Annotated in this window: 36 protein-coding genes and 1 pseudogene (1 of these 37 running past the window's edge); 17 read left to right on the top strand and 20 right to left on the bottom strand. The window is 72.2% G+C overall.

Features of this window, described 5'->3' with window-relative positions; all coding sequences use genetic code 11:
* Positions 1 to 96 precede the first annotated feature (96 nt).
* From ACFYOY_RS36985 to ACFYOY_RS36970, 4 genes are all read right to left on the bottom strand, one after another.
* Entirely contained in the window at positions 97 to 1,107 is a 1,011-nt protein-coding gene (locus ACFYOY_RS36985; RefSeq protein WP_351905239.1) for an alpha/beta hydrolase fold domain-containing protein, read from the bottom strand.
* A gap of 134 nt (positions 1,108 to 1,241) precedes the next feature.
* Complete coding sequence (locus ACFYOY_RS36980; protein WP_388592001.1) at positions 1,242 to 1,976, bottom strand: TIGR03943 family putative permease subunit; 735 nt, start codon at positions 1,974 to 1,976, stop codon at positions 1,242 to 1,244.
* Positions 1,973 to 2,986: a permease gene (locus ACFYOY_RS36975; protein ID WP_388591999.1), complete on the bottom strand. Its 1,014-nt coding sequence runs from the start codon at positions 2,984 to 2,986 to the stop codon at positions 1,973 to 1,975. The genes ACFYOY_RS36980 and ACFYOY_RS36975 overlap by 4 nt, the downstream gene beginning before the upstream one ends.
* Positions 2,987 to 3,132: 146 nt before the next feature.
* A complete protein-coding gene (locus ACFYOY_RS36970) occupies positions 3,133 to 4,287 on the bottom strand; it encodes a Gfo/Idh/MocA family oxidoreductase (RefSeq protein ID WP_351905230.1) in 1,155 nt (384 codons plus the stop codon).
* Between the two features lie 112 nt (positions 4,288 to 4,399).
* Here ACFYOY_RS36970 and ACFYOY_RS36965 point away from each other — a divergent pair, with 112 nt between their 5' ends.
* Together ACFYOY_RS36965 and ACFYOY_RS36960 are read left to right on the top strand one after the other, a co-directional pair.
* Positions 4,400 to 5,407: a LacI family DNA-binding transcriptional regulator gene (locus ACFYOY_RS36965; RefSeq protein WP_388591996.1), complete on the top strand. Its 1,008-nt coding sequence runs from the start codon at positions 4,400 to 4,402 to the stop codon at positions 5,405 to 5,407.
* A gap of 115 nt (positions 5,408 to 5,522) precedes the next feature.
* Positions 5,523 to 8,087 (top strand): alpha-L-arabinofuranosidase C-terminal domain-containing protein, encoded by a 2,565-nt coding sequence (locus tag ACFYOY_RS36960; protein ID WP_388591994.1) that lies wholly within the window; start codon positions 5,523 to 5,525, stop codon positions 8,085 to 8,087.
* Between the two features lie 44 nt (positions 8,088 to 8,131).
* Here ACFYOY_RS36960 and ACFYOY_RS36955 read toward each other — a convergent pair whose 3' ends face one another.
* Positions 8,132 to 8,371, bottom strand: a complete 240-nt coding sequence (locus tag ACFYOY_RS36955; RefSeq protein WP_351905224.1) for a hypothetical protein — start codon at positions 8,369 to 8,371, stop codon at positions 8,132 to 8,134.
* A gap of 158 nt (positions 8,372 to 8,529) precedes the next feature.
* Between ACFYOY_RS36955 and ACFYOY_RS36950 the strand changes: the two genes are divergently transcribed.
* The 6 genes from ACFYOY_RS36950 (at position 8,530) to ACFYOY_RS36925 (ending at position 13,634) form a co-directional block, all read left to right on the top strand.
* Positions 8,530 to 9,711, top strand: coding sequence for a histidine kinase (locus ACFYOY_RS36950; RefSeq protein WP_351905221.1), 1,182 nt, complete (start codon positions 8,530 to 8,532; stop codon positions 9,709 to 9,711).
* A gap of 69 nt (positions 9,712 to 9,780) precedes the next feature.
* Positions 9,781 to 10,386, top strand: coding sequence for a response regulator (locus ACFYOY_RS36945; RefSeq protein ID WP_388592015.1), 606 nt, complete (start codon positions 9,781 to 9,783; stop codon positions 10,384 to 10,386).
* Between the two features lie 194 nt (positions 10,387 to 10,580).
* Positions 10,581 to 11,225, top strand: a complete 645-nt coding sequence (locus ACFYOY_RS36940; protein WP_351905215.1) for a TetR family transcriptional regulator — start codon at positions 10,581 to 10,583, stop codon at positions 11,223 to 11,225.
* Between the two features lie 87 nt (positions 11,226 to 11,312).
* Positions 11,313 to 12,542 (top strand): cytochrome P450, encoded by a 1,230-nt coding sequence (locus ACFYOY_RS36935; protein ID WP_351905212.1) that lies wholly within the window; start codon positions 11,313 to 11,315, stop codon positions 12,540 to 12,542.
* A gap of 14 nt (positions 12,543 to 12,556) precedes the next feature.
* Positions 12,557 to 12,751, top strand: coding sequence for a ferredoxin (locus ACFYOY_RS36930; protein WP_351905209.1), 195 nt, complete (start codon positions 12,557 to 12,559; stop codon positions 12,749 to 12,751).
* A gap of 118 nt (positions 12,752 to 12,869) precedes the next feature.
* A complete protein-coding gene (locus ACFYOY_RS36925) occupies positions 12,870 to 13,634 on the top strand; it encodes an SDR family NAD(P)-dependent oxidoreductase (protein WP_351905206.1) in 765 nt (254 codons plus the stop codon).
* Positions 13,635 to 13,658: 24 nt separating this feature from the next.
* On the opposite strand, the gene ACFYOY_RS36920 is transcribed toward ACFYOY_RS36925, so the two are convergent.
* Positions 13,659 to 14,264, bottom strand: coding sequence for a GPP34 family phosphoprotein (locus tag ACFYOY_RS36920; RefSeq protein ID WP_351905203.1), 606 nt, complete (start codon positions 14,262 to 14,264; stop codon positions 13,659 to 13,661).
* Positions 14,265 to 14,359: 95 nt separating this feature from the next.
* Positions 14,360 to 14,791, bottom strand: coding sequence for a LuxR C-terminal-related transcriptional regulator (locus tag ACFYOY_RS36915; RefSeq protein ID WP_388592013.1), 432 nt, complete (start codon positions 14,789 to 14,791; stop codon positions 14,360 to 14,362).
* Here ACFYOY_RS36915 and ACFYOY_RS36910 point away from each other — a divergent pair.
* Together ACFYOY_RS36910 and ACFYOY_RS36905 are read left to right on the top strand one after the other, a co-directional pair.
* A complete protein-coding gene (locus tag ACFYOY_RS36910; protein ID WP_388592017.1) occupies positions 14,777 to 14,953 on the top strand; it encodes a hypothetical protein in 177 nt (58 codons plus the stop codon). The two genes, ACFYOY_RS36915 and ACFYOY_RS36910, sit on opposite strands and share 15 nt — an antisense overlap.
* Positions 14,895 to 15,800, top strand: coding sequence for an NADP-dependent oxidoreductase (locus ACFYOY_RS36905; protein ID WP_388592011.1), 906 nt, complete (start codon positions 14,895 to 14,897; stop codon positions 15,798 to 15,800). The genes ACFYOY_RS36910 and ACFYOY_RS36905 overlap by 59 nt, the downstream gene beginning before the upstream one ends.
* Before the next feature lie 16 nt (positions 15,801 to 15,816).
* Here the strand turns inward: ACFYOY_RS36905 and ACFYOY_RS36900 are convergent, their stop codons facing one another.
* The 6 genes from ACFYOY_RS36900 to ACFYOY_RS36875 all read right to left on the bottom strand — a co-directional run bounded on the left by ACFYOY_RS36900 (position 15,817) and on the right by ACFYOY_RS36875 (position 26,152).
* Positions 15,817 to 17,283, bottom strand: coding sequence for a glycoside hydrolase family 76 protein (locus ACFYOY_RS36900; RefSeq protein ID WP_351905194.1), 1,467 nt, complete (start codon positions 17,281 to 17,283; stop codon positions 15,817 to 15,819).
* A gap of 18 nt (positions 17,284 to 17,301) precedes the next feature.
* The gene (locus ACFYOY_RS36895; protein ID WP_351905191.1) at positions 17,302 to 18,510 is read right to left on the bottom strand and encodes a glycoside hydrolase family 64 protein; all 1,209 of its coding nucleotides are present in this window, start codon (positions 18,508 to 18,510) and stop codon (positions 17,302 to 17,304) included.
* A gap of 125 nt (positions 18,511 to 18,635) precedes the next feature.
* Positions 18,636 to 21,473, bottom strand: coding sequence for a BTAD domain-containing putative transcriptional regulator (locus tag ACFYOY_RS36890; protein WP_351905188.1), 2,838 nt, complete (start codon positions 21,471 to 21,473; stop codon positions 18,636 to 18,638).
* Between the two features lie 179 nt (positions 21,474 to 21,652).
* Positions 21,653 to 22,498 (bottom strand): BTAD domain-containing putative transcriptional regulator, encoded by an 846-nt coding sequence (locus ACFYOY_RS36885; protein ID WP_388591989.1) that lies wholly within the window; start codon positions 22,496 to 22,498, stop codon positions 21,653 to 21,655.
* Positions 22,495 to 25,812: a type 2 lanthipeptide synthetase LanM family protein gene (locus ACFYOY_RS36880; protein ID WP_388591987.1), complete on the bottom strand. Its 3,318-nt coding sequence runs from the start codon at positions 25,810 to 25,812 to the stop codon at positions 22,495 to 22,497. Before ACFYOY_RS36880 ends, ACFYOY_RS36885 begins: the two co-directional genes overlap by 4 nt.
* A 124-nt stretch (positions 25,813 to 25,936) precedes the next feature.
* Positions 25,937 to 26,152, bottom strand: a complete 216-nt coding sequence (locus ACFYOY_RS36875; RefSeq protein ID WP_351905179.1) for a mersacidin/lichenicidin family type 2 lantibiotic — start codon at positions 26,150 to 26,152, stop codon at positions 25,937 to 25,939.
* Positions 26,153 to 26,393: 241 nt separating this feature from the next.
* On the opposite strand from ACFYOY_RS36875, the gene ACFYOY_RS36870 reads away from it, so the two are divergent.
* The 3 genes from ACFYOY_RS36870 (at position 26,394) to ACFYOY_RS36860 (ending at position 29,721) form a co-directional block, all read left to right on the top strand.
* Complete coding sequence (locus ACFYOY_RS36870) at positions 26,394 to 28,559, top strand: peptidase domain-containing ABC transporter (protein WP_388591985.1); 2,166 nt, start codon at positions 26,394 to 26,396, stop codon at positions 28,557 to 28,559.
* 218 nt (positions 28,560 to 28,777) lie between these two features.
* Complete coding sequence (locus ACFYOY_RS36865; RefSeq protein ID WP_167746280.1) at positions 28,778 to 28,951, top strand: hypothetical protein; 174 nt, start codon at positions 28,778 to 28,780, stop codon at positions 28,949 to 28,951.
* A 119-nt stretch (positions 28,952 to 29,070) separates the two neighbouring features.
* On the top strand, positions 29,071 to 29,721 hold the full coding sequence (locus ACFYOY_RS36860) for a TetR/AcrR family transcriptional regulator (RefSeq protein WP_388591982.1): 651 nt from the start codon (positions 29,071 to 29,073) through the stop codon (positions 29,719 to 29,721).
* 28 nt (positions 29,722 to 29,749) lie between these two features.
* Here ACFYOY_RS36860 and ACFYOY_RS36855 read toward each other — a convergent pair whose 3' ends face one another.
* The 6 genes and pseudogenes from ACFYOY_RS36855 to ACFYOY_RS36830 all read right to left on the bottom strand — a co-directional run bounded on the left by ACFYOY_RS36855 (position 29,750) and on the right by ACFYOY_RS36830 (position 34,148).
* The gene (locus tag ACFYOY_RS36855; protein WP_351900288.1) at positions 29,750 to 30,622 is read right to left on the bottom strand and encodes a triphosphoribosyl-dephospho-CoA synthase; all 873 of its coding nucleotides are present in this window, start codon (positions 30,620 to 30,622) and stop codon (positions 29,750 to 29,752) included.
* Positions 30,623 to 30,774: 152 nt separating this feature from the next.
* Positions 30,775 to 31,002 (bottom strand): hypothetical protein, encoded by a 228-nt coding sequence (locus tag ACFYOY_RS36850; protein ID WP_351900008.1) that lies wholly within the window; start codon positions 31,000 to 31,002, stop codon positions 30,775 to 30,777.
* Between the two features lie 129 nt (positions 31,003 to 31,131).
* Positions 31,132 to 31,443, bottom strand: a pseudogene (locus ACFYOY_RS36845) (VOC family protein); the annotation flags it as partial.
* A 151-nt stretch (positions 31,444 to 31,594) separates the two neighbouring features.
* Positions 31,595 to 32,656 carry a 4-oxalomesaconate tautomerase gene (locus ACFYOY_RS36840; protein ID WP_351900011.1) on the bottom strand — a complete coding sequence of 354 codons (1,062 nt, stop codon included), beginning with the start codon at positions 32,654 to 32,656 and terminating at the stop codon, positions 31,595 to 31,597.
* Positions 32,653 to 33,414 carry a 4-carboxy-4-hydroxy-2-oxoadipate aldolase/oxaloacetate decarboxylase gene (locus ACFYOY_RS36835; RefSeq protein WP_388591980.1) on the bottom strand — a complete coding sequence of 254 codons (762 nt, stop codon included), beginning with the start codon at positions 33,412 to 33,414 and terminating at the stop codon, positions 32,653 to 32,655. Before ACFYOY_RS36835 ends, ACFYOY_RS36840 begins: the two co-directional genes overlap by 4 nt.
* 65 nt (positions 33,415 to 33,479) lie before the next feature.
* The gene (locus ACFYOY_RS36830) at positions 33,480 to 34,148 is read right to left on the bottom strand and encodes a GntR family transcriptional regulator (protein ID WP_351900020.1); all 669 of its coding nucleotides are present in this window, start codon (positions 34,146 to 34,148) and stop codon (positions 33,480 to 33,482) included.
* Positions 34,149 to 34,343: 195 nt separating this feature from the next.
* Here ACFYOY_RS36830 and ACFYOY_RS36825 point away from each other — a divergent pair, with 195 nt between their 5' ends.
* Positions 34,344 to 36,920 (top strand): polysaccharide lyase family 8 super-sandwich domain-containing protein, encoded by a 2,577-nt coding sequence (locus tag ACFYOY_RS36825; RefSeq protein ID WP_388592009.1) that lies wholly within the window; start codon positions 34,344 to 34,346, stop codon positions 36,918 to 36,920.
* Here the strand turns inward: ACFYOY_RS36825 and ACFYOY_RS36820 are convergent.
* The gene (locus ACFYOY_RS36820; protein ID WP_388591978.1) at positions 36,901 to 38,511 is read right to left on the bottom strand and encodes an APC family permease; all 1,611 of its coding nucleotides are present in this window, start codon (positions 38,509 to 38,511) and stop codon (positions 36,901 to 36,903) included. The two genes, ACFYOY_RS36825 and ACFYOY_RS36820, sit on opposite strands and share 20 nt — an antisense overlap.
* Before the next feature lie 202 nt (positions 38,512 to 38,713).
* On the opposite strand from ACFYOY_RS36820, the gene ACFYOY_RS36815 reads away from it, so the two are divergent.
* From ACFYOY_RS36815 to ACFYOY_RS36805, 3 genes are all read left to right on the top strand, one after another.
* On the top strand, positions 38,714 to 39,577 hold the full coding sequence (locus tag ACFYOY_RS36815; protein WP_388591976.1) for a polysaccharide deacetylase family protein: 864 nt from the start codon (positions 38,714 to 38,716) through the stop codon (positions 39,575 to 39,577).
* Positions 39,578 to 39,628: 51 nt separating this feature from the next.
* Positions 39,629 to 40,183, top strand: a complete 555-nt coding sequence (locus tag ACFYOY_RS36810; protein WP_388591974.1) for a DoxX family protein — start codon at positions 39,629 to 39,631, stop codon at positions 40,181 to 40,183.
* Between the two features lie 130 nt (positions 40,184 to 40,313).
* Positions 40,314 to 40,539: the beginning of an alpha/beta fold hydrolase gene (locus ACFYOY_RS36805; protein WP_388591972.1), read on the top strand. The gene runs 827 nt beyond the window's last position; only the first 226 of its 1,053 coding nucleotides appear in the window; its start codon is at positions 40,314 to 40,316; its stop codon lies beyond the right edge, outside the window.

The raw sequence follows: 40,539 nt of genomic DNA, 5'->3' as shown, positions 1-40,539 counted from the left end.
GGTGTGGTCCCGCGCGCCCCTTTCGCGGGGGGGGGGGGGGGGGGGGGCCCCCGCGGGGGGCGGGGGCCCCCCCCCCCCCCCCCCCCACGGCCGCCGTCAGTGGGCCAGGAGCCTGCGCAGCCACCGTCGCCGCGCCTCCCGTGCGTCCCGCGAGACCGCGGCCTCCGGTGCCATGCCGCCGAAGCCGTGGAAGGCACCGGACCAGACGTGCAGTTCGGCCGTTCCCCCGGCTCGCCAGATGCGGCGGGCGTAGTCCACGTCCTCGTCGCGGAAGGTCTCCGCCGAGCCGACGTCGATGAACGCGGGCGGCAGTCCGGACAGATCCGTGGCACGGGCGGGTGCGGCGTACGGCGAGACGTCGTCGCCCCCGCGTGCGTCGCCGAGCAGCGCGGTCCATCCGGCCTCGTTGGCGGCGCGGTCCCACACCCCGATCCCGGTCATCTGCAGGGCGGACGGTGTGTCATTGCGGTCGTCGAGCATGGGACACATCAGCAGCTGCCCGAACAGGGCGGGGCCGCCGCGGTCCCGGGCCAGCAGCGCGACGGCCGCGCCGAGGCCGCCACCGGCGCTGCCGCCCACGACCACGATGCGCGCCGGGTCGATGCCCAGCTCTTCGGCGTGTTCGGCGGTCCAGCTCAGCCCGGCGTAGCAGTCCTCGACCGGCCCCGGATGCCGCGTCCCCGGCGCGAGGCGGTATTCGACGGACACCACGGCGAGTCGCAGTTCCTGGGCGAGGTCGAGCAACTCCGGCATACCCAGGCGGTTGTGCCCGACCGTCATGCCCCCGCCGTGGATGTGGTACAGCGCCGGTACAGGAGTGGCCGCGTCCGCCAACCGGCAGATCAGCAGCGAGACCTCCGGCGCGTCCGCCGGGCCGGGGACGGACCGCTCCTCGACCAGGAAGGCCCCGTCGCGCTCCAGCTCCTCGTTCGTCGGCGTCTCCATACCGGGCACGCCCTGACCGTCCCCCGCCTCCGGATCCGCCCCGGACCCGCCGGGCCGCAGTATCTCGCTGATGGCCGCGAGTGGCGCGATGAGCTCCGGGTCGAACGGCGGCGGTGGCCCGAGCGGCGCCGTGGCCGCCGGGTCGGGGGAGGTCTTCGCCATGGTCGGCTCCCAGGGTCGTGGTGACGGACATCACCCGTCGCCGACCGCCCACTGCCCGAAGGGCAGCCGCCGCGCGGACGATCTTACCGGCCGCGTGGCGGGACGGCGGCCGGTTCGGCCCAGGCACCGGGCGGTCAGCCGTTCCAGCTCTCGTCGTACGGATCGTGCGGGGCCGGGACCGGCCGGGAGCTGCTGACCTCGAGGTACGGGATGACGCCACCACCCACGGGGTCCTTGGTCCGCTTGCGGGTGTAGGTGCCGATGACCTGGAGCCAGGTGTCGGGTTGCAGCACCGGGGGGATCCGTCCGGTCAGCCCGATCTTGACGGGCTGGGCGTCGGCGGCGCAGCAGTTGAGGGCCATGCGGACGAGGTAGGGGGCGCCGTGGCCGTCGAGGGCGACGAAGCCGGTGACCTCGATCCTGCGGTGTTCCAGGGAGCGCCCGTGGTCGTACACCGCGCGGCCCGCGTAATCGGCCACATTGAGCGGCAGGGGGTCACCGGCGGGGAGCGCGGGGAAGCCCCAGGGGCGTTGCAGCGCCGTGCCGGTGTGCATGGCGGTGTAGGAGCCCAGCGCGGGCGGCGCCACCAGGATGAGGGCGAACAGCGGGAGCACGAGGAGCCAGGAGACCCGTGGTTCCCGGTGGGCGTGGCCGCCGTCGCCCTCCTCCGCATGCGGGTCGCCATCGGCCGCGCGCGGCCGCTCGTACCAGAGGGTGGCGACGGCGGCCGCGATCAGGACGACACCGGCCGCGAGGAGCAACGGGCGCAGCCCCGCCTTCACATAGCGCAGATACAGGCCGGTGAAACCGGCCCGCAGCACCGCCCCGCCGATGAGGAACAGCACGATCGCCTGAGCCTTCCGGTTCACAGCAGCACCGCCCCGACCAGGACCGACATCAGCATGGCGAGGACGAAGGTGGCGGGAGCGAAGCGCAGCGCGAATCCGCGGCCGAAGGTACCGGTCTGCATGGCGAACAGCTTCAGGTCGATCATCGGTCCGACGACCAGGAACGCCAGCCGGGCGGTGAGCGAGAACTGCGACAGGGACGCGGCCACGAAGGCGTCGGCCTCGGAGCAGATCGACAGCAGCACCGCGAGGACGGCCAGGGCGAGGATCGCCACGACCGGGTCATCGGCCGCGCCACGCAGCCAGCTCGCCGGCACCACGGCCTTGAGGGTGGCCGCGGCCATCGCGCCGAGGACGAGGAAACCACCGGCATGCATCACATCGTGGCGTACGGACGCCCAGAACGCGGCTCCCCTGCCGTGGCCGTGGAAGGAGGGGCGGGCCGGTGGGCGCAGCCAGTCGGCCCGCCCCAGCAGCTGCCACAGCCAGCCCATCGCACACGCCACGAGCAGACTCGCCACGAATCGGGCGAGCACCATCTCCGGGTCGCGGGGGAACGCGACGGCGGTGGCGGTCAGCACGATCGGGTTGATCGCCGGGGCGGACAGCAGAAACGCCAGCGCCGCCGCGGGGGTGACGCCCCGGCGCACCAGCGCCCCGGCCACCGGCACCGAGGCGCATTCACAGCCGGGCAGCACCGCCCCGGCCACCCCCGCCACCGGCACCGCGAGGGCGGGCCGCCGCGGCAGCGCGCGGGCGAAGAACGACGGCGGGACGAACACCGCGATCAGCGCCGACAGCACCACCCCGAGTACGAGAAAGGGCAGGGCCTGGAGGACCACCGCGACGAACACGGTCATCCAGCTCTGCGTCACCGGAGCCGACAGCGCCCGGCGGATCGGCCCCTGCGCCGCAACCACCAGGACCAGCAGCATGATCAGGCCGAGGGACGAATCGAACCGCCCGCCCCGCGGATCGCCCGCGTCGCGGCGGCCGGCCCCGGTCGGGGCCGCTTTGGTCGTGGTGCTCACGGATGAGGTACCTCCGGCGTCGAGGGTGCGTGCGCGGTTCCCCGCCCCCTCCAGTACGCCGGTTCAGGCCCGAGTGCTCACCGTTCCCACCCATGAGCCGGATGTCCTGTGCCCGCCACGATCCGGACGTCCTTGAGCCGCTCCGCTCAGCCGGGACTCACCCAGGTGCCCCGCTCGGCGGAGCGGGCCATGGCGTCCAGCACGGTGGCGCTGTGCACGGCGTCGTCCAAAGTGGCTCCGTAAGCGGTGCCCTCGGCGATGGAGCGCACGAAGTGGTACGCCTCGATCACCTTCAGATCGTCATAGCCCATGCTGTTGGCCGCGCCGGGCTGGAAGGCGGCGTACTCGCCGTGCCCGGGGCCGATGTACACGGTGGAGACGGGCTGGTCCTGGTAGGCGGTGCCGTGGCTGACGCCGAGTTCGCCCATGCGCCGGAAGTCCCAGAAGACCGCGCCCTTGGTGCCGTGGATCTCGAAGCCGTAGGTGTTCTGCTCACCGACCGAGACCCGGCACGCCTCCAGCACCCCGCGGGCGCCGGAGGCGAAGCGCAGCAGACAGGAGACGTAGTCCTCGTTCTCCACCGGGCCCAACTCACCGCCGGTGGCCCGGGTGTGGCCGGCGGTGGCACCGGCGGGGCGGGCCCGCTCGGGCACGAACACGGCGGTGTCGGCGGTCAGGGCGTCGATCTCGCCGAGCAGGAAACGGGCCAGGTCCACCCCGTGCGAGGCGAGGTCGCCGAGCACTCCGCTGCCGCCGCGCGCGCGTTCGTACCGCCAGGTCAGAGCGGACTCGGGGTGGGCGGCGTAGTCGCTGAAGAGGCGGACGCGGGCATGGGTGACGGTGCCGATCTCCCCGGCGGCGATCATGGCGCGTGCGGTCTGGACGGCGGGTGCGTTGCGGTAGTTGAAGCCGACCGCGCCCTGGACCCCGGCCTCGGCCACGGCGGCGGCGACCGCGCGGGCGTCATCGGCGGTGAGCCCGACCGGTTTCTCGATCCAGATGTGCTTGCCCGCCCGGGCCATGGCGATGCCGATCTCGCGGTGCAGAAAGTTGGGCGCGGCGATGCTCACGGCCTGGATCCGGGGGTCGGCGGCGACCTCGTGCCAGTCCCGGACGGCGGTGGCGAAGCCGTACCGCCCGGCGGCCTCCTCGGCCCGTCCGGGCACCTCGTCGGCGACGGCGACCAGTTCGGGCCGTACGGACAGCTGCGGGAAGTGGTGCGGCAGCCGGACGTACGCCTGGGTGTGCACCCGTCCCATCCAGCCGAATCCCACGACGGCGACCCCGAGCGTACTCACCATGACTGCCCTTCTTTGGACCGTTCCAGAAATCTCCCGGCCCACACTGGAAGCCCTATCCGCAGGGTGTCAACCCCTTTGACAACCACGTCCGCCCTGTGGAACGGTCCAGAACATGAGACCACCGACGATCCGCGATGTCGCCGAACGGGCCGGAGTGTCGAAGTCGCTGGTCTCCCTGGTGCTTCGCGGCTCCAAGCAGGTGCGCCCCGAGAAGCGGCAGGCCGTCCTGGCCGCCGTCGAGGAGCTCGGCTACCGGCCCAATGCCGCCGCGCGCAGCCTCAGCGAGCGGCGCACCCGGACCGTCGGGGTACTCCTCAACGACCTGCGCAACCCCTGGTTCGTGGAGCTGCTCGACGGCCTCAACTCCCAGCTGTACGCGAGCGGTCTGCGGACGCTGCTGGCCGACGGCCGGCTCAACCGGCGGCTCGGCGAGGACCTCACCCACACCTTCACCGAGCTGCGGGTCGACGGCCTGATCGCGGTCGGCACGCTCCCGGATCCGGCGGCGGTGCGCACGGCGGCCGCGCGAGTGCCCACGGTGGTCGCGGGCACCCGCGAGCCCATGCTGTCCGACGTGGACATCATCGCGGGCGACGACGAGCTGGGCGCCCGCCTCGCCACCGAGCACCTCATCGGCCTCGGCCACCGGCGCATCGCCCATATCGCCGGACAGGGAGTGGTGGGCGAGCTGCGCCGCCGCGGCTTCGAGGCGGTCATGCGCGAGCACGGCCTGTCCGGGTCGGCGGCCGTGGAGCAGGGCGATCTGACCGAGGAGGGCGGCTACCGGGCCACGGTCCGGCTGCTGGGCGCGCCGCACCGGCCCACTGCCGTATTCGCGTTCAACGACATGGCGGGGGTCGGCGCCCTGTCGGCCGCCGAGGAGCTCGGCCTGCGGGTGCCGGACGACCTCTCCCTCGTCGGCTACGACAACACCTATCTCGCGCGGCTGCGCCATCTGTGGCTCACCACCGTGGACAACGCGAACCACGACATCGGCCGCCGCGCCGCACGCCGCCTGCTCGACCGGATCGCCGACCCCGCCCGCCCCGGCGAGGTCGCCCTCACCGCTCCGGCCCTCGAGGTCCGCGGTACGACCGCGCCGCCGCGATCGGCTGACTGACCGTCGCGCACCCGCCATTGACGCCCCGTCGGTCCCTTGCCTATCGTCCGTCCGAAGTACTGAGCAGTGTCCGATATTTCGAACATTCTGCGGTACGGGAGTCGCCACGCGATCAATGGGACGCATCAGACCGGGCCTCGGCCTCACCCTGAGCGCTCTGCTCACCACCTCGCTCGCCGCCGCGTTGCTCGCCGACCCCACGGCCGCCGGAGCCTCCTCCGCGGCCGTGACCGACTACTCGATCACCGTCGATCCGGACCGCGCGGGCCCGGAGATCGACGACGCGATGTACGGCATCTTCTACGAGGACATCAACCGCGCCGCGGACGGCGGGCTGTACGCCGAGCTGGTCCAGAACCGGTCCTTCGAGTACGACACCGCCGACCACGCCTCGTACACGCCGCTCACCTCGTGGACCGAGACCACGACCGGCGGCGCCACCGGCACGGCGCGGGTGGTGAACGACGAGGCGCGGCTGGGCGAGAAGAACCGCAACTATCTGCGGCTGGATCTGCGCGGGGACGGCGGCGGGGCCGGATACGGCGTCACCAACGCCGGATACAACACCGGCATCGCGGTCCAGGCCGGAAAGACGTACGACTTCTCGGCGTGGGCCCGCACCGACAATCCCTCGGGCACCCCACTGACGATCGGTCTGCACACCGCCTCGGGCGCCACCGCGCTCGCCACGCCGCTGCGCGCCACCGTGCGCGGGGACCGCTGGACGAAGTACACCGGGACGCTCACCGCGCGCGCCACGGACACCACCGGACGGCTCGCGGTGACCGCGGGCGGTGGCGGCACCGTCCGGCTCGACATGGTCTCCCTCTTCCCCCGGGACACCTACAAGGGCCATCCGAACGGGCTGCGCAAGGACCTCGCGGAGAAGATCGACGCGCTGAGGCCGGGCTTTCTGCGCTTCCCCGGCGGCTGTCTGGTGAACACCGGCAGCCACCGGGCCTACGAGGCACCGGGCTGGGAGCGCAAGCGGTCCTACCAGTGGAAGGACACCGTCGGCCCGGTCGAGGAGCGGCCCACCAACGCCAACTTCTGGGGCTACAACCAGTCCTACGGCCTCGGCTACTACGAGTACTTCCAGTTGGCCGAGGACATCGGCGCGACACCGCTGCCCGTGGTGCCCGCCCTCGTCACCGGCTGCGGCCAGAACAAGGCCACCGACGACCCCGAGCTGCTGAAGCGGCACATCCAGGACACCCTCGACCTGATCGAGTTCGCGAACGGCCCCGTGACCACCACCTGGGGCAAGAAGCGTGCGGAGATGGGGCATCCGAAACCCTTCGGGCTGAACCGCCTGGAGGTCGGCAACGAGGAGAACCTCCCCGACGCCTTCTTCGAGCGCTTCACCGAGTTCCGCAAGGCCATCGAGGCCAAGCACCCGGAGATCACGGTGATCAGCAACTCCGGGCCCGACGACAGCGGCGTCACCTTCGACCGCGCGTGGGAGCTGAACCGCGCGGCCAAGGTGAAGATGGTCGACGAGCACTACTACAACAGCCCCCAGTGGTTCCTGGAGAACAACAAGCGCTACGACTCCTACGACCGCCAGGGCCCGAAGGTGTTCCTCGGTGAATACGCCTCGCAGGACAACCGCTTCGGCAACTCCCTCGCCGAGGCCGCGTACATGACCGGCCTGGAGCGCAACGCCGATGTGGTGAAGATGGCCTCCTACGCGCCGCTGCTGGCCAACAAGGACTACGTCCGGTGGCGGCCGGATCTGATCTGGTACGACAACGCCACCGCCTGGGGCTCGACCAGCTATGAGACCCAGAAGCTGTTCATGAACAACGTCGGCGACCAGGTCGTGCCGAGCGAGGCGTCCGCCACCCCGTCCCTCCCCTCCGGCCCGATCACCGGCGCCGTCGGCCTGTCCACCTGGGCCACCAGCGCCGCGTACGACGACGTCCAGGTCACCTCGGCGGACGGGGCCACGCTGCTGAGCGACGACTTCTCCGGCGGCGACGGCAAGTGGACGAAGGCCACCGGGACCGGCTCCTGGCAGGTGCGGGACGGCGCGTATGTGCAGTCCGACACCGGTGCCGAGAACACCATGGTCACCGCGGGCGACCACGGCTGGCAGAACTACGACCTGAAGCTGAAGGCCACCAAGCGCGCGGGCAGCGAGGGCTCCCTCATCGCCTTCGGGGTCAAGGACACCGGCACCTACTACTGGTGGAACCTCGGTGGCTGGGGCAACACCCGATCCGCCGTGGAGAAGGCGACCGACGGCGCCAAGCAGACGTTGGCCGAAGACGGCACCACGATCGAGACGGGCCGGGCGTACGACGTGCGGATCCAGGTCCGCGGCCGGCAGGTGACGCTGTACCTGGACGGGAAGAGGTGGGGCGCGTTCACCGATGACAAGGTCGCCGAGCCGTTCCGCCAGGTGGTGACGCGCGACAAGGCCACCGGTGAGCTCATCGTCAAGGTCGTCAACGCCCAGGACGCGGCCGCCCGCACCCGTATCGACCTCGGCCAGGGGGTCAAGGTCCGGCGGACCGCTCGGCTGACCACGCTCCAGGGCGCCCCGGACGCGGTGAACACCGCCACCGAGCAGCCCATCAAACCGAGCAGTTCCACTCTCGACGGTGTGGACACCACCTTCAGTCGCACCTTCCCGGCCCACTCCATCACGTTCCTGCGCATCGCGACGCGGAAGTGAGACGGGCTCGCGGCCGGTGACCCGAGCGGTCACCGGCCGCGATCTCATCCGTGGCTTCGATCGCTGAGCGCACCGCCCGCCGCGCCCACCGCCAGGCCGAGGACGACCATCACCATATAGCTGTAGACCTCATAGCCGCCGGGGACGGCGAATCGGACGAAACCCATGAAGTGGAGCCAGCCCCACCATTCGTGCAGCAGACCGCTGCCGCCACCGACGACGAGGGTGAAGGACAGCAGATGCGACACGGCGGCGAGCGGGGAGGTGTCCTTGGCGGATGTCATGGCCCGAACCTAGGCGGGCCGCCCCGGGCGGCGGATCGGGCACAAGGCGGCGAGGCGGTGACCAAAGAACACCGCCCGCCACCGGGGAGTCGTACTTAAGTATCCGCTCGCGGCACCCGTCCCCGCTCGCCCGCCGGGTCCGCGTAGATTGCCGGGACATGCGCCGCATCCACCGCACCCGCCGGGACTGGGCAGCCGATCTGGGACTGATGCTCTTCGCCGCCTGCTTCGCCGCCGCCAGCTCGGATTCCCTACCGATCGAGGACGGCCTCGATCCGCTGTGGCGGACCGTCGACCAGGTGATCGGCGGGCTGGGGTGTGCGACGGTCCTGCTGCGGCGGCGGTGGCCGGTGGCACTGGCGGTGGCGCTGCTGCTGGCGGGCAGCGAGGTGTCGCACTATCTGACCGGTCCGGCGATGGTGGCGGTGTTCACGGTGGCCGCGACCCGGCCGTGGCGGGCCACGGCATGGGTGGCGGCGGTGGCCTTCGTACCGCTTCCCGCCTTCCTGTGGCAGCTGCCGGAGGTTTCCGGGGACCGGCAGAGCTCGGCACTGACGTACTTCGCGCTGATCGCCGGGGCCATCGGCTGGGGGCTGTTCCGGCGGTCCCGGCAGCAGCTGATCGCCTCACTGCGGCAGCGCGCCGAACTGGCTGAGGCGGACGCGGAGTTGCGGGCCGAGCGGGCCCGCCGGGAGGCGCGGGAGGAGATCGCGCGGGAGATGCACGATGTGCTGGGGCACCGGCTGACGCTGCTGAGCGTGCACGCGGGGGCGCTGGAGTTCCATACGAACGCGCCCCGGGAGGAGATCGGAAAGGCCGCCGGGGTGATCCGGGAGAGCGCACATCTGGCGTTGCGCGACCTGCGCGAGGTGATCGGGGTGCTGCGCGCGGGACCGGCGGAGGACGAGCGGCCCCAGCCCGAACTGACCGACCTGGCCCGGCTGGTGGCGGAGGCACGGGCGGCGGGCGGCCGGATCGAGCTGACCGGGCCGCCCGACGGACCGGCCCCGCCGCCCATGGTGGGGCGGACGGCGTACCGCATCGTCCAGGAGGCACTGACCAACGCGCGCAAACACGCGCCCGGCGCCACGGTCACCATACGGGTGGCCGGGGGCCCGGCCGACCGGTTGACGGTGGAGGTCCGCACCGCGCCGCCGCCCGGAGCGGCCTCGGCCACCGGCGGCTGCGAAGGCGGCGGGCACGGACTGATCGGGCTGGCCGAACGGGCCCGGCTGGCGGGCGGCGAGCTGAGTGCGGGTCCGGCCCCCGACGGTTTCCGGGTCCGCGCCTGGCTACCCTGGCCCGCGGCGGACCCGGTGTCCGCCGCGGGCCAGGGGTGAGGGAGGACGGCGCGGGTGATCCATGTCCTGCTGGTGGACGACGACGCGATCGTACGGGCCGGGCTGCGCATGATGCTGGGCGGCGCCCCGGACATCGAGGTCGTCGCGGAGGCCGCCGACGGGGCGGAGGTGCCGGCCCTGGTCGCCGCGCACCGGCCCGATGTGGTGCTGATGGACATCCGGATGCCGGGCGTGGACGGGCTGACCGCCACCACCGAGCTCCGGGCCCGGCCCGGCGCCCCGGAGGTGCTGGTGCTCACCACCTTCCACACCGACGCGCATGTGCTGCGGGCGCTGCGCGGTGGGGCGGCCGGGTTTCTCCTCAAGGACACCCCGCCGCGGGACATCGTCACGGCCATCCGGACGGTGGCCGCCGGGGATCCGGTGCTCTCCCCCGCCGTCACCCGCCGCCTCATCGAGCAGGTGGCAGGCGGCGGGCAGGAGGACCGGGCCACCGCTGCCCGGGCCCGGCTCGCGCTGCTGGGCGAGCGGGAGCGGGAGGTGGCCCGGGCGGTCGGGGGTGGCCGCTCCAACGCGGAGATCGCCCGGGAACTGCATCTGGCGCTGCCGACGGTGAAGGCTCATGTGTCGCGCATCCTGACCCGGCTGGACCTCAACAACCGCGTCCAGATCGCCCTGCTGGTCCACGACGCCGGTGAGTCGTACGGCGGCTGACCGACGCTCCTGACGCCGTGGGGCCCCAGCGGTGGTGCGCGCGGTTCCGATGACACCCTGACTTAAATCAGTCGCTTGACTTAAGGTTGCCCATGGGGTTGCCTGATCATGTCGATGACCACCCCGGAACCGAGGGAGAGCGCCGTGGATCGAGGAAACGGCGAGCGGCTGCTCGTGCCGACGAGGTGGTGACCGTGGCGGGCAGGACCGTACGGCACGAACGGGCCGATGCCACGCGAGAGGCGATCCTGGCCGCCGCCGAGCGGCTGTTCGCCGAGCGCGGGGTGTACGCGGTCTCCAACCGTCAGGTGAGCGAGGCCGCCGGACAGGGCAACAACGCGGCGGTCGGATACCACTTCGGCACCAAGGCCGACCTGGTACGGGCGATCGCCCGGCAACACGCCGAGCAGGTCGAGCGGTTGCGCCGGCGGCTGCTGCACGAGATCGGCGACTCGACCGATGTACGGGACTGGGTGGCCTGTCTGGTGCGCCCGGTCCTCGAGCATCTCGCGGAGCTGTCCAGCCCGACCTGGTACGCGCGGTTCTGCGCCCAGGTGATGACCGATCCCGCGCTCCACGAGATCATGACCGAGGAGTCCCTGGCCTCCCCGGCGCTGCGGCACACCATCGAAGGGTTCAACCGGTGCCTCCCCGAGCTGCCGATGGAGGTGCACGTCGAGCGCGGCGCCATGGCGCGCAATCTGATCCTGCACATGTGCGCCGAGCGAGAGCGCGCGCTCGCCGAGAACACCGCCACGCCCCGGTCCAGCTGGCACGACGCGGCCACCGGCCTGATCGACGGAATCGTGGGGCTGTGGCTGGCGCCCGTCACCCGCTGAACGCGGCTCCGCACACCAGCGGTCCGTGAGTGGCCGTCGGGGGACAACGGGGGTTCCACCACACGCCTCAAACGAATTGAGGGAGCGATGACCAGCACAGTGAACCCGGTGGACGAGCGCGCCGCACGGGCCCCGGAGTTTCCGATGGCCAGGGCGGCGGGCTGCCCGTTCGACCCGCCCCCGGGGCTGCGGGACATGCAGCAGGAGGGCCCGCTGGCGAAGGTCCGCCTGTGGGACGGCAGCACTCCGTGGCTGGTGACCGGGTACGCCGATCAGCGGGCGCTGCTGGGCGACTCCAGGGTCAGCGCCGACATCAACCGGCCCGGCTATCCCCGGCAGGCCCCGATGCCGCCCGGAGGCACCGGAGTCAGCTTCATCCTGAAGGACGACCCCGAGCACGCCCGGCTGCGGCGGATGGTGACGGCGCCGTTCGCCATCAAGCGGGTGGAGGCGATGCGGCCCGGTGTGCAGCGGATCGTGGACGAGCTGATCGACGGGCTGCTGGCCGGTCCGAACCCGGTGGACCTGGTGGAGTCGTTCGCCCTGCCGGTGCCCTCACTGGTGATCTGCCAGCTGCTCGGAGTGCCCTACGCCGACCACGACTTCTTCCAGGAGAACAGCAAGGTCATCATCAATCGGAACGTCACGCCCGAGCAGCGGTCGACCGCCCATGGAAACCTGATCGGCTATCTGGACGACCTGATGGGCGAGAAGATCGCCCACCCCCTCGACGACCTGCTGTCCGGGCTGGCCGGGCGGGTCACGGCGGGCGAGCTGGCCCGCGACGAGGCGGCACAGATGGGCGTGCTGCTGCTGATCGCGGGACATGAGACCACCGCGAACATGATCGCGCTCGGCACCCTCGCCCTCTTCGAGCACCCCGATCAGCTCGCCCTGCTGCGCGAGACCGACGATCCCAAGCTGATCTCCTCGGCCGTGGAGGAGCTGCTGCGCTATCTGCACATCACCCACAGCGGACGGCGCCGGGTGGCGGTGGCGGACATCGAGATCGGCGGGGAGGTGATCCGCGCGGGCGAGGGGCTGATCCTGGCCAATGACATCGCCAACCGGGACCCCGACGTGTTCGCCGAGCCCGACCGGCTGGACCTCCGGCGCGACGCCCGCCGTCATGTGGCCTTCGGCTTCGGGGTGCACCAGTGCCTGGGACAGCCACTGGCCCGGATGGAGCTCGAGGTCGTCTACAACACCCTCTACCGCCGCATCCCCACTCTGCGGCCGGCCATCGAGCTGGAGCGGATCCCGTTCAAACACGACGGATCCGTCTACGGCGTCTACGAACTGCCCGTGACCTGGTGACAAAGGAGAAGCTCATGAAGGTGACCGTCGACCAGGACAAGTGCGTCGCTTCCGGCCAGTGTGTGGTCGCCGCGATGGATGTCTTCGACCAGCGCGACGAGGACGGCATCGTCGTGCTGCTCACCCCCGAGCCCCCGGCCGAGCAGGCCGAGGAGGTCCGGCACGCCGCTGCGGTGTGCCCGGCCCTGGCCATCGAGATCCAGGACTGACGACCCCACCCGGGCACCCGTGATGTCACGGCGGAGGCGGGCCCACCCGCCTCCGCCGACCCATGCGGAAAAACACCCACGGTGAGCGCGGCACGGATCGCCGCGCGGAAAGGAACACGTGAGCAGCACCGGACTCGAGGGTCATGGCGTCATCGTCACCGGGGCGGGATCGGGAATCGGCCGGGCCACCGCCCTGGCACTCGCCCGGGAGGGGGCGCGGGTGCTGGTCGCGGATCTCGACCGGGACGGCGCCGAACAGGTCGTCGCGGCCATAGGGACACAAGGGGGCACGGCCCGGGCCGTCGTCGGCGACCTGGGCGACCAGCGGGTGGTGGACGAGGTCGTCGCCACGGCCGTGGAGGAGTTCGGCGGTCTGGACGTCCTGGTCAACAACGCCGGCATCATGGACCGCTTCTCGGCGGTCGCCGACACCGACGACACCGAATGGGACCGTGTGCTGCGGGTCAATCTGACGGCGCCGTTCATGCTCACCCGGGCCGCGCTGCCGCACATGCTGGCGGCGGGCCGGGGCGCGATCGTCTTCACCGCCTCGGAGGCGTCGCTGCGCGGCAGTACGGCCGGTGCCGCCTACACCGCCTCCAAGCACGGCGTGGTGGGGCTGGTGAAGTCCCTCGCGGTGATGTACCGGGACCAGGGGATCCGGGCCAACGCGATCGCTCCCGGCGGCACCGCCACCGCCATCCGGGTCGACGCCCGGCCGGGAGAGCATGGTCCGGCCGTCGTCGGAGCCCATGCCGCGACCGTCGGGAGGATCGCCACGGCCGAGGAGCAGGCCGCCGCCATCGTCTTCCTCGCCTCCGAGGCCGCGAGCAACGTCAACGGTGTCATCCTGCCCGTCGACAACGGCTGGTCCGCCGTCTGACGCGGTGGCGAACCGATCACGCGGTCATTCGCCGCGCCAGACGTTGTCGAAGGCCGCTTCCTCGATGGCTCGCCGCTGCCGTTCGGCTTCCAGCTCCATCACGGCGTCGTTGACGGCGGCGAGCACGGTCACGGCCGCGTCGCCGGCCGCGCCCGCGGCGTCTCCCGCGGGCTGCTCGCGGACCCCGATGGCCGCCGCGAGGGACGCGAGGACGGGCTCGTCCGAGGTCCAGCGGTCCATCGCGTGGCGGCGGGCGGCCGAGTCCACCGGCACCGCCTCACCGGCTCGCAGCGGCAGCCAGCCGTGGCGTCGCCGGGTGATCTGCCCCGCGGCCTCCAGGGCGTCCAGATAGGCCGGGGCCAGACCGCGGCCTCGGCGCCACAGCCAATCGCCCACCGGCTCGTAGGGCGGCCGGCGGACGAACGACGACGCGGCCTCGTCCAGCAGGCGGTCCCCGGTCGGCGGGCACAGGCCCGGCACGATGCGGTCGTCCTCGATCCCGAGCGCGTCGGCGTCGAGGAGGTCGATCAGCTCGGCTCCCGCGAGCGCGAGCGACAGATCGCCCCGCTCCAGGGGGCGCATGGGCGCCACGTCCAGGGTGACGATCAACAGGTCCCGCGGTGTGGTCATGAAACGCTCCGCTCGCCGTCCCTCAGCAACGATACGTCGCAAGCGCAGGGCTGTCCGCCGGCGTGTCCCGCGGTATCCGTACTGTCACCGGCCGCTCAGGAGCCGGCCGCACCCCACGTATGGGCCAGCGCGGCCGCCTCGCCACGCGAGGTGACCCCCAGCTTCTCCAGGATGTTCGCCACGTGGAACTTCACCGTCGACTCGCTGATGTGCAGCTCCTGGGCAATCTGCCGGTTGCGCCGCCCGCGGGCCAGCTGCTCCAGCACCTCCAGCTCGCGCGCCCCCAGCACGTGCAGCGGATCCTTGCGGGCCGGCTGCGGCGGGCCCAGTGGCACGGTGGCCGTCACCATCGTGCCCCACTCCGGGACCGCCGCGTCCACGTCCAGCCGTCCGCCCAGCACGGACAGCCGCTCCCCGACCCGGCGGGCGTCCAGCGCGGTCCGCCGCGGGACGCCGGGGCCGTCGTCCCGTACGGTGGCGCGCAGTTCGCCGTCGCCGACCTTCCAGCCGACGTGGCCGCGGCGCACCGGGTGCGGCGCGCCGTCCTGGCCCGGTCCCTGCTCGTCGAGCATGGCCGCGCGGGCCGTATTGGCCACATCGGCGGGGAGCAGCCGGTCCGCGCCCTCCTCCGTGCCGGGCGGGCCCAGGTCGAGCCGTACGGCCAGGCCACGCAGTTCGGGGCGGAGTGACGCGGCGAGCCGGGCGAAGGCGTCGCCGGCCGACTCCCCACCAGCGCCTGATCCCGGTCGGTCCGGTCACGCAGCTCGCCGTGGCTGGATGCCGCAGATGGGCCCCGACGCGTTCCCCGCGATCCCCGGTACGGAGGCGGCCGGAGTCGTGGACGAGGTCGGCGAGGGGGTCACCGGCTGGTCGGTGGGCGACGAGGTGCTGGGCCGGACGACCACCGGCCCCTATGCTCCGTACGCCCCGGCCACCGATGTCGCGCCCAAGCCGGCCGGGCTCGACTGGGAGACGGCCGCCGCGCTGCCCGTGGCCGCCGAGACCTCGGCACGCGCCCTGGACCTCCTGCGGCTCGCGGAGGGTGAGACCCTGCTGCTGCACGGGGCCGCCGGTGCGGTCGGCGGGGTCGGCGTCCAGCTCGCGGTGGCCCGGGGCGCCACCGTCATCGGCACCGCCTCCCCCGCCAACCACGACTATCTGCGCTCGCTCGGCGCGATCCCCGTGGCGTACGGCGAGGGCCTGGCCGAGCGGGTGCGCGCCGTGGCCCCGGATGGTGTCGACGCCGTCTACGACGCGGCCGGCCAGGGCGCCCTGCCCGTCTCGATCGAGCTGCGGGGCGGCACGACCGACCGCATCGTCACCATCGCCGACCCCGCGGCCGCCGATCTCGGTGTCACGTTCTCCGGAGGCGGCGGCAACCGCCCCCTGGAGGCCATCGCCGACTACGCCCGGCTCGCCGCGGAGGGCGGGCTGCGGGTGCCCGTCGTGCGGAGCTTCCCGCTCGCCGACGCCGCCGAGGCCCATGAGCAGAGCGAGACCGGCCACAGCCGCGGCAAGCTCGCCCTGCGGCCCTGATGGGCGCTGCCCGGGTCTAGGAGGCCGCGTTCATCAGGTCGAGTGCGCTGTGCTGTCGCGCCGCGTCGGTCTTGTCCAGCGGTCCTGACCAGCGCAGTCCGTACTGGTCCAGGGCGTTGCGGTCGGAGGCGTAGGCGCGGTCCGCCTGTCGTTTGAGATACGCCGTGAAGGGGTGGCCGGGCAGGGCCGCGTCCAGCTTGGCCAGCCCCCGCACATGGGCGCCCTTGAACGACGGGCCGTCGGCACCGCAGTCGCCGGTCTCGCAGGGGTCCCTGAGGATGCCGTCGGCCGTGTTGAGCTGGGACGACGTGGTGGCGGCGGTGCCGATGCGGCGGGCCGTCTCCAGCACGGCACCGTCGCCGGTGGCCTTGTGCAGCTCGGTGAGGCCGCCGAGCAGAACGCCCTGGTTGTAGGACCAGACCGGTTGGCCGTTGTTCTTGCAGGTGCCCAGGTCGATGCCGTCGTTGACCAGGTTCGAGGCGTTCACCATGCCGGTGCCCTGGAACCAGGACCACTCCGCCTTCGCCCGCTGGAGATAGGCGGTGTCGCCGGGGATCCGGTTGTGCAGGGCGGCGTTCAACTGGAGGTAGAGGGAGTTGGCGATGGCGTTCTTGTAGGTCTTCGCGGTGCTCCACCACACGCCGCCGCCACAGGTGGAGTCCCAGTAGGAGGCCATGTAGTCGGCGTCGGCGCGGGCGGTGGCGAGATAGCGGGAGTCCCCGGTGAGGTCGTAGGCCGCCACCCAGGCCAGGCCCCACCAGCCGGTGTCGTCGATGTAGTCGTTGCGGAACTGCCCGCCCTGCGCACCGAGGTTGAGGTCATAAGTGCGGGCGATGGCGTATTCATAGCTGCGCATGCCCGTGACGCGGATGTTGTCGATGACGGCCGTGAGGGCGTTGGCCGAGTTCCACCAGCCGGTGGTGGAGAACAGCCCGGTCCCGTAGGAGTAGAACGCCATCTGCGCGGTGGCGGCGGCCGTGCGGCGGTCCCACGCGTTCCAGGTCGTACGGGCCCAGGGCGTACAGGCGATGTCGGGGCGGTCACCGGCCCTGCCGCAGGCTCGCAGCGCGCCGACGCCATGGGCGCCCCAGTCGTCCACGTTGTACATGAGGGTGCGCCAGCCCCGCTGCCCGGACGGGACGGCGGTGTTGCCGAGGCGGCTGCCCGAGGACCAGCTCCGGCCGCCGTCGAACGAGCGGTCCAGCCACACCTCGTCACCGGGGCTGCCGTTGTCGATGGAGGCCCAGCCCATCGCGTCGGCGTCGTCGAAGTGCAGGGCGATGGAGCGGGAGAAGAGGGTGGCGGTCACGGGGTTGCGGCTCTGCGGGGCGAGCGCCGGGTCACGGGTGTCACAGTAGGTGTTGCAGATGGTGGCGGACGGCGCCGCCTCGGCCGTGGCCGGGAGGAATTGCGTGGCCAGCAGGGCGAGTGCTCCAGTGGCGAGGGCGGCCAGGCGGGTGCGCAGCGGTCTGGTGCGTCTCATGCCATGCCTCCTGCCGGTCTAGTTGAAGGGGTCCAGGGTGATGGACGCCTGCTGCGGATTGCCGTCGTGGACGAGCGACTCGTGCTGGCCGACGTCGTCGAAGGCGAAGGCGTACGCCTTGCCGTCGGCCATCTGGGCGTGGATCGCACGGGCGTAGTGGTTGGTCACGGCGTCGGTGTAGAACCCGGCGTCACTGGTGTCGGGCTGGTTGGAGTTGGTGAGCAGGGTCGTGCGGTTGTAGCCGGCGCACAGGGTGCGCGAAATCGGGCCGCGCACCTGGTCGTTGGGTGCGTCCAGGCGCTTGTAGCAGCCGAAGACGGAGTCGGAGTCCGGCTTCTGGAAGCTGGTGACCACGGCTCCGGAGCCGTTGGTGAAGTTCATGACGTCGCCGGCGACCCGCCCGAAGTACTTGGTGTTCGGCCGGTCGGCGAAGGGTGTGACCGTCAGGGTGGAGTTGGTGTACTTCTGCCACACCCGGTTGATGTAGTCGTCCATCGTGTTCGCGGGCAGCCCGCCCGCCTCGATGCCGTGCCCGGGCGCCAGGGCCCGAAGGACGGTGCCGTCCGGGCGGGTCTGGATGAGGCCCGCCCAGCCGCCCGGCTGGGCGCGCAGTGCGTTGAAGACGCCGTTGTAGCCGCCGGGCTTGAGGTGACCGGCGCTCTTCACGCCGCCGTCGGCGCCCTGCACGCCCACCGCGTAGGGCGCGGAGAACATGTCGACCTGGGTGCTGTTGATGTACAGGCCGGAGTCGTCGAGGGTGAACTCGCTCCAGTTGAACAGGATGTTCCTGTTGGGATCGGAGGGGTTCTGCACGGCGGGCTGCACCAGGCCGCCGGTGGTGAGCCGGAAGTCCAGCTTCTGGCCGTAGGAGAAGTAGACCCGGCCGGAGAGCTTCGGGATGCGGATCGTCAGGGCCTGGCCGTTTGCCGGACCGGCGATCGACGCGTCGGGGGCCGGGGTCGGCGGGTTGCCGCCGGCGGGCCAGGGGTGGAAGGTCCCGGAGGCGTCGGCCCAGCCCTGCTGCCCGGTCGAGAGCAGGGTGCCGATCGTATAGACGTAGATCTGGTCGCCGCGCCCGGAGTTGTTGGTGAACTTCAGCGGGATCGTGCTCGGCACGGCCGTCCGGGCGGACGCCTCGGGGGCCAGCGCGGACATGCCCAGGGCCAGCAGCAGGGCTGACGCCCAGCAGGGCAGGGTCCGGAATCGGGTGGAGACGCGTCTGGACATACATCACCTCTCGCGCGGCGGCACGGCCGCGTCAGCGGGGGGAATGGGGGCTCATGGTACTGAGGGGTGCGGGGTCATCATGGCAGTGAACATGACACTGGTCTAGACATACTCACGTACCGACATCAGCGCACGGCCGGGTGGGGAGCCACGGGGCGGTGAGGGCGTGCCCGGTCGAGTTCGTCCCGTTTGGCGCGGAGCTCGTCGGTGTCCGGATGGCCGATCTCGAGGGCGATCTCCAGGGCGTGACACCGGGCGGCACGGGCCGCGTCGAGGTCGCCCGCGGCCAGCTGGGTGTCGCCGAGATGGTTCAGGACCTCGGTCTCGTTGTATCGGTCGCCGAAGCCGCGCACCAGACGCAGGGCCCGGGCATAGCACTTCACGGCAGCCGGGTACTCGGCCAGGTGATGGTGGGCGTAGCCGAGGCTGTCCCACGCCCCCGCCTCGGCATGCCCGTCGTCGATCTCCTGGTTCACGGACACCGCCTGGGCGCAGTAGTCCAGGGTCTGCCGGTAGTCGCCCTGTACGGCGTGTACCCAACCGACGTTGTTCAGCGCCAGGGCCTCTCCGGCCCGATGGCCCGCCTGCCGATAGAGCGTCAACGCCCGTTCATTGTGGCCGAGCGCGTCCCGGTGGCGGCCCAGTCGGCCGCAGACCCAGCCCAGGCCGCGATGCACATGTGCCTGACGGATGGGATCGCCCAGCCGCTCGTAGAGGTCCAGGGCGTGTCGGAAATGGCGGTGTCCCTCGTCGAGGCGGCCCATCTGGGTGTGGCAGTTGCCGAGGCCGCGGTGGGCACCGGCCCGCCACGCCGGATCGCCGAGCCGCTGGGCCGCGCCGAGGGCGATGTGCTGGACGGCGGCCCAGTCGTGCCAGTGTCCGCGGTAGTCGAAATAGGTCTCCAGGTTCCTGGCCAGCCGCCAGGCGCCCGCGTCGAGACCGGCGCCGGCCGCCAGGTCGACCACGCCCAGCAGTACGGCGTGCTCGGCGGTGAACCACCCCAGTGCCGCGGCCTGGTCCGCCATCTCCTGCGGACCGGCACCCGGCACGGCGGGTGGCAGGGGGACGGGGTCCCGGTGAGGGTCCAGCAGCCCGGCCGCGCGATCGGCGGTGTGCAGATAATGCTCGACGACGCGGTGCCGCGCGGCCCTCCGGTCGGCCTCGGGGTCCACGGTGTGGGCCAGTTCGCCCGCGTAGGCGCGGAGCAGGTCGTGCAGCGCGTATCGACCGGGCGTGACCTCGCCGACCAGGTGCACCCGGCTCAACTCGGCCAGCAGGGCGCGCACCCGGGGAACCGGAAGACCTGCCACGCCCGCCGCGCCCGGCAGGGAGACGTCCGGTCCGGGGTGGACGCCGAGCAGCCGGAACAGCCGCGCGGCGTCCGTGCCGAGCGCGTGATACGACCAGGAGAACACGGCCCGTACATCGGTCGCGGTATCGCCCCCGCTGAAGGCGTCCAGGCCCAGCTGGGTGTCGTGCAGCTCCGCGGCCAGCGTCCGCAGGGGAAACCGCGGGGTCACCGCGACCCTCGCGGCCACGACCGCCAGCGCCAGCGGAAGCCCCGCGCACGCCGCCGCGATCGCGTCGAACGCCATCGGATCGTCCGTCCGCCGGACCCGCCGCAGGTGCCGCTCCAAAAGCAGCCGCGCCTCGCCGTCGGTGAGCGGGTCCACCGCGCAGGGACGTGCGCCATTGGCGGCGATCAGTCCGGTCAGGCGGTCACGGCTGGTCACCAGCACCACACAGCCGCCCGAGCCGGGGAGCAGCGACCGCACCTGGTCGGCGTCGCGGGCGTTGTCCAGCATGATCAGCATCCGGCGGCCGGCGACCAGCGACCGGTACAGCCCGGCCTGGGCATCCGGGTCGGCGGGCATCTCCTGCGGGTCCACGCCCAGAGCGCCGAGGAAGCCGCGCACGGCCACCGGCGCGGGCACCGGGCCGGCGGCGGGAGCGAACCCGCGCAGGTTCACATACAGCTGCCCGTCCGGGAAGCGCGAGAGATGGCGATGGGCCCAGCGCAACGCGAGCCAGGTCTTGCCCACCCCGCCGACACCGGTGATCGCCGCGATGTCGAGCGTGCCGTCACCAGCGGCGGCCCCGCACAGGTCGTCGAGGGCCGCGAGTTCCCGCTCGCGGCCGACGAACGTGACCGGCGGTGCCGGGAGTTGCTGCGGCACCGGCTGCGGTCGGCGCCGGGGCGCCGCGCCCCCGGTCGCGGGGGCGCGGTCGAGGGCCGGATCCGCGGTGAGGATCTGCTGGCGCAGGCGCACCAGCGGCGGGCTGGGATCGAGCCCCGTCTCCTCGGCCAGCCGGCGCCGGATGCGCTCATGGTGCTCCAGCGCCTCGGTCTGGCGCCCGCACCGGTACAGGGCCAGCATCAGCTGCCCGGCCACCCGCTCGTCCAGCGGATGGGCGTCGGCGCGGGCGGCCAGCTCGGGCAGCGCCCGGCTGTGCTGTCCCAGCCGCAGCCGCACGTCCATCAGGTCCAGTTGTCCGGTGAACCGCTCAGCCTCCAGCACGGAACGCTGAGCGTTGAACCAGGGGGTGTCCGCCCCGGCGAACGCCTCACCCCGCCACAGCCCCAGGGCGGTCTCCCACAGCGCCGCCGCGTCCTCCCCGCTGTCGGCCGCACGAGCCCGGCCGGCCGTCTCACGGAAGCGGAGCACGTCCACGGCAGTGGTCTCCGCCGCCAGCCGGTAGCCGCCCTGCTCGCGCACCAGCTCCGCTCCCGTGCCCGTCAGCGCCTGCCGTAACCGGGATACATACGCGTACAGCGCCTCCCGGCCACGCCGGGGCACGCTCACTCCCCACACCCGGTCCACCAGCAGCCCCGTGGGCACCACCCGCCCCGCGTCGACGGCCAGGGCGGCGAGCACCAGCCGCTGCCGTGCGTGGCCCACGTCCACCGGCGCCCCGTCCCGCCACACCGTGATGGCACCGAGCACGCCGAATCGCGCCCCCATGCGTTTCCCCCGTTGTGTCGTAGCCCCCGCGCCGACTACCTGTATGTGACAGTCGGCGCAATACCGAGTCAACAACTCCCTAAGGTACGGGGAGGACTTCCCGGTATGGAAGGGACATCACGACGGAGAACGCGAGCCGGACGTACGGTGCGTCATCGTTCGTCGCCCGGGCCCGCCCTTCACACCCCCCGGGCGACCGATGGCGCGCCGATCGCCTTCGACACCAGCCCCGGCAGATCCGCGAGGGAGTCCCGGATGATCGCCTGCTCCATGGCGAGGACGTCCGCTCCCGGCCTGATGCCCAGCTCCTCGGCCAGTACGTGCCGCAACTGCCGGGCCGCACCGAGCGCGTCGGCACGGCGCCCGGCCAGGCACAGCGCGATCATGAGCTGATGGCGGAAGGACTCGCGCAGCGGATGGGCCGCGACGAGAATCTCCAATTCCGGTACGACGTCCTGGGCGTGTCCCTGGTGCAGTTCGGCCCACGCCCATGCCTCGGTGGCCGCGAGCCGCGCCTCCTCCAGCCGCACCAGTTCGGTGGTGATCGCGGGGATGTCCGGCACATCGGCGAGCAGGGGCCCGCGCCACATGGCCAGGGCCCGCCGCAACCCCTCCGCCGCCCGCCCGCTCTCTCCCCCGGCCAGGGACCCGCGCGCCGCCCGCGCGAGTGCCGTGAAACGGTCGGCGTCCAGCTCACCGAAGTCCACCGCCAGCCGGTAGCCGGGCGGGCTGGTGAGCAGCCGGCTTCCGTCCCGCCCCGCCGGGCGCAGCTCCGGCAGGGGCGCGGGGAGTGCGCGCCTGAGCCGGTGGACATACTGCTGGACCAGCTTGGGGGCGGACTTCGGCGCCCTGTCCGGCCAGAGCTGCTCCAGCAGTTCCCCGGCCGGCACCGTACGGTTGGCGTTGACGAGCAGCACGGCCAGCAGCGCACGGCACTTGCCCTGGCCCACCATGCGGAAGGTGCCGTCCGGCTGCCCGAGCTCCAGCGGTCCGAGGATGCGGTAGCGCACCGGTGCCGGTGTCATCGGCACCCACCGCGGCCTCGGCCGCCGCTCCCGCCGTCGGCTCGCGGAGCGGCGAGGGTGAGGACGTCGGGCACCCGGTCCGGCGCGACCACACGCAGCAGTCCGTATCCGATCCCGGCCGAGCCGGTCATCAGCCCGGGGGTGGTCACTCCCATCGGGACACCCGGACGAACGTCCCCGGCCAGGACCCGGTCGGCCACCAGGCGTGCCACGCGGGGGCCGAGCTCATCGGTCTCCCCCAGCGCGGGCCCGGCCGCGAGCAGCGTCGCCACCAGCCCCAGGTCCCCGTGGCACAGCGAGTCGTTGCCCAGGCCCGTGTGGACTCCGTCCCGCAGCAGGTCGCCGCGGACGGTATCCGCGGCGATGCGCAGGTCCTCCGCGAGGAGCCGGTGGGTATCGGCTAGCCCCTCGACGCCGAGCAGCGCCGCCCGGACCAGCCCGATACCGGCGGCACCGTGACACCAGGCGTTCATGAACGATCCCTGGGGAACGATGCTGCGCAGATCCGGCCAGTTGCCCCGCTCGGGGACCAGACCGTGGCGTTCGAACCGGAGCGCCTCCTCGCACAGCCGGTAGTGGTGGCCGTCGCCGGTCACCTCGGCTGCGCGGGCCAGGGCGAGAGCGAAGCCGCTCGCCCCGTGGGACATGCCCAGCAGCGGCCGGTCGGGGTCGACCGCCGTCCGCCAGGCCACTCCGCCGGTCACCTCGGTCGCCGCCTTGGCGAGCGTGCCCGCGGCGATCCGCAGAGCGTCCGTGATGCGCTCGTCCGGACGCATCCGGTGGAGCGCGGCCAGGGCCAGCGCCGCCCCGGCCGTTCCCTGCACCACATCGAGTTCGCGGTCGCCCTCGAACCGTCCGGCCAGCTCCGGAACCAGCACGGCGGCCGCGTCGAGCAGTTCGGGCGCGTCCCACAGCGCGGCCAGGTGGGTGAGCGTGTAGACGGCGCCGCCCAGTTCGCCGAACCCCCCGATACTCAGGTTGAAACGAACGTGGCGGCCACGGTCGGGGCTCGTCAGCGAGTCCGCGAGCGATCCCGCGATGCGTTCGGCCACGTCCCGGTACCGCTGCTCTCCCGTCATCGAGCCGAGGTGCGCCAGGAACAGCGCGATGCCGCTCACTCCGTCGTAGAGGCTGATCCCGGCGGGCCCCGCGCGCCAGTAGCGCTCGCCCACGACGTTGAGCGACAGCCAGTGCGGCGGCTGGTCGTCGGTGCCGTGCACCGCGGTGTCGAGCAGCTCGTCCGCGAGGACGATCGCGGCCCGCAGGGCGTGCCGGGTGTCGACGGCACGGTCGGGCAGCTCCCGCGGCTGGGGTGCGGGCCGCGTCTGCGTGCCGAAGGTGAGGCCCGTCAGTGATGCCTCGATGCACCACTGCTGGCGGCGCAGATCGGCGGAGCCCATGCGGCGGATCTTGGAGCGCACAGCCTCCATCCCGGAGGTGGCTAGGAAGTCGCGGACTACGACACCGTCCGCGTCGCACAGGTCGGTGGCGGACGGCGTGGTGTGGTAGGTCGGCACATCGAGCCGGGCCAGCTGGCGTTGTTCGCTGGTCAGCAGCTCCATTCGGCCCTCGATACCCCGATGGCCGCCCGCGAGGCCGGCTTCGAGCACATACTCCCAGTCCAGCGAGTCGCGCAGGACGTCCGGGTGCATCGACTCGGCGAGAATGCGGCCGTAGACCGAGGTCGGCCGGGGCACATAGCGCACGGTGTCCTCGGCGAAGGCGGCGATCTGGCCGTCCTCGGCGAGCAGTTCGTCCCGCTCCCGCTCGATGAGCCGGTACGCGGCTGTGAAGCCCTCCGCCAGGGATCGGCGGTACCGCAGCGGATCGACGGGCGTTCCGCCCACGGAGGCCCGGTTGACCGCACCGGAGATGGGCATCCGCTCGCGCACCAGTCTCATCTCGTCGGTACCCTGGCCCGCGTAGGTCGGCAGCACGCTCGGGGAGAGCTGGTCGCCGCCGCCCGCGAGCCCGCTGATCTCCGCGTCACGCCAGCCCGAGTCGTCCACCTCGATGATCCGCTCCGGCAGCAGCCCCATGCCCAGGACGGAGTCGTTGAGGACATCGGGGACCGCGCCGGCGATCCGCAGGACGGGGTCGGTCACGGCGCGCAACCGGCCGAGGAAGGTGGCCTCCAAGTCGACGAACACGGGGTGCTCCCCAGCCGCGATCAGGTTCTGCAGATGCAGATCCGCACCACAGATGGCGTGGAACAGCGCGAGATGGGCGCCCTGGCGCCAGAAGAACCGGTCGGCCTCGGCCTCGTCGGCGCACGTCCCGGAGGCCACGTACTCCACCCATCCGTACCCGGGGCGGGACAGCACCTCCACGGTACGCAGTGGATGGCGCAGCCCCCGGTCGTTGAGGCTGCCGAGCAGATCGTTGAAGTGGCGCTCAACGGCGACCGACCGCGGTTTGTAGACCAGCTTCGTGCCGTCGGAGAGGGTGAGCAGCGCGACCGACCGGCCGCCGTTGTGGGTGTCACCGGCGCCGAACCCGATGTCCGTCACATCGCAGAGGCCACGCCAGGAGCCGCCGAACACCGCGCGCAGCCGGGGCAGATCGGCCAGGAACCGCTCGGCGAACTCCTGCCTCACGTCGATCCAGTGGCGTAGCGAGGCCACCAGTTCACGGGCCAGCACGGGGTATTCGGACAGGATCTCCAGCGCCCGCCCGGGGTCGCGGACCGTGGCCAGAAACGAGGCGAACCGCTCCTCGGGGGTGGCGCCGGCCAGGCCCCCGGTCACCCTGGCCACGTTGAGTTCCAGGACCAGTACACGGGACACCATGCCGGAGATCGTGTCCAGGGCGGGGAGCAGGAGGGGATGGTGCGAAGGCAGCCCCGTCACCCGGCGCCGAAGTTCCCCTCTGGCCCAGCGCAGCAGCGGCAGGGCCAGTTCGGCCGGACCCAGCCCGGACCGGTGGTCGTGGCCGTGACCGTGGGCCGCCGCATGTGCCTGCCCACGGATGTCGTCGTCGCCGTCCGAGGTGTGGTGCCGCCATGCCTCGGCGATCACCTCCAGCCACTCGGGTGCGGGCAACCGTGCGGCGAGCGACTCCGCGGGCTCGCCCAGCAAGGTGATCAGCTCCTCCTCGGTGATCCCCGTGGCCGTCCAGCGCTCCAGCTGGTCCCCACCGGTGGCCGGCTTTCCGGCGGAGAAGAGCAGGCCGCTGCGCCACAGCTCCAGGCGGCGCAGCCCGTGCGCGCGCTGCTCGGCCGTGGCCGCCGCCGGGGCGCCGGGGCGCCGGTCGTGCAGGGGCACACCTCGCCACCACGTCGTCGAGTCCAGGATTTCCCGCTGCCGGTCTCTCATTTCTCCCCCATTGGTCGATGGTTCCGTCGCGGTGGAGACGGTCGGTGTGGTCCGTTCCGGCGCGGACCCCGTGGGGCCCGCGCCGGAACGGACCATGGGTCACCGCGTCAGCGGACGCACCGGGTCAGGCACAGAGCCAGTCACAGGTGAAGCAGGTGCGGCAGGTCTTGTGACCGCAGGTCACCCAGGTGTCGGTGAGCCCCCCGCCCACGACGTTGTCCAGCCGCTGGTCGGTCAGCTCGATGGCACCCGCCGGGTGGGCGGGCAGTGCGCTGAGCTCCTCGGAGCTCAGCTGGGCGCGGAAGACCGGGTCCTTCCATGCCTTGGTGGTCCGGTTCATGGTTCCTCCGTTCGACGTGCTCTCATCGGCTTGTTCATGGACGTCACGTCCGGTCGGCCCGGTGTGACACAGCCCAAACTGGACGGGCGAGTTGGCCGGGAACCTTGCGAAAACCTTGTGCCGTCTCTCTCGCGGCGCCATCCGCACCGGTCCGGATCGCGATGAACCGGCGGTGAACCCGGACCGAACCGCTGTGCCGCACGCTGCTGCGCCATGGAACACGGCGCGGGAGGAGACATGGATGAGCGGCAGGCAGGTGACGGTGCGGGTGCCGTTCGTGGCCCAGATGAGCGAGGTCGAGTGCGGTCCGGCCTGTCTGGCCATGGTGCTGGGCGCGTACCACCGCAGGGTGCCCCTGCGGGAGCTGCGGGCGGAGTTCGGGGTGAGCCGCGATGGCGCGAGCGCCCGCCGGATCCTGGAGGTCGCGCGCGCCCACGGGCTCGAGGCCCGGGGACTGAAGGTGCGGCCGGACGCACTCGGTGCGGTACGGGGGCCCGCCATCGCCCACTGGGACGACCACCACTTCGTGGTGGTACGGGGTGCCGGGCGCAAGGGGGTGCGGATACTCGACCCGGGCGAGGGACGCACCACCGTCTCCCATGAGGAGTTCCGCACGCGGTGCTCGGGCACCCTGCTGGAGTTCGCCCCCGGGCCGTCGTTCGCCGAGCGGAGCGGGCCCCGGGATTCCTGGCCACTGCGGCTGATACGCGACATGATGCGGATGGCGCCACGGTGGGCGGTCCTCGCGGTCCTGCTCTCCGGGATGGTGCAGCTACTCGGCCTGGGATCGGCGCTTCTCACCAAGTACGGCATCGACACGCTCATCGGTGAACGGGCCGGGACGCTCTCGAGTTTCTCCTTGAGCCTCGCCGGTTTCGTATTGGTCTACGCGCTGATCGGGCTCGGCCGGGCCGGAGCCTTGCTGGTATTGCAGCACCGGCTGGACGGCGCGCTCGGCGACCGGTTTATGACCCATCTGTTCCGTCTGCCGTTCGGCTATTTCCAGGCCCGTAGCAGCGGGGATCTGCTGGCCCGCCTCAACAGCAACACAGTGATCAGGGACCTGTTGACCTCACGCATGGTCACCTTGGCCATCGACAGTGTCTTCGTGGTCGGCTATCTGGTGCTGCTGTGCGCCTTCAGCCCCTGGTACGCGCTCCTGGCAGTGGGGCTGGGCGGGACGCAGATCGCCATCGTGCTGGCGACTCTGCGGCCGGCCAACGCCCTGGCGAAACGGGAGCTGAGCGCCGAGGCCGCCACCCAGTCGGTGGCGGTCGACGCGTTGCGGGGCGCGGAGTTCGTGAAGAGCGCGGGGCTGACCGGCGCCGTGCTCGACCGCTGGCGACGGTCGCTGGGCGACTACCTGCGAGCGGCGTTCCACCGGCGCCGGCTGGACGCCCTCACCGACTCCCTCACCCTGCTGTTGCAGGTGGCGTCCCCGCTGGTGCTGTTGCTGCTGGGCATCGCGCAGGTGCGCTCGGGTGCACTGACGATCGGCTCGATGATCGCGCTCAACGCGGTCGCGGCCGGGCTGCTCACCCCGATCGCCGGGCTGGCCACGAGCATGCGCTACCTCCAGACCATCGGGGCCCATCTGGAGCGGGTGCACGATGTGCTGGACGAGCGACCGGAGGTCCGACGGCCGGGCGTCATCGCCCCGGCCGCGGTGCGGGGCGAGATCGAACTGCGCGGGGTGGGGTTCCGCTACGGGCAGGGGCCGTGGATCCTGCGCGATCTGACACTGCGCGTTCCCGCGGGCGCGAAACTCGCCGTCGTCGGGGCCAGCGGTTCGGGCAAGACGACAATGATCCGCCTGCTCGCCGGGCTGTTGCGGCCGACCGAGGGCACGGTGCTGCTCGACGGGCGCGACATCGATGAGTACGACGCGGACAGCCTGCGCCGCCGCTTCGGTGTCGTCACACAGGAACCCCATGTCTTCGGCGGCACCATCGGGTCGAATCTGCGGATCGGCCGGGGCGACCTGCCGGACGAGGCCCTCTTCGAGGCGCTCGGCCGGGCCGGGCTGCTCGCCGATGTGCGGCGGATGCCCATGGGACTGGATACACATGTGGCGGAGGGCGGGAGTGCGCTGTCCGGGGGCCAGCGCCAGCGTCTGGCGATCGCCCGTGCGCTCCTGGCCGACCCCGCGCTGCTGGTGCTGGACGAGGCCACGAGCCACCTGGACGCCGTGACCGAGGCGGAGGTGGCCGGCGAGCTGTCCGCGCTGGGCTGCACCAGGATCGTCGTCGCGCACCGGATCAGCACGATCATGGATGCGGACGAGATCGTCGTACTGCACGACGGCCGCTTCACGGAGGGTGGTGTCCACGACGACCTCATGCTGGCCCAGGGCCGGTACGCCGCGCTGGTGAACCGCCAGCTCCCGGTCTCGCTCCGGCCGTCGTGATCGCCGGTCGGCCCGTTCCCGATCGGCCAGGAGACGCGGGCCCCGCGGGGTCATCCGCGCACCCGCGGGTTACCCGGCGGCCGGCGGACAGCCCAAGCCCAAGGGGCTGCCGGACGGCAGGCCATCCGAGGGGCGGGGCCGGAGCCCGGCCGCACCGCGCCTACGTGGACATTCGGGCGTAAAATCGGCACCGTCCGCACTAGGAGCGGAGGCATCACATGACCGAGCCGGCTCCCTCCCACACCGAACGCAAACGGGAAACCGGCCACCCGGACGTGCCGTGGACGACCCCCTCGCAGGCCGAGGGGGAGCGCGACGACGAACAGGACACCGGCCACCCCGACGTACAGAGGACGACTCCTTCACAGGCCGAAGGGGAACGGTGGGATTAGGCACCGCCCCTCTCGGCGCCCGGGCCCGCCTGCCGGTGATGTCCCACCGGTCGGCGGGCCCAGCCGTGCGGGCGGGCGGAGCGGTCCTGGGCGGCGGCTATCCTGACCGGGGAGGCGAGATGGCACGCGCGACACAGACCGCCGGGACGAGCGGCACCGGCCGACCGGCACCGCGCCACCACGGCAACCGGCACGGGCGCAGCGAGCAGGCCCGGCTGGCGGTGCTGAACGCCGCGGACGACCTGCTGGCCGAGAAGGGTTTCGCGGGCGTCACCATGGAGGGGATCGCCACCCGGGCCGGGGTCGCCAAGCAGACGATCTACCGCTGGTGGAGCACCAAGACCGACATCCTCATGGACGCCTTCCTCCAGGATGTGGCGGAGGACCTGCCCGTGCGCGACCGCGGTGATCTCGCCCTGGACCTGCGCAGCTATCTGCGCGACCTGGCCGGGTTCCTCAGCGCCTCCGACCCCGGCGCCGTCTTCAAGGCCCTGGTCGCCCAGGCGCAGCACGATCCGGTCTTCGCCCGGGACTTCCGGTCCCGGTACCTCGACGACCAGCGCCGCCGCGACCGCCTCCCGCTGGAACGGGCCATGGAGCGCGGGGAGTTGCCGCCCGGCCTGGACCTGACGGCCGAGACCGACCAGCTCACGGGCCCCGTCTACTACCGGGTGCTGGTGACCGACGAACCCGTCGGCCAGGAGTTCACCGACCGGCTCGTGGACGCCTTCCTCCACCGCCACGGACTGACCCCACCGTCGAACGACTGACGGCGCGAGACCACCCGCCCGGACGGAGTCACCGCACGGACGAGACCGTGACCGCCGGTGCCGGGAGACCCTCCACCGCGAGACCGTCCAGGAACAGGGCCCCCGCCAGCACCGCGGCGCTTCCGCGCGGCGCGATGCCCCGCTCACGCAGGTCCGTGTCCAGCGCGGCCAGGGCGACGGCTCCCTCGGGGGTTGCGGTGCCACCCGACTCGAGCACGGCATGCGCCCCCTCCTTGACCCGTCGGAGGCCCGGCGGGCCCGCCCGGTACAGCGGGCCGGTGTCCTGGAGGGTGCTCATCACGGTGAGCAGCGCGTCCAGGCGCGCCTGGGTCTCGGTGGCCCCCGCCGCACGCGCCCGGGACAGGGCGTCCAGGGCGCGGCGCACATGGGGAAACGCGGCCCGTGCCTCACCGCGCACCCCCGGCGCCCCATAGGTGGCCGAGACGTGCGAGCCCGGTGAGGGCCGGCGCGGTGCGCCACGGTCGGGGTGGTCCGCGATCCGCTTGGCGGTGGCGGTCATCTCACCGGGCCCGGCGCCCGGCCGCAGCGCGGCGGCCGCCACCAGCAGGCCCATCGCCCACAGCGCGCCATGGTGAAGGGGGCCGGTGGCCGCGCCGCCACCGGCCCGCGCCATCGTCCACTCGGCGCAGCGGCCGATGGCACCCAGCTCCTCGCGCAGCGCCCGCGACGGCTCCCCGGGACGGCGGGCGGCGGCGGCCATGGCCGCGAACCCGGGCGCCAGGGCCTTGGCCGACCAGCGCAGTGCGAGCAGATCCGCACCGGTGGCGCGGGCCTGCAGATCGCGGGTGTCGGCGAGGCCCGGTTTGGGCGTCAGCTCCGCCTGGGCGATCAGGGCGAGCACGGCGGCCCGTGCCAGTGCCTCATCCGTGGAGCGCGTCATGGGCATGCCCGGAGGCTAGACGTCGAACCTTTCAGTGAGATGGGACGTTCCTGTGGCCCCGCTGTGCGGCGTGGTCATCCCGTGGTGGAAACGGGCCGCGCGGGACCGCCCCGCGGGGTGCGCCGAGCGGTACGCAGGCCCGGTGAGGCCGATCATGACGGTGGCGAACAGCGCGGTGGCGGCGAGGCATAACTGCCGAGGTCACCGGCCCGGCCCGGGCTCAGCCCGAGGTCGGGGTCGTCGAGCATGCCGGGCAGCACGGCACCGTAGACGAACAGATCGAGGCCGTCGAAGAGGACGACCGTCCAGCACAGCGCGACCACGAGGGCGGCGAGTGCCGTGCCGTGCGAACGGGCGGCGGGGGTGAGTAAGGAGGACATGGCATTCCCCTCGTCGTGGAGGCGTGTCCTGCGGGCGGGTTCGCGGGTGGCCGGTCAGTCGATCGGCGGGGTGCCGTGGGTGTGGAAGGACTCGATGGTCTTCAGACCCCGTGCCTGGCCCTTGGCGCGGCCGATACCGGGTTCGTCCTCGACCCAGCGCCCGGGGAGGCCGGCGGCCTCGGCCTCCTTCACCCGGCGGTGGAGGGCTTCCGCACCGGCCGCGCGCAGGGCGGTGCGGCGGATACCCGAGGTCGGGTGGGCGGTGAGGGTCAGGCTGTGGTGTTCGTAGTCATCCCAGGTCCGCAGGTGGACCGAGTCACCGGAGCGGCCGTTCTCGGTCAGGCCGAGGACGGTGGTGAAGAACCACAGACTGCGGTCGGGGTCGGGGGTGAGCAGCTCGACATGCCCGAGGTGGGCGATGTCCCCGAGCGGCGGGGTCATCGGCAACTCCTCCAGAAGGGCGGGCGGTTGGGGAATGGGGGTGTGACGGGGCAAGGCATGGTGGTGCCGAAGAGGAGGGGGGTGTGGGCGCGACCGGGTGCCCGGGTGGCGGCGGCCGGGCACCGGTGTGTGGGCGCCACGGGCCGCCGGATCAGGCGGGACGGGGAAAGACCGTGCCGTCGAAGATCTTCCGCGCGGTGCGCACGACTGCCGTTTCCCGTGCCACGGGAGTGGCTCCGTTGTCCACGGCCGTGTCGATGTCCAGGAAGCCGGTGGGGTGTTCAATACGCAGCCGCTCCCCCGTCGCCGGGAGCCGGGCCACGTCCTCACCGACGTTTCCCTCGACGCACAGCCCGGCGGCGACACTGGCGGCTCCCAGGACGCCGATCGCCGTGTGGCAGCGGACCGGGATGAAGGTGCGGGTCATCACGGCGCCACCGTGCGCGGGCGGGGCCAGCAGGCTGAGCTTGGGCACGGTCGTGGCACTGACATCGCCCAGGCCCATCAACGGGCCCGCCTCCCGCCGGATTTCCTGGAGCCGGGCGCCGAGCACCGTGTCCGCCTCCAGTTCCCCGGGGTCCTCATAGCCGGTGACGTTCAGGGCGGACGCGGCGATCAGTACGGTCGGCATGCCGTTGTCCACGCAGGTCACCGGGGTGCCGTCGATGAGGTCACGGACGTGGCCGGTGGGCAGCAGAGGGCCGCTGCCCTGCTGGAAGCCGATCACCAGCGGGGCGGCGGATCCCGGGACGCCCGAGATTTCGGCCGAGCCGGTGTAGTCGACGCGCCGGTCCGGGGTGGGAACGGTCACCGTGGCGTGGTCACCGCTGTTGACCATCCTGATCCGCACCGGCGTCCGCCCGTCCCGGGCGGCGGCCAGGCCACGTTCCACGGCGAAGGGGCCGATCCCGGCCAGGAGGTTGCCGCAGTTCTGCCGGTCGGAGACCTCGGCCCGGTCCACACCGATCTGCAGGAACAGATAGTCGACATCGGCGTCCGGGTCCCGGGAGGCGGAGACGACGGCCACCTTGCTGGTGAGGGGATGGGCTCCGCCGAGGCCGTCGATCTGCCGTGGATCGGGGCTGCCCATGATCCGCAGCAGCAGATCGTCCCGGGCACCGGGGTCGGACGGCAGGTCCTCCGCGAGGAAATAGGCGCCCTTGGAGGTGCCGCCGCGCATCAGCATGCAGCGCACCCCCTCCGGCCCGCTCATGAGACGGCCCCGCCCTGGACGTGTCCGGCATGCTCGGCGTACGACTGGTACCGCACCCCGAGCCGGTCGAGGGTCTCCCGCAACCCGTAGCGGTCCAGGCCCAGTTGCCCCTCGGCGAAGGCGGCCCGGGTGGCTTCCTCCTTCGCGGTGCGGGCCTTCGCCGCCTCGACGGCCGTGGCGGCCGACTCGCGCGGTACGTACATCACCCCGTCGTCGTCGGCGAGGATCACATCGCCGGGGCGTATGCACTGCCCGCCCACCACCACGGGCACATTGACGGATCCGGCCGTGGCCTTCACGGTGCCCTGCGCGCACACGGCCGCCGACCACACGGGGAAGCCCATCGCGCGCAGTTCGGCGGTGTCGCGCACCCCGGCGTCGATGACCAGGCCGCGGACACCGCGGTGATGGAGCGCGGTGGCGAAGAGCTCGCCGAACATGCCGTCCGTGGACGGCGAGGTGGTGGCGACGACGAGGATGTCGCCCTCGGCGCACTGCTCGACCGCGGCGTGGATCATCAGGTTGTCGCCGGGCCAGCACAGCGCCGTGACCGCGGTGCCCGCGATGCGCACGTCCTGCTGGACGGGGCGCAGCCCGGGGCCGAGGCATCCGGTGCGGCCCATGGCCTCGTGCACCGTGGCCACGCCGTACCCCCGCAGGGCGTCCACATGCTCGGCCCCGGCGCGTGGCGGATCGGTGACGATCACACCGGCCGGCCGTGCGGCAGCGGGCGCGTCGCCCGCGTTACCGTGCGTCATTGCTGATATCTCCTTGCTGGACAGGTCGGTGACCCACCCCGCGGCGCGAGCCCCGCGTCATGTGCTCACGGCGTCGAAGCCGGCGCTTCGCTCAAGGCGTCGATCACACTGGCGAGGTGGGCACGGACGGCCGCTTCGGCCGCCTGTGGGTCCCTGGCCCTGATCGCTTCGATCACGGCCAGGTGTTCACCCAGGGACCGCTGGGCACGCCCCGGCCGCAGCGCGAGCTGGAACCGATGGCGCACCAGCTGTGCGTTGAGCCGCTCCAGCAGCTCCACCGCCACCTGCTGACCGGAGAACTCCCGGATGCGGGCGTGCAGTTGGTGATTGAGGTCGGAGTAGGTCAGCGGTTCACCGTCGGCGACCGCCTTGGACATCGCCGTGCCCAGGTCGGCCAGCTCGGCCAGCTGCTCCGCACTGGCCTCGACAGCCGCCTTGGCGGCGCACAGCCCTTCCAGGACCATGCGGCATTCGGTGATGGCCACGGCCTCCTCCACGCTCACCACCCGCACCCGTGAGCCACGGTTGCGGATCCGCTCGACCAGCCCCTCGGACGCCAGATCGATCAGCGCCGCGCGGATGCTCGCCCGTGTCACATCGAATTGCTCGGCGAGCTCGTTCTCCACCAGCCGCTGGGCCGGTGCCATCTCCCCGCGCAAAATCGCCTGCCGCAGCTGCTCCATCGCATGCTGCTTGGCCTGCTCTCCGGTGCCTGGACGAGCTTCCTTCGGCATCGCGTGCCCTCCCTGAGTGAGTGCCTGTCGAAGGTAAATCTAGGCCAACAAGATTGTCAACGATTCTGTTGTCCATATTGGCGACATAAACCCGCCCGCGTTCCCCCGATTCCGGTCTCGTGACAGGGGAAGCCGGGGTTGCTTGAATGGTGCGGCGGTTCCCCATCGGACCCCGTCGACCGTTGGAGCGTGCCCGTGCCTCTCTCGCGTCGTGCCCTCGTCTCCACGCTCCCTGCCGCCACCCTGTCGGCCATGGCCCTGCCGCTGCGCGCACAGGCGGCGGGACGTCCGGCCGCGGCCGGTGGGAGGGCGGACGGTGAAGCGTCCGGGGCCGCTCACACCCGGCTGATCGACAACACCGTGGCCGTCTTCGCCGGGACGCGCGAGACAGGCGCACGCCCCGAGGTGCGCGCCAAACTCGCGGCCATCGCCGAGACCGCCCGCTCCCGGCTCACCGCGATGGACCGCGCCGGGCAGGGCGAGCTCTTCCAGGGCCTCGCCCTGGGCACGAGCGATCCCCACCTGATCACCTCGTTCCAGTACCTTTACGAGATCGCCCTCGCCACCCGCACACCGGAAGGCGGCACACCCTCCGGGCTGCCCGGTGACACCGGAGTCCAGCGGCGCGTCATCGACGGCCTGATATGGCTCCACGAGCACTACTACGGCGACCAGTCGAAGGGCTACTACGGCAACTGGTTCACCTGGGAGATCGGCATCTCCACCCACGTCACCAAGATCCTGGCGCTGCTCGTGGACGAACTCGCCGCGTACCGGCCCGAGCTGGCCGCCACCTACGTCGCCTCGATGGACGCGTATCTGCGCAATGGCAAGGCCGGTGACGTCGACCTCGACTCACGCTTCCACACCGGCGCCAACCTCGCCGACATCACCACCAACCGCATCCTCCAGGGCGCCGTGCTCGGCGACGACGCCCGGATCACCAAGGCCCTCGCCGACCAGCTGACCGTCCTGGCCACGATCGACCCCTACGAGCTGCGGCACGGTGTCACCGACGGCTTCTACGCCGACGGCTCCTTCATCCAGCACGCGTCCGTGGCCTACACGGGCTCCTACGGCAAGGGGTTGCTCACCCGTGTCGTGCAGACCATCAAGATGCTCGACGGCACCGGGTACACCACCGACGACCGGCTGGTCCGCGTCGTGCAGGGGTGGGTGGTGGACGGCTTCGCACCGCTGATCTTCGAGGGCTGGCTGATGGAGATCGTCAAGGGGCGCGGGGTGTCCCGCCCGGCGACGGGGTACGCCGACGCGGCCGAGGTGGTGGAGGCCGTGGTGGGCCTGTCCGCCCACGCCACCGGCGCCGACGCCACCGCGCTGAAGGGCTATGTCTCGTATCTGCGGCAGACCTCGAAGGCCACGCTCGACCCTTCGGCGTTCGTGTCCCCGGTGAGCATCGCCCGCTACGCCGACATCCTCGCCGACTCCTCGATCCCGGCGCGGGACCTCGGGCCCGCCGAGCGCCATGTCGCGTTCAACGCGATGGACAGAACCGTCCACCGGCGCCCCGGTTATGCCTTCGCCCTGGCCCGGAGCTCGTCCAGGATCAGCCGATACGAGTACATGAGCGGTGAGAACCTGATGCCCTGGTTCCAGGGGGACGGCGCCCACCATCTGTATCTCTCCGGCCAGGATCAGACCCAGGCGTTCGGCATCGACTACCTCACCACCGTCCCGCCCCACCGCCTCGCCGGTGTCACCGCCCCCGTGGAGACCCGCCGCACCGTCCCCGAGCTCTACGGCACGCTCTGGTACGACAATCCCGAGCGTGGCTTCACCTCCTCGTCGGAGGCGCAGAACACCTATGTCTACTTCCCCCGCGGCACCCACCCGTTCTCCGGTGGCGCCGCCCTGGGCGCGTACGGTGTGACGGGGCTCGTCCAGTCCGACGACGTGGCGTACGCCGCGAAACAGACGGGCGACCTCCCCGACGACTTCGTGGTGTACCGCAACGCCGATGCCACCAAGTCGTGGTTCCTGTTCGACGACGAGATCGTGGTGCTGGCCGCGGGGGTCGGCGACGCCGCCGGCCGCGCGGTGGCGACGACCCTCGACACCCGGATCGCCGCCCCCTCGGACACCCTCGCCCTCACCGGGCGGCTCCGCGGCGGTGCGCCCTGGTCCGGCACCGGCACGGCCCCCCTCGCCTGGCTGCGGTACGCCAATGCCACCCGGGCCGCCTCGGTCGGATATGTCTTCCTCGACGGGCCACCGCCCACGGTCACGCTCGACACCGTCACCCGCAGCCGCCGCGCCGTCCGCCTCGCCAACCCCGACCTCCCGGTGACCAAACAGCTCTTCGCCGTCACGGTGGAGCGGCCGGCCGGGGCGCCGCACACCTCGATGGCGTACGCCCTCGTCCCGGGCGCCACCGAACGCCAACTGGGCGCCTACGCCCGTCGGCCGCTCGCCGTCCTGGCCAACACCACCCGGCTGCAGGCCGTGGCCCACCGGGGTCTGCGGATCACCGCGCTCAACGCCTTCACCCCCGGCACCCATCGCGCCGGGCGGCTGTCGGTGCGCGGACCCGGCTCGGTGCTCCTGCGGGAGGCCCAGGACGGCGCCTTGGCGATCGCGGTGTCCGATCCGACCACCGAGCGCGACACGGTCTCGGTCGTCATCCGGGGCCGCAGGATGAGGGCCGTGGCGGCGGACGACGGGGTCCGGGTGGGCCGGGTGCCCGGCGGCACCCGGATCGTCGCCACCACCCGCCACGCCTACGGCCGGAGCTTCACGGCGACGCTGCGCTGACCTGCGAGGTGCGCAGGTGCCGGGCGCCCGCGCGGACCGCCCACACGAACACGGCGAGGGCGAGGACGCCCACCACCACGGTGTCGTACGGCGCCGGGAGGCGGGCGGAACCGCCGAAGGTGCCGAGCCACGACAGCACGGTCAGCGCGGCCAGATGGAAGACCAGCCAGGCGCCACGCCGCAGCTCCTCCCCCAGGGACGCGCCACCGTCCTCACGACGCTGCAACAGGAACAACACCGCGCCGACCAGCACGAAGGGCAGCGCGAGCCGCAGATCGTGCCAGCCCGACCAGTAGACGAACTCGCTGGCCACCACGAAGCTCACCGGTGCGATCCAGCGCACCCCCGGCACCCGGCCCTCGGCCCGCGTCACTCCCCGCTCGCGGTCGTGTGCCCGGAACGCCGCGACGGCGACCGCCGAGGCCGCGTAGATCAGCAGATACATGTCCCCCATCACGCTCACGATGTCCTGCCAGCCGCCGAACGGCAGCATGAAGACGACAATGACCGCCAAGTTGAGCAGCAGCGCCCGGCGCGCCACCCCGGACCGGGGGTGGATGCGCATGAAGAAGCGGGGCAGCAGCCCGTTCTTGGCCAGGGCGTAGGTGTGGCGAGCGTCGATGGCCACGCCCACATAGGCCGATCCGCCCGGTGAGATCACCGCGTCGGCGTAGAGCAGCGTGGCCAGCCAGTGGAGATTGAGCACCAGGGCGAGCTGCCCGAAGGGCGACTCGAAGTTGACTCCCTTCCAGCCGTGGCCCAGCAGCGACTCGGGCACCGTGAACAGGAAGGCCAGCTGGAGCCCGAGGTAGACCAGCACGGCGAGGCCGATGCCGGTGAGCACCGCGGCCGGTACGGTACGGCGCGGGTTGCGCGCCTCCCCGGAGAAGTCGAGCGGGGCCTGGAAGCCGTTGACGGAGTACACAATGCCGCCACCGGCGAGCGCGGTCAGACAGGCCGCGTAGCCGTACGGCGCGAAACCGCCGTGATCCGTGAGGCGTCCGGAGTGGGTGCCGGACAGGAACAGCGCGACAATGGTGAGGACGGGGACGACGACCTTGAACACCGAGATGAGGTTGTTCAGCCGGGCGAATATCCGCACGGCGAACCAGTTGCACACCGTCAGTACCACACTGAGCGCGACGGCCACGCCGAGGCCCGAGACGGTGAGTGTGCCGCCGCTGTAGAGCCCTGGGAGATAGTGGGCGGCGTACTGCATGATCGCGCTGATCTCGGCCGCCGTACCGCCCACCGAGAGCAGCACGGACCAGCCGATCATCGTGCCGACCAGCCGCCCGCTGGCGTACAGCGGCCAGCGCACGGTGCCGCCGCCCTCCGGTCGGGTGGCGCCGAGCTCCACCATCACCAGGGCGATCAGGGCGCACAGCACCCCCGCCCCGATCCAGGACAGCAGGGCGGCGGGGCCGGCGGTCTGAGCGGCGTACAGGGCCGCGAACAGCCACCCGGACCCCAGGATGTTGGAGAACCCGATCGCGGTCAGGCCCCAGAATCCGAGGTCCTTATGGAGTCGTCGCTCCTCGGCGAGCACTGCCGGGGCGGCGGTGGACTCCGGTGGGTGGTTCTGCGGCACGCGGCTCGTCTCCTCGGTGGTGCATGAACATACAAAGGCCCAGCGTGCCATGCGTGCCGACGGGCGCCCCCGACGCGCCCCGGACCTCGGTGCGAGCCCATGGCCGTGCGCGGCCGAGAGCCCATGGCCGTGCCCGGCGATCGACGGAAAAACACACCTCACCAGCGAGAAATCGTCACATATCACCCAGGGGCGTGTTCTCATGCATCAGGTGTCCTCTCCCTCCCGCCGTGATGTCCTGCGGTCCGCGAGCGGTGCCGTCGCGGCCACGACGTGCGGCGTCGGCTGCGGCCACCACGCCGTGTCCTCGTCGTCCAGACCCGCCGGTGCCACCGAGACGCCGTCCACCGGTGCGGCCTCGGACCGGGCCACGCCCGCCGGACACGCGCCGCGCGAACCGGTGCGCTTCCCCGGACTGCCACCCCAGATCGTCCACGGCCCGCGCGGCGGGGGCGCGGTGGCCCTCACCTTCCACGGCCAGGGCGACCCGGAGCTGGCCCGCTCGATGCTGTCCGAGGCCGAGCGGGCCGGGGCCCGGATCACCGTCCTCGCCGTCGGCACCTGGCTCGACGAGCATCCGGAGCTGGCCCGGCGGGTCCTGGACGGCGGCCATGAACTGGGCAACCACACCATGCGGCACCGCGCCGTCTGCGCACTGCCCGCCGACGAGGCGTACGCGGAGATCACCGAATGCGCCGACCGGCTGCGCCGCCTCACCGGGACCATCGGAAGCTGGTTCCGGCCGTCGCAGGCGCGTACCGCCACGGTCCTCGTGACCGGTCTGGCGGCCCGCGCCGGGTACCCGCACGTCCTCTCTTACGACGTGGATTCCCAGGACTTCCAGGACCCGGGGCCGGACGCGGTGCGGGACACGATCCTCGGCCAGATCCGCGCCGGTTCCGTGGCCAGTCTGCACTTCGGTCACACCGGAACCCTGACCGCGCTCCCCGCGGTCCTCGACGGTCTGCGCGGGCGCGGTCTGCGCGCGGTCACCGCGACGGAGCTGATGCACTCCGGTGGCGTACCAGCGAAAGCGAGCCCCGGGAGGCGTACCGAGACTGGGTGAGACGCCGGGCGACCGCTCGTGGTGTGCCCGTACGGGAGCGGAGGAGACCCCATGCACCACCGCAAGGATCTCGGACTGCTCGCACTGCGCCTCGGTGTGGGCGGGGTCCTGGCCGCGCACGGCACACAGAAGCTCTTCGGCTGGTGCGGCGGCGATGGCCTGGACCGTACCGGCCAGGCCATGGAGGCGATGGGTTTCCGTCCGGGACGGGTCAATGCCTTGATGGCCGGGCTGGGCGAGGCGGGCGGCGGGCTGCTGCTCGCGCTCGGCTTCGCCACTCCCGCGGCCGGGGCGGCGGCCGCGGGGACGATGGCGGGCGCGGTGTCGGTGAACGCGCCGGCCGGGTTCTTCGCCCAGTCCGGGGGCTATGAGTTCGCGGCCCTGCTGGGATGCTCGGCGGCGGCGCTCGGGATCGCGGGGCCCGGCCGCTACTCGCTCGATCACCTCACCTGCCATGTGCTGGACCAGCCATGGCTGATCGCGACGGCGTTCAGCATGAGCGCGCTCACGGCGGCCGCGGTGATCAGACGCCGGATCGCGGTGACCGCGGAGCGGGAGCTCGCCGAGGAGCAGGGGGTCATCGACGAGCAGGAGCTCGCCGAGTAGGGCGCGCCCCTCCCCCTCACCCCCCGCACATCACCTCTCCGGCAGGTGACGCACGGCGTGCGAGGGGCGCACCCGTGCGCCATGGTGGATGCCAGGGCCCGGGAGCGGTCGCACTGGTGGAGGGTGCGGAATGTTCAACAGGCGCAGCTTCGGGAAGATCGTGGGCGCGAGTGCGGTCGGGGCGCCGTTCGCCATCCGCGCCACCGGCTCGGCGGAGTCCGCGGGGGAAGCCCCGGAGGAGCGGCGGACGCCGCCCGCGCGGCCGCACACATCCTTCGCCGCCCTGCGGCAGATCAAGGCCGGGGAGCTGAACGTCGGCTACGCCGAGGCCGGTCCGGCCCATGGCCCCGCGGTCG

This window comes from Streptomyces sp. NPDC007875, assembly GCF_042868035.1.
In the GTDB taxonomy this organism is placed as follows: Bacteria; Actinomycetota; Actinomycetes; order Streptomycetales; family Streptomycetaceae; genus Streptomyces; species Streptomyces antimycoticus.
This window is presented reverse-complemented; position numbering and strand designations above follow the sequence as displayed.

Coding starts and splice junctions, on each gene's coding strand:
- ACFYOY_RS36920 (WP_351905203.1), bottom strand. CDS start 14,264: ATGACCACACCGCGGGACCTGTTGATCGTCACCCTGGACGTGGCGCCC.
- ACFYOY_RS36955 (WP_351905224.1), bottom strand. CDS start 8,371: ATGACATCCGCCAAGGACACCTCCCCGCTCGCCGCCGTGTCGCATCTG.
- ACFYOY_RS36935 (WP_351905212.1), top strand. CDS start 11,313: ATGACCAGCACAGTGAACCCGGTGGACGAGCGCGCCGCACGGGCCCCG.
- ACFYOY_RS36900 (WP_351905194.1), bottom strand. CDS start 17,283: ATGAGACGCACCAGACCGCTGCGCACCCGCCTGGCCGCCCTCGCCACT.
- ACFYOY_RS36815 (WP_388591976.1), top strand. CDS start 38,714: ATGCATCAGGTGTCCTCTCCCTCCCGCCGTGATGTCCTGCGGTCCGCG.
- ACFYOY_RS36895 (WP_351905191.1), bottom strand. CDS start 18,510: ATGTCCAGACGCGTCTCCACCCGATTCCGGACCCTGCCCTGCTGGGCG.
- ACFYOY_RS36965 (WP_388591996.1), top strand. CDS start 4,400: ATGAGACCACCGACGATCCGCGATGTCGCCGAACGGGCCGGAGTGTCG.
- ACFYOY_RS36930 (WP_351905209.1), top strand. CDS start 12,557: ATGAAGGTGACCGTCGACCAGGACAAGTGCGTCGCTTCCGGCCAGTGT.
- ACFYOY_RS36850 (WP_351900008.1), bottom strand. CDS start 31,002: ATGTCCTCCTTACTCACCCCCGCCGCCCGTTCGCACGGCACGGCACTC.
- ACFYOY_RS36810 (WP_388591974.1), top strand. CDS start 39,629: ATGCACCACCGCAAGGATCTCGGACTGCTCGCACTGCGCCTCGGTGTG.
- ACFYOY_RS36865 (WP_167746280.1), top strand. CDS start 28,778: ATGACCGAGCCGGCTCCCTCCCACACCGAACGCAAACGGGAAACCGGC.
- ACFYOY_RS36855 (WP_351900288.1), bottom strand. CDS start 30,622: ATGACGCGCTCCACGGATGAGGCACTGGCACGGGCCGCCGTGCTCGCC.
- ACFYOY_RS36830 (WP_351900020.1), bottom strand. CDS start 34,148: ATGCCGAAGGAAGCTCGTCCAGGCACCGGAGAGCAGGCCAAGCAGCAT.
- ACFYOY_RS36860 (WP_388591982.1), top strand. CDS start 29,071: ATGGCACGCGCGACACAGACCGCCGGGACGAGCGGCACCGGCCGACCG.
- ACFYOY_RS36835 (WP_388591980.1), bottom strand. CDS start 33,414: ATGACGCACGGTAACGCGGGCGACGCGCCCGCTGCCGCACGGCCGGCC.
- ACFYOY_RS36985 (WP_351905239.1), bottom strand. CDS start 1,107: ATGGCGAAGACCTCCCCCGACCCGGCGGCCACGGCGCCGCTCGGGCCA.
- ACFYOY_RS36970 (WP_351905230.1), bottom strand. CDS start 4,287: ATGGTGAGTACGCTCGGGGTCGCCGTCGTGGGATTCGGCTGGATGGGA.
- ACFYOY_RS36880 (WP_388591987.1), bottom strand. CDS start 25,812: ATGAGAGACCGGCAGCGGGAAATCCTGGACTCGACGACGTGGTGGCGA.
- ACFYOY_RS36890 (WP_351905188.1), bottom strand. CDS start 21,473: ATGGGGGCGCGATTCGGCGTGCTCGGTGCCATCACGGTGTGGCGGGAC.
- ACFYOY_RS36870 (WP_388591985.1), top strand. CDS start 26,394: ATGAGCGGCAGGCAGGTGACGGTGCGGGTGCCGTTCGTGGCCCAGATG.
- ACFYOY_RS36960 (WP_388591994.1), top strand. CDS start 5,523: ATGGGACGCATCAGACCGGGCCTCGGCCTCACCCTGAGCGCTCTGCTC.
- ACFYOY_RS36885 (WP_388591989.1), bottom strand. CDS start 22,498: ATGACACCGGCACCGGTGCGCTACCGCATCCTCGGACCGCTGGAGCTC.
- ACFYOY_RS36840 (WP_351900011.1), bottom strand. CDS start 32,656: ATGAGCGGGCCGGAGGGGGTGCGCTGCATGCTGATGCGCGGCGGCACC.
- ACFYOY_RS36950 (WP_351905221.1), top strand. CDS start 8,530: ATGCGCCGCATCCACCGCACCCGCCGGGACTGGGCAGCCGATCTGGGA.
- ACFYOY_RS36945 (WP_388592015.1), top strand. CDS start 9,781: ATGATGCTGGGCGGCGCCCCGGACATCGAGGTCGTCGCGGAGGCCGCC.
- ACFYOY_RS36875 (WP_351905179.1), bottom strand. CDS start 26,152: ATGAACCGGACCACCAAGGCATGGAAGGACCCGGTCTTCCGCGCCCAG.